The organism is Corallococcus interemptor (assembly GCF_003668875.1).
Lineage (GTDB): Bacteria > Myxococcota > Myxococcia > Myxococcales > Myxococcaceae > Corallococcus > Corallococcus interemptor.
Window position 1 is genome coordinate 1 of record NZ_RAWM01000075.1, and the last position, 43,042, is coordinate 43,042.

Consider the following 43,042-nt stretch of genomic DNA (forward strand, 5'->3'; position numbering starts at 1 on the left):
GGGATGGGGCCTGCCGCGACCGGGGCGGCGGGAGCAGGAGGCGGAGCGGGAAGCCGGGCAGGCGGCTCCACGGGCGTGATGGCGCCGGCCGGATCCGGCGCGGTCTCAAGCCCGTGTTGGATGCCCTGGACGCCCTGCGCATGGGCCGCGGCCAGCTGCGTCTGCCAGTCCTTCACGCCCGGTAGCGCGGGGACGGAAGGCGCGGGCCGTTCCCCGGGAAGCCCCGTGTCGGCCGTGGCCTCCGTCTGGATGGGAGGAGGCTTCGCGGCCGTGACGCCGGCTCCCGCGGGACGGATGGCGATGCGCACGTCACTCTGGCCCGACAGCGTGGACCTCACCGTGTCGATGCGCGCGGCGTCGTCCATGCCACCGGGAGCCGCTCCAGCAGGAACGGCGGCGGGCTCAGGAGTCAGATCCGGCGTGGCCGCTTCACCGCCCGCGACGGGCGCATCGAGGGTTGTCCCATCGGGCGAAGGGGACGTGCTGCCCCCGAGTCCCGCCGCTTCGGACGTGCGCTCCTCCGTGGGCGGAGAGAGGTCGGAAGCACGGGCCTCGGCGAGGCGCGCGGCGATGTCTCCGAGCTGATCCGCGGAGCCCGGCGGCAGGACGGCCATGCGCGCCGCTTCACGCTGCCGGGCATCCTCCTCCTGCTGCGCGAGCGTCGCGGGCTGGGACGCACCCGCCGCCTGCGCGAGCCCGGTGTTCACCTGCGGTGACAGCCCGTGGATGCCCAGCTCCGCCGCGACGGAGCCGGGCGCGGAGAGCAGCGAGACCTCGGGCGGGTGCACGGGGCACGGCTCGAAGAGGTACGAGCGGGGACCGCCCACCGTCCGCCACGCCGGGTCACTCCAACGGCGCTCCAGGTCGCGCGCCGCATCGCGAAGCACGGACCCATGGAGGGCAGGAGGCGCACCCCTCAGCGACGCGAGCCGGGACGCCAGCTCGCGAGCCGGATTCGACGAGGACGGGCCCCGGGGCACGACGCCGGGCGCACGGGGAAGGGCCGAAGAGGACGAGGGAGTGCGTCCGGAGCTCTTCCGGAGCATGGCCTTGGCGGAGGCCTTCGAGCCCTGGTCACGGATGCGCACGGTCCCCCCCGCACCATCAGTGAAGGGGACGCTAGGTCATCTCCACATCCAGGACCAGGGAGGCGCGGATGGGATGTCCATGACTGCTCCAGAAGCGATGGAGCAGGTCGAAGTCGTAACTCTCCTGGACGCGAGGTGTGAGCTTGCGGCCATCCAGCTCGTGCGGAAGTCCACGCGAAAGAATCCCATGCAGGACACCCAGCAGCTCGTGTTCCTCCTCCGCGCGGTGTGACCACGCGGAGACGATGATCCCCAACCGCAGGGCACCATGCTGCGTGACGGCGAGCCGGTAGAGCGCGAGCGACACGGCGGGCCGCTTCCCCGCCAGCGCCTCCCGGGTAGGGGAGCCGTGGAGGATGTGGACCTCCTTGAGGAAGTGTTGCCGGAGCTGCGAGTCCAGTGCCTCCTGGAACACCTCCGCCACGCGGCGCAGGCGCGTGCCCGAGTCGGAGGGAGCATCCGCCTCCGGGCGCCGGGAGAGCCGGCCCAGCTCATACAGCTCCAAGGCGACGGCGCGCTCCAGGTGCTCCTGGGACAGGGGAGCACCGGCTTGTTCGGCGAGGAAGATGGCCTTGAGCGCGGCGTTGCGGATGTCGCCGCCCGCCAGCCGGTGGCGCTGCGCCAGGCCCGCCAGGTCGAGCGTCCCCGCGCGAGGCACGCCCTCCGGAAGCATCAGCTCCCAGATGCGGCGGCGCTCGTCCACCTCGGGGAAGGGGAACTCGATGCGCGCGTGGAAGCGGCGCAGGAACGCTTCGTCGATGGCGGTCTGCAGGTTGGTGGCGAGGATGATCAACCCGTCGTGCCGCTCGATGCGCTGGAGGAGGAAGCCGACCTCCAGGTTGGCGAAGCGGTCATTCGCGTTGCTGACCTCCGTGCGCGCGGAGAACAGCGAGTCCGCCTCATCGAAGAACAGCACGGCGCCCGCGCGCTCGCCGTGGGACAGCACCTCGTCGATGTTCTTCTCCGTCTCGCCCACGTACTTGCTGACGAGCCGCGACAGGTCGACGACGTACAGCGGCCGGCCCACCGCATGGGCGATGACCTCCGCGGCCAATGTCTTGCCGGTGCCGGAGCGTCCGGAGAACAGGGCCACTGGCCCAGTGTGCAGCCGGAAGCGGCGCGACAGGCCCCGCTCCTCGGCGACGCGGTCGCGCTGCGCCACGTAGAACAGCAGGCGTTCCAGGGCCGCGCGGGTGGTGTCCCGCACCACGAGGTCCGCGAACGTGCGTGACGTCTCCAGCCGGTAGCCATGGCGCAGCGGCACCTGGACGAACCGCGACGCCGCGGCACGAAGCGACTCCACGTCACCGTCCGGAGCCGAGTCGAACGCGCGGCGGATCTCCTGGACGCCGCCCCGGAACCCCGACGCCAGCCGCCCCGCGTCCGCCTCCGACAAGGACAGCCCCCGGGAGCGAGCCTCCTCCATCCAGAGGGCCCGCCGCTGGACGAAGCCCGGCGCGGGGGCCAGGTGGTGCGGCACGGCGACAGGCTGCGCGGAGTCCGCGAGCACCAACGCCCGGCCACCGAACCGCTGGCACAACCCGGACAGCGTCTCCGTGACGGAGAGCGCGAGCCCCGGCTCACCGCCGGACAGGTCCACGGCCAGCATCGCGCCGCGCACGGACGCCAGTCGCCACAGCGCCCGCGCCATGGACACCGGCTCCGGAGCCCCCGCCCACCGGGCGACGAGCAGCGGCACACGGGCCTCGGAGGCAAGCTCCAGCGCCACGCGAAGCCGTTCTCCCTCGCCATGCACGACGGCGAATGCGCGCTCGGAAGAGGGCAGCGCCTCCGTCCCATGCCATTCCAGGGCAATGTCCCCCAGCACGGAGGGACGGGGCAGCTCCAGAAGCGCTTCGCGGACCTCCGGAGCCAGGTCCACGGGCCGGAGCATGGGAGGAAAGGCGCCGGCGCCCGTCTGCACCAGGCCGCCGCCCACGAGCAGCCCGCTGTCGGTCAGCGACGCCAGCAAGCGCCGCGAGCGGGCCGGCGTGCGGCCCAGGACGGTGAAGAGCAACCGCTCCACGTTCCAGCCCTGCGCGGCCTCATCCTGGAGCACGGCGAACAGGCGCCCATAGCGCGGCTCCAGCCACGTCGCGAGCAGGACCAGCAGCGCCTCCTCCTCCACGCAGTCCAGGCCCAGCGAGGCCCGCAGCCAGGCGAAGGGAAGGGGAGGCGAAGCGCCCAGCAGCGGCGTCTCAGGAAGCACCGTGCTGAAGGCCAGCTCCGAAGTGGAGGGGCGCACGGTGCTGCGCACCGCATCCCAGCCCCCTTCCTGCTCTCCCCGGAGCTTCGCCGCGCGGGCCTCCTCCAGGTCACACACCTGGACGAGCAGCGCATCCAGACGCCTCAGCGTCTCCCCCCACAACGGATCCATGGGCGCCTCCAGCCGGCCAGCATACGGAAGGGCGCAAGGCCCAGGCCACGGACGGGCCTGGAGGGCAGGTGCCACTGCGTTGGTATTCCGCCAATGGATTGGAGGAAGTGCTGACCGGGTGGCGGGCCGGGTGGTAGAGACCGGCACATGACTCAGAGCGGTACTGAAGGGGTGTCGGCCCTGGACTTCCGGGAGGCGATGTCCCGGTGGGCGAGCGGGGTGGCGGTGGTCTCCGTCCGGGACTCGGACGGGATCGCGGCGACGACGGTCAGCTCCTTCAGCTCGCTCTCCCTCTCACCTCCGCTGATCGTCCTGGCGCTGCAGCAGACCTCCCGCACGCTCCAGCGGGTGGAGGCCGCCCGCCGCTTCAGTGTGAGCGTGCTGTCCACCACCCAACGCGACGTGTCGGTCCGCTGCGCGAAGGGGGAGGCCGAGGGCCGGGTGTTCGACGAAGGCGCCTTCGTGCAGGACAGCCTGGTGGGTCTGGCGTGCACTCTGTTGGATGTGCACCGTTACGGCGATCACCTGTTGCTGGTGGGCCGGGTGGAGCGCATCCAGCGGGGAGTGGACGGCGAACCGTTGCTCTACTGGAACCGGGCGTATCGCGCGCTGACGGCGCATCCGGAACCAGGGCCCGCCCCGAAGTAGCGAACGAGTAGACGAACCTCACTGTACCTAGAAAGGACGCACCCGATGCCCTTCACCCTGCCCGAGCTTCCCTACAAGAAGGACGCGCTGGCTCCGCACATGAGCGCGGAGACGCTGGAGTTCCACCACGACAAGCACCACGCGGCCTACGTCAACAAGCTCAACGAGCTGACCGCGGGCAAGCCCGAGGCCGCCAAGTCGCTGGTGGAAGTCATCCTCAGCAGCGACGGCGCCGTGTTCAACAACGCGGCCCAGGTGTGGAACCACACCTTCTTCTGGAACTGCATGAAGCCGGCCGGCGGTGGCAAGCCGACGGGTGACATCGCGGCCGCCATCGACCGCGACTTCGGCTCCTACGACGAGTTCAAGCGGCAGTTCTCCGACGCCGCCATGACGCAGTTCGGCTCCGGCTGGGCCTGGCTGGTGCTGGACAACGGCAAGCTGTCCGTCATGAAGACGCCCAACGCGGACCTGCCGATGAAGCACGGCAAGAAGGCCCTGCTCACCATCGACGTCTGGGAGCACGCCTACTACATCGACTACCGCAACCTGCGCGCCAAGTTCATCGAGACCTTCCTCGGCAGCCTCGTGAACTGGGACTTCGTGAACGAGAACCTGAAGAACCCCTGAGCTGACGCAGTGAAGTGACGGGAACCGCGCGGCCCGGCTCGGCACGGTCCGGAGCGGCGCGGTTCTCGGAAGCCCCGGAGCGGTTCACCGGCCCAGGCCCTCCACGATGAACAGCCGTGAGAGCGCCTCGTTGTAGCTGTACGCGTAGGAACGCCCGTCCGCGGAGATCGCCAGCGTCATCACGGAGATGAGGCCCGGCTTGATGCCTCCCGCCGGAATGCTCAGGTGCGGTGTTCGCGTGCCGGTCTTCACGTCGACCCGGGACACCTGCACGGGGAGCGAGACGCTGCGTACGTAGAGCGCCGTTCCGCTCGCGTCCCAGCCCACCACCCACTGCCCCGTGAACGAACCCGGGACCGTTCCCAGTGCCTCTCCCTCCGGTGAGAACAGACGCAAGACTCCCGCCTCATCCACCGCCGCCAGCCGCGCTCCATCCGGAGAGATGGCCATGTCGAAGCCAAAGCCCTCTTCCGTGATGGGCCGGGGCGCACCCGCGCCGGGTTCGAAGATCCACAAGCGGGCGCGGCGGCCCTCCTCGTTGGCGCGCAGGAGCAACCGCCTCCCATCCGGGAACCAGCGCGCGGTGAGCACCGTGGCGACGGGCGCGAGCGACAGGGGCCGTGGCTCCCCCGCACCGGTGGGCAACATCAGGTATTGCATCGGCTCGCTGTAGCGCGCCGTGAACACCTGCTTGCCGTCGGGGGACAGCGCCATCGGGATGCCGTCACCCAGTCGAATCGGAGGGGCGCCGTCGGTGGTCCTCAGATAGGCGCCGTAGGTGGGGCCCTCCACCTCTCCACCCTCGGCGAAGACAACCGTCCGGCCGTCGCGGGACAGGTCCGTCATGAACGACGAGTCCGACCACGCCAGGTCCCGCTCCGTCCCCGCGCCCCCGAACGCGAGCCCCGTGCGGATGACCGGGTGGTCCACCAGGACGGCACCGTCCTTGGAGATGTCATGCAGCACCATGCGTCCCGCGATCCGGTCCACGAGGCGCGTCGTGCCGCGCAGGTCGACCGCGAACAACTCCGAGTCCGCGCCCGTGCGGGAGGCGGTGAACCACACCTCGCTTCCGTCCGGAGCCCAGGCCAGCCCCCGGATGCTCGCCCAGCCCGAGGAGAGCTCCCGGGGCGGACCGTCCTTCCCCAGGACCCAGACACCGCCACGGTCGTCCTTCGGATGCTCGTGGAACAGGAAGGCGATCCGTGCGCCGTCCGGGGACACGCGCGCGTGGCTGATCCACCCCTGGGATTCGAAGCGCACCGTGCCGGGGGGCTGCTCCAGCCGGAAGTTCCCGCCCACGCGGCGCACCACCGTCAGGGGCCTGTCCCCGCGCCCCCAGTCCGCCTCCAGCACGCCATCCAGCACGGCCCGGGGCGCACCGCCCGCCAGAGGCATCAAGCCCAACGTCCCGCTGCCATGGTCCGCGTCGAAGAACCGGGGCTCGAGCAACACCGCCAGCTCGCCCCGTGACGACGTCGCGAGCACATCCGCGTGTTGGCCCAAAGCCTGCGACAGCGGGCGTTCGGTGCGAGCGCTGTAGAGCTCCGCGCGTCCTCCCTCCCACGCTGCGCCGTAAATCAACGTGTGGCCATCCGCGGAGAAGCGCGCATTGAGCACATGCCCCTGCCGGAACGTGACGGGCCGGTACGTCGGCACCGCTTGCGCCACAGGGGCCGCGTGCATGCGTCCGAACGCCAGGAGCCCACCGGCCACGGACAGCAGCACGGCCGCCACGGCCACCCACAGGGCAGGGCGTGGGAACGCGATGCGCCGCACGGCCAGAGGCGCGGCCCGCGACGCGATGGACTCCAGCGCGAACGCCAGGTCCTGCGCGGACTGGAACCGGTCCTCCGGAGCCTTCGCCAGACAGCGCGCAATCACCGTCCCCAGCTCTCCCGGCAGCACGGCAGGCGCATCACGGAGCGCGGCGCTCATCCGCTCCACCGGGCTGTCACCGTCAAAGGGCGCACGTCCGCTCACGGCCTCATGGAGCACCGCGCCCAGCGAGAACACATCCGCGCGGGCATCCACGCCCTGACCGCGGATCTGCTCCGGAGCCATGTACCCGGCGGTGCCCACCACCGCGCCGCTCTGGGTGAGCGCGGCGTCCTCGATGCGCTCGGTAAGCCGGGCCAGACCAAAGTCGAGGATCCGCGCGCTGCCGTTCGCACACAGGAAGATGTTCGCGGGCTTGAGGTCGCGGTGGATGACGCCCCGCGCATGCGCGGCCGCGAGCCCCTGCGCCAGCTGGATGCCCAACCGCAGCGCCTGCTCCGGCGGCAGCGGCCCCCGCATCAGCCGCGCCCGCAGGGTGACCCCCTCCAGCCACTCGGTGACGAGGTACGGCACGTCCTCATGCGTCCCCACGTCGAACAGGGTGAGCAGGTGCGGATGGGACAGCGCTCCCGCCGCGCGTGCCTCCTGCCGGAACCGCGCCAGGCGCTCCGGATCCCGCGCGAACCGGGCCGGGAGCACCTTCAGCGCCACGTCCCGGCCCAGCCGCCCATCCCGGGCCCGGTACACGTCCCCCATCGCGCCACTGCCCGCATGGTCGACGATGACGTAAGGCCCCACCTGCTCCCCAGGCGCGAACGCGCGAGGCGGAGGCGCAGCTTCCGCGAGCCGGCCCTCCGCGTGCCACGTCGCCGCGACGGCCGCGAGCAGCGACCCGCAGGACTCGCAGCGGGACAGGTGGGCCTCCGCGAGGCCGCGCTGCTCGGGCAGCAGGCGGTCCTCCACGAAGGCCAGGATCGTTTCCTCGGAGGGACATCCCGACATGATGGGACGTGATTCTACGAGCGTTCGCGCTCAGGGCAGAAGTGGGGGCACCGCCACCCGGTACGCGCGGAAGGGCAGGGTCGGGGTCCCCGGCGTGCCGAAGAGGAACCCCATCTGGGATTCCAGCACCCACGCACCGCCGTCGGTGATCGCGGCGGCGGTCGGCTCCACGAAGCCGTTGGCGAGCACCTCCTTCGCGCCGGAGCCTTCACCCAGCGTCACCAGGGACGCCCGTCCCACCGTGTTCTCCACGACGAACAGCCGGCCCGAGCCCATCCATTCAATCCCATCCGGCGTCTCCAGGGCCGGCGTCACCGGGATGTTCACCGGCGCCGCCGCGCTCCCGTCCGGCTGGATGTCGATGGCGTACAGCGCGCCCGAGTCGCTGTTCACGACGTAGAGCCGGCTCGCACCGTCGTAGGCGATGCCATTGAGGGTGATGAGGCCCGGCTCGGAGGGCTCGTACGCGGCGTCCGAGGACCACGTGGCGAGCGCCGTCCCACCCACCGGCAGCCGGACGACGACGTTCTCGAACGAGTCCGTCACGTACACGTTGCCCGAGGCATCCACGGTGACGTCGTTGCAGAAGCTCTCCTGGCCGGGCATCACATGGCTGGCCTTCAGGGCCCCCGTGGAGAGCGCATATGCGTTCAGGTACGAGGGCTGCGCGGGCAGGAGCAGATCGTCGTAGGTGCAGGCCCAGAGCGTGTCGTGAGCCTCATCCACCTCGAGCCCGTAGACGCCGAAGGAGGGGCGGCCCGGGACGAAGACCTCCGCGCCCAGCGCGCCCGGCTTCACGCGCGCGATGGCACCCGTGCCCAGGCTGCCCGCGTAGAGCGTCCCGTCCTTCGAGGCCGCGATGCCCTCCGGATAGAAGTCCTCGCCGGGCCACTGCACCTCGGTGCGGACGGAGCCGGGGTCCTCCGGGTGGGGCTCGCAGGCGGAGACGGCGGCGGCGAGGGTGACGACAGACAGCCAGGGACGGATGCGCATGAGGCTTTCCTCGGTCGGCCCGGAAGGGGCCTTTCGACGCCCTGACACCGGCCGGAAAATCCTTTGCAGCGAAAGTCCGGCCTGCGGCAACGTGCAGGCACATGGATTGGGGGGACGTCATGACGAAAGCCCTGTCGACCTCGTCGAACAGCCGTCCACGGCAACTCTTGACACGCATCCTGGAGGAGCCGGAGTTGGTCAGCATCGTGCAGGGGTTGGAAGCCCCCGTGCTGTCCAGGCTCATCGACCACATCGGCCTGGAGGACTCCGGGGAGATCGTCGCCCTGGCGACGACCGAACAGCTCAAGAAGATCTTCGACGACGACCTCTGGCGCAGCGCGAAGCCCGGCAAGGACCCGGCCTTCGACGCGGAGCGCTTCAGCCTCTGGCTCCAGGTGATGATGGAGGCCGGGGTGGAGTTCGCCGCGCAGAAGCTGGCGGAGCTGGACGAGGACCTGGTCACCCTGGCCGTCTGCAAGCAGGCGCTGGTCATCAACCTCGACGCGCTGGCGGAGCGGATGTCTGGCAACAGCCGCTCGGACGAGGATGACCTGACGGACAAGGCGCTGGAGAGCTGTCTGTATGAGGAGTTCGCCGAATACCAGATCATCGCCAGGGACCCTCAGGGCTGGGATGCGCTCATCGCGGTCCTGGTGGAGCTGGACAAGAACCACCATGACTTCCTGATGCGGATGCTGGAACGCTGCTGCTACATCTCCACGGAGTACATCGACGACAACGGCGGCCTGTTCAACGTCCTCGACAGCGAGGAGATGCTGGAGTCGGACGTGGCGGCGGACCGCGAGGACCGGCGCGAGGCGGAGGGCTACGTGGCGCCCTCGGCGGCGGCCAGCTTCCTCGACCTGGCGCGCGTCACGCCCACGGAGGAGCTCATCGCCAACCGCGCCACGGACCCCGTCACCCGGTCCTACTTCAAGTCGCTGGAGCGCGCCGCCAAGGAGGCGGCGGAGAAGGGGCCCACGCAGGCCCTGCCGTCCCAGAAGGTGGAGAAGTTCCTCCAGGAGCTGCGCGAGGCGGAGGTGCTGGAGGAGCCGGCCCAGCACCCACTGCTCGCCGCCGGAGCGCCGCGGGCGGCGCACACCGAACCGCTGTTCAAGCTGGCCGTCCTCGCGGTCCGCGACCGCCAGCCCAAGGCGTACATGGACCGGCTGCGCGAGCTGAGCTACCTGGCCAACGTCCTCATCTCCGGATGCAGCTACGCGGGGCGCACGTTCCGTCCGCTGGAGGCCGCGGACGCGGCGGTGGCGGTCTGCAACCTGGGCATGGAGCGGCTCTTGCGCGACGCCGCCGGCAACCGCCCGGGGGACCCCACCGTGGATGACGCCGCGGAACTGCTGGAGCGCCAGGAGCTGGTGAAGCTGTTCCAGGTGGGATGGAGCCTCCTGCACCGCGACGTCCAGATGTTCACTGCGCGCACCCTCCAGGACGTGCTGACCCGCTTGGCCGAGGGCCAGCGCGACACGGGGAAGTCCAAGGAGCTGACGCGGATGGCCGCCACGCTGAAGGCGGACGTCAACGCGGGCAAGCCCACCCGGTCCCGTGGCCGGCTGGACGGTCTGGGCCACGTGCTGGAGCGCCAGGTCATCGTCGCGGTGAAGGCGCTGCTCAGCGAGTACCCCTTCCTGCCGCGCGCCATCGCGGGCGGCGCCAAGGAGACGGACAAGCGCGACGCGCGGTTCATCTTCACGCAGCAGCAGATCCAGGCGGTGCAGGCGTTCGTCCAGGGCCGCCTGTTCAGCGAGGCGGCCCCTCCCGGAGCAGCCGGGTGAGGCTCAAGTCCACCTGGCTCACCACCAGCGCGGCGATGCTGTCCACCGACGCGGCGCTCACCCCCAGGCGTTCGCACAGCCGCCGCGTCGTGTCTTGCGCCACCTGCTCCCGCGCGCGGCTGAGCCACCGCGAGACGGTGGACAGGTGCACGCGGTAGAGCGCAGCGATGGCCTCCAGTGACAGCGCCTCCAGGTGGTACAGGCGCATGAGGGTGCGGTCGCGGTCGGAGAGCTCCCCCAGCGAGGAGCGTACGGCCTCCGTGAAGGCCTCGCGGTAGCGCGAGCGCAGGTGCTCCAGCTCCGGTCCCAGCTGCTCACCGAACGCGGCCTCGACGGACTCCCGCGCGGCGGCGTCGGCCCGGGTCTCGGAGCGCTTCAGGTTGAGCGCGATGCGCAGCGCCGCCACCCGCACCCAGCCGCCCAGCGCGCCTGCGCCGGTGAACTCCCCAATCTTCGGCTCGGAGCCCACGGTCGCCGTGAACAGCTTCTCGCGCAGCAGCTGCCGCACCTCCGCGACGAACGCGGGTGAGCGGTCCACTCCGGACACGAACGCGCCCACGTCGCGGAGGTACTGGTCGTCGAAGAGCTGGAGCGCGGTGCGGTCGCGCCGCAGGCACCCGAAGGCCAGGTACAGCTCCAGGAGGGCAGGGGAGGCCCCGCCCAGCACCTCCAGGAGCGTGGAGGGGGACGTCAGCCGCTCCGCGATGAAGGCGCAGAAGCCCGGGGCGTCCAGCGCCATGCCGGACCAATGGGCGCGGGCCCGCTCCACCGCCGAGGCGAGCAGGGCCTCCAGCCGCACGGGCTCCGGAAGCGCAGCCGGTGCACAGGCGGAGGCCGCGAGGAAGGCGGAGGCCAGCGGTGTGGGGTCGGAGGACACGGTTTGGAACCTACCATCCGCCTGACCTTGGAGGCCGCGCGCACGTTGCTGATGACCCCCGCTGTTCCACGGGCTTAGATGCCGGCGCGGTTCACTTCCAGAGGACTTCCGCCATGCGCGTCATCAACTTCAATCCCGGCCCCGCCGGCCTTCCCACGGCGCCGCTGGAGCGGGCCCGGGACGAGCTGCTCGACTTCCAGGGGACGGGGATGTCGATCATCGAGCACAGCCACCGGGGCAAGGCGTACGAGGCCGTCCACAACGAGGCCATCTCGCTCCTCAAGGAGCTGCTGTCCGTCCCGGACACGCACGAGATCCTCTTCATCCAGGGCGGCGCCTCGCAGCAGTTCGCGCAGGTGCCCATGAACTTCCTCACGAAGGACACGTCCGCGGACTACCTGGTGACGGGCGGCTGGAGCGAGAAGGCCGTGGAGGAGGCGCGCTACTACGGCACGCCGCGCATCGCCGCGAACACGGTGAACGCGGACAAGCGCTTCACGCGGATCCCCACCCAGGCCGAGCTCCAGCTGGACCCCAAGGCCGCCTACGTCCACATGACGAGCAACAACACGCTCTTCGGGACGCAGTGGCACACGTTCCCGGACGTGGGCCAGGTGCCGCTGGTCGCGGACATGAGCTCCGACATCCTGTGGAAGCCCATCGACGTGAGCCGCTTCGCGCTCATCTACGCGGGCGCCCAGAAGAACATCGGCCCGTCGGGCATCGTCCTGGTGCTGGTGCACAAGGACTTCCTGGCGAAGGGCCGCAAGGACATCCCGAAGGTCTTCCGCTACGCGACCTACGCGGAGAACAACTCGCTCTACAACACGCCGCCCACCTTCAGCATCTACCTCTGCCGCAACGTGCTGGCGTGGATCAAGGACGTGGGAGGGGTGAAGCAGATTGAAGCGTGGAACCGCGAGAAGGGCGAGCTGCTCTACGCCGCCATCGACCGCAACGCGGGCTTCTACCGGGCCCCGGTGGAGAAGGCGTCGCGCTCGTACATGAACGTCGTCTTCCGCCTGCGGGACGAAAAGCTGGAAGAGGCCTTCGTGGCGGAAGGGGCCAAGGCCGGCATGGTGGGCATGAAGGGCCACCGCATCACGGGCGGCATCCGCGTGTCCCTGTACAACGCGGTGACCGTGGACCACGTGAAGACGCTGGTGTCCTTCATGGACGACTTCGCGAAACGCAACGGGTAGTCACCCCAGGACTCACCCCGGGCGCCGCTGAAAGGCTTTGCGCCCGGACCTCGGTTCGAGAAACACTTCACGCTCAGTGAGGGGGACTTCTTGAACCGCAATTTTTGGCTGCTGACGCTGTGCCAGTGCTTCTTCATGCTGAACAACATCACCTTCTCGTTCGTGAACGGGCTGGTGGGCCTGGCGTTGGCGCCCGTCCCCTGGATGGCGACGCTTCCGGTGACTGGGTACGTGGTGGGCAGCGCGCTGGCCACCACGCTCGTGGCGCGCAGCCAGCGCGCCTGGGGGCGCAAGCGCTCGTTCCAGCTGGGCCTTCTGGTGGGCATGGTCGCCTCCGGCCTGTGCGCCTATGCCGCGGCGACGGGCCGCTTCTGGCTGCTCATGCTGTCCACGATGCTGGCCGGCTACTACAACGCCAACGCCGCGCTGTACCGCTTCGTGGCCATGGAGCTCGTTGGCCCCGCCTATAAAGAGCGGTCCATCTCCTGGGTCCTGGCGGGCGGCATCCTGGGCGCGGTGACCGGCCCCAACCTGGCCCGCTACACCAAGGACATGCTGGGCACGCCGTTCACCGGCGCCTACGCGATGCTCGTGGGCTTCGCCCTGGTGGCGCTGGCCATCATGAGCTTCATCTCCTTCCCGGCGCTGCCCCGGCATGATCCCGCCCGCCCGGGCCGCACCATGCGGGAGATCGCCCGCCAGCCGGTGTTCGTCGTGGGCGTGGCCGCGTCCGCGCTGGGCTACGGCGTGATGAACCTGCTCATGTCCGCCACGCCCATCGCCATGACGCAGATGCACCACTCGTTCGACCACGCCGCCCTGGTCATCGAGTGGCACGTGCTGGCCATGTTCACGCCCAGCTTCTTCACCGGCCAGCTGATCAAACGCTTCGGCGTGCTGAAGATCATGTGGGTGGGCCTGGTGGCGAACCTGGCCTGCATCGCCATCGCGCTGTCCGGTGTCGCCTTGATGCAGTTCCTGGGGGCCCTGGTGCTCCTGGGCGTCGGCTGGAACTTCCTCTTCATCGGAGGCACCACGCTCTTCACCGAGTCCTACCGGCCCGAGGAGAAGACCACCGTCCAGTCCTCCATGGACTTCTGCATCTACAGCACCATGGCCGTCACCTCGTTCGCGTCCGGCGCGCTGCTCTCCGCGCGCGGCTGGGAGTTCCTCAACTGGGGCTCGCTCGTGCCCCTGGGCGCGCTGGCCGTCGCACTCGGTTGGTTGGCTTTGCATCGGCGCGCGGCGTCACTCGCCACGTAACACAGCGCCTGCGTCACCCATTCATGACAAGCCGCGCCGTAGGTGAGCCCTTGACTCACCGTGAAGCGATCGACTAGTTAACACCCCCGGAAAGCGCTGGGAGCGCTGGAAGAGGGGGAAAACTGGAACCTGCATGTGACATTGCCGTCCGGCTTACGCCCCATGTGAACCATGTCATCGGGCGGATTCCGGAGTGGAAGGGTGCCTTCCATTTCTACGAGGGCGGGCGCCCCGTGGTTCGCCGGGCAGCGGACCTCCAATCCGACCTCCGGAAGGCTGTCACCCTGCTGCGGCGTGAGGGTTTACAGCCCGGCGACCGCATCGGAATCGTCGGCGGCAACTGCTACACGTGGATCCTCCTCGACCTGGCCTGTATGGCTTGTGGCCTGGTCTCCGTGGGGTTTGATCCCATCCATCACCGCTGGAGGGAACTCCAGGCGGAGCTGGGGCTCAAGCGGACGTATGAGATTGCGGACGCGGCCACCCCCTGGCAGGTCCTGGGAGAGCCGCCCGCGGACGATGCCCTCACCGAGCCGCTCCTCCCGTACACCTTCGGTCCCGACGACATCATCGGGATGAAGTTCACTTCAGGCTCGACGGGTGAAACCAAGGCCATCGAGCTGAAGCGCAAGAGCGTGGACGACACGCTCACCAACGTGCAGGGCATGTTCCACCACGGCCCGGGTGACAGGTTCCTGCTCTTCCTTCCGCTGTATTTGAACCAGCAGCGGTTCTGGATCTACTCGTCGCTCCTGTTCGACCATGACGCCGTGGTGGTGCCGTACCGGCTGGCGGTGATGGCGCTGCGCCGGGAACGCCCCACGGTCGTCATGGGCGTGCCGGAGTTCTTCACCAGCCTCATCAAGGGGCACGACCCGGCCGTCCCGGAGCAGCGGGAGCGCTTCCGCGAGCTGCTGGGCGGCAACATCCGCTACCTGTGGACGGGCTCCGCTCCCATCAGCCTGGCCGTGCTGCAGGCCTACGCCGCCATGGGCATGCCGCTCTTCCAGGGCTACGGGATGAACGAGACCTGCATCATCTCCAAGAACCACCCGGGGAATGATCGGCTCGGGAGCGTGGGGAAGGTCGTCCCCAGCAAGAGCGTGCGCTTCGACGACGAGGGGCAGATCCTCGTGAAGAGCGCCCACGAGGTGAACGTCCGCTACGCCAACGTCCCGGAGGACGTGAGCGCCCTGACGTTCCGCCCGGACGGGTACGTGGCGACAGGGGACCTGGGCCACCTGGACGCGGACGGCTACCTGTACGTGACGGGCCGCGTGAAGGACATCGTCGTGCTGTCCAGCGGCCGCAAGGTCAGCCCCATCCCGCTGGAGAACCGGCTCCAGGAAGCCGCGTGCGTCGACAAGGCGGTCGTCTTCGGCAGCGGCCAGAGCCACCTCGTGGCGCTCATCTCCGCGGCCGAAGGCACCACGCCCGGAGACGTCGAAGCGGTCGTCGCCAGCGTGAACGCGCGGCTCCCGGAGGACGAGCGGATCCGCAAGTTCCTCCTCGCGCCGGAACCGCTCACCCGTGAGAACGGCCTCCTGACGTCGCAGTTCAAGGTCCGCAGGAACGCTGTCTGGGCCCGGTACGAGCGCGAGCTGCTGGCGCTCTACGGCCACTGAGCGCGCGCCTCACCGTCATCCCCCCTTCAGACGAACGGTCTCAACCCATGGACATCGTGGTTCAGGAAGTCACCCGTCAGCTCAACCAGGTCGCCGCGGGCGCGACCTTCGGCCAGGACACGGACCTGCGCAACGTGCTGGGCCTGTCGTCGCTGGCCCTGGTCTCCGTGCTCACGCAGCTGTGCGAGGCCTTCAACGTCGACATGCTGACCCTCACCGACGCGGACCTCGCGAAGCTGGACACCGTGGGGGACCTGGTCGGGCTCTTCACCCGGGTGAAGGGGAACTAGCCCGATGAGCGGCTTCTTCTCCGACCGGAGCGTCGTCCTGGAGGACGAGGGCGTGCTCCTGCGGCCCATCGTCGCGGCGGACGTCGACGCGCTCGCGCGGGTCGCGTTCGATCCCGCCATCTGGAAGTTCTTCGTCACGTCCATCCAGACGCGCGAAGACCTCCAGCGTTTCGTGGAAGAAGCCGTGGAGTCCACCCGGGCCGGCACCGCGCTGGCCTTCACGGTGGTGGACAAGGCGTCGGGCACCGTCGCGGGCAGCACGCGCTTCGGCAACCTGTCCGCGCGCGACCAGCGCGTGGAGGTGGGCTGGACCTGGCTGGGACGCGGCTTCCAGGGCACCGGCGCCAACACCCGCTGCAAGCGCCTGCTGATGGCCTACGCCTTCGAGCAGCAGGGCGTACAGCGCACCGAGTTCAAGACGGACGTCCTCAACCAGCCGGCGCGCCGCGCGCTGCTGAAGGTCGGCTGCACGGAGGAGGGCGTCCTGCGCTCGCACACGCTCATGCCCGGCGGGCGGCGGCGGGACACCCTCTACTACTCGGTCCTCGCGGCCGAGTGGCCGGACGTGAAGCGGCGCCTGGACGCGCTCGTCACCCGGGGAGGCGGCGGGCCATGTTGACGCCCCTTCGCGAGGTGACCGTGTCGGGGGATGCCCTGACGCGGGGCGCGCAGCACGGCGAGGCGCTGCGCAAGGAGATCCAGGACTTCGTGCGGGACGACTTCGCCCGCGTGAACCGGATCCGCCACGCGCCGCTGCCGGAGTCCCGGCTCTGGCGCATCGTGGATGAACACCGCAGCGTGCTGGAGGCGGTCGTGCCGGAGCTGGCGCGGGAGCTCCAGGGGCTCGCGAGGGGCGCGGACATCCGCTACGAGGAAGCGCTGCTGCTCCAGCTGCGCCGCGAGCTGATTGGCGCTCCGGCCGGACCCGCGGGCGGGGACTGCAGCACGCTCGCGCTCCGCGACGCGCGGGGCCGCCGGCTGGCGCAGACGGTGGACCAGGACGGCCTCATCGCGGACCTGGGCATCGTCCTGCGCATCCTCCCGGAGCGCGACGGCGCTCCGGAGGTGTTGCTGTTCACCTTCGCGGGGCTCCTGGGCTACCTGGGCCTCAACAGCTTCGGGCTCGGCGTCGCCATCAACCTGCTGACCTCCGACGGGGCCGGGCCCGGCGTGCCGCCGTACCTGCTCGTCCGCGAGGCCCTGGCACAGCCGGACGCCGCGTCCGCCGTGAAGCGCCTGGAGGCGCTGCCCCGCGCCAGCGCCCGCGCCCTCACGCTCTTCGACGCGCACGGCGTCACCTGCTGCGAGTTCACCCCCAGCCGCCTGAGGACGTGGACGGCCAGCACCTTCCTGCGCACGAACCACTTCCTCCACGAGGAGCTGGTCGCCGACGACCGGCTCAACATCTTCAGCCGCAACGGCTCACGCCGGCGCCTGGAGCTGCTCAAGGCGGGACTGCCGGCCGCGGTGGATGACGCGTCCACCTTCACGTTGTTCTCGGACCACTCGCTGTTTCCCACCGGGCTGTGCGCGCACGCGGAAGGGGACCTCCGGCGTCCGGACACGGTCGCCGCGGTGGTGATGCGCCCGGACGAAGGCGCCCTGTCCGTCGTCAAGGGCAACCCCTGCCGCGCGGCCCCGCTGACGTTCCGGCTGTCGAGCGCCACCCCAGTCCTGAACGAGGCCGCCTCATGTTGACCCGCTCGCGCGCGGTGAAGGCACCGCCCCATCTGTTCGTCCAGGTGATGCCCACGCCCAACGGCCGGCTCCACCTGGGACACATGTCCGGCCCGTACCTCAAGGCCGACATCCTGGCGCGGCACCTGCGCCTGCAGGGCGTGGAGGCCCACGTCATCTCCGGCGCGGACTCCTACGAGTCCCACGTCGAGCTCAAGGCCGCCCAGACGAACAGCACGGAGCACGCGGTCGCCACGCGGTTCCACGGGTTGATCGTCCAGGAGCTGGAGGCGCTGCGCATCGACAGCGTCTTCACGGATCCGCTGCGGCCGGAGCTGCATGACGAGTACGTGGCGTTCAACCGCCGCACCCTCGACGCGCTCACCCGGCAGGGTGGGGTGGAGACGGTGCGCGAGAAGGTCCGGTACTCGCCGTCGCTCCAGCGCTATGGCGCCGGCTGCTGGATCGCCGGCACCTGTCCACAGTGTGGCGCGGGCTCCGGCAGCTACTTCTGCGAGGCCTGCGGCGGCCACTACAAGCCCGAGGACCTGCGCGACGCGCGCTGCACCTTCGACGCCCAGGACATCCGGGAGGTGGAGGTCGAAAGCCTCTTCCTGCGGCTGCGCCGGCGGAAGGAACTGGACGCGCGCATCGAGCGGATGGGCATCCCGTCCGGCTTCCACCAGATTCTCACGCGCTACCTGGACGCGCAGGGCGAGCGCGTCCGCCTGACCAACCCGGGCCGCTGGGGCATGCCGTACGGGCCGGGGGACGGCGTCATCTTCACGTACACGACCGGGCTGCTGTCCTTCTCGCTGTTCTGCGCGGAGCTCTTCCGGCGGAAGCACGGCCTCGCGAAGCACCCCTTCGCGCCGGACTCCGGCTGCGTGACCGTCGCCACCTTCGGCATCGACAACACGGTCGCGTACCTCGCGGGCGTGCTGGGCGCGGCGGTGGAGTGGGACGACGTCAAGCCGTTCGACTACTTCCTCACCAACCACTTCTACAACCTGGAGGGGCGGAAGTTCTCCACCAGCCGGGACCACCTGGTGTGCGCGAGCGACCTCGTCACCGGCTCCGGCGTGTCCCCGGATGCGATCCGCTACTTCCTGGGCCACGTGAACCCGGAGGCGGGCCCGAAGGACTTCATCGTCTCGGAGTTCGTGGACGTGAACAACCGCGTCCTGGCCGGAGGCCTGGAGGCCCTGCTGTCGCGCGCCTTCGCCCGCGTGCGCACCGGGACCGTGGACGCGCCGTCGGACCACCTGATGCGGGAGCTGGACGGCGTGCTGGAGGCGCAAGCGGCCCACCTGCGCCTCCCCACGACGAACCTGGCCCGCGCGGCCGCGTGCATCGACACCTGGCGCGACGCAGGAGAGCGCCTGGACGCCTCCGACGCCACGTCCGCGTACTGGTGGCTGAAGGGCTTGAGCCTGCTCGCCGCCCCGTTCATGCCGGACGTGAGCCAGCGCATCTGGACGTTGCTGGGGCACGGCGGCGAGCCCCGGCTGGAGGCCTTCACGGACCGGCCGGTGCTGGCGGCGGCGCCGGTGTGGACGCCCGCGTTCCAGCCGGTCACCTCGGAGGCAGTTGAGCGAAGTGTCCACCGCGAGGCCGCACGCTCGCCGGTTGGAAAGGGGGCACGCGAATGAAGTCACCAGCACGGTACGACGCGATTGGCGTCGGCATTGGACCCTTCAACCTGAGCGCGGCCGCGCTCTGCGAACCGATTTCCACCCTCTCCACGCTGTTCGTGGACCGCAAGGCGGAGTTCTCCTGGCACCCGGGGCTGCTGCTCTCCGGCGCGACCATCCAGACCTCGCACCTGAAGGACCTGGTCACGCTCGCGGACCCCCGCAACCCGTACGGCTTCCTGTCGTATCTGCACGCCCACGGCCGGATGTACCGCTTCATCACCTCCGACTTCCGGGGCGTCGAGCGCGCGGAGTTCGACGACTACTTCCGCTGGGTCAGCAAGCAGCTGCGCAACCTGCGCTTCGGCATGGACGTGCAGACCGTGGACTTCGACGGCGAGCACTTCATCGTCAACGGCAACGCGGACCTCACCTCGCGCCACCTCATCCTGGGCACGGGCCTGAGCCGCTGCGTCCCGGAGTGCGCCGAGCCGCTCATCGGCAACCGCGTCTTCCACAGCGACACGCTGCTCAACCAGGGGCTGGACTGGAAGGACAAGCGCATCGCCATCATCGGCGGCGGGCAGTCCGCCGCGGAGATCTTCCGCCACCTGCTCTCGGACGAGCAGCGCTTCCCGTCGCACCTGTACTGGGTGTCGTCGCGCAGCAACTTCCTGCCGCTGGACGACTCGCCCTTCACCAACGAGCTCTTCACGCCGGGCTACAGCGCCCACTTCTTCGAGCTGCCCCTGGAGCAGCGGCTCTTCACCGTCGACAGCCAGAAGCTGGCCAGCGACGGCATCTCCATGAACCTGCTCCAGGACATCTACCGGCGGCTCTACTCGCTGGAGTTCCTGCGGGCGCGCAAGCCGGAGATCGCCCTGCGCGCCAACAAGCGGATGGTCGGCCTCACGAAGTCCGGCGCGGATGAATACACCGTCGCGCTGAAGGACTCGCTGCAGGGCCGCACGAGCGAGGTGACGGTGGACGCCGTCATCCTCTGCACCGGCTACCAGTACCGCATCCCCGCGTTCCTGAAGCCGCTGCTCCCGCGCATCCCGCTGGACAAGGGCGGCTATCTCTACAACCCGGACTTCTCCATCAAGTGGGACGGACCGGCGACGCACAAGATCTACGTGCAGAACGCGGCCATCAACTCGCGCGGCATCGCGGATCCCAACCTGAGCCTGATGGCCTGGCGCAGCGCGAACATCGTCAACGACCTCGCCGGCCGGCCTGTCTACAAGGTCCACGACTCCAAGGAGCTGCAGCTATGGGTATGAACCGCGAGCATCCTTCCGCGAGCCTGCCCTTCGAGTCCGCGAACTTCGACGACACGGGCCTGAAGGTGGAGAAGGTGGACATGAAGTCCCTGCGCGCCGTCGCGCCCGGCTTCAAGATGTCCCGCTTCACCATCAAGCCCGGTGGCCACTCCGCGCTCGACTGTCACGAGGACCAGGAGCTGTGGTTCATCGCGGCCGGGGAGGGTGAGCTCACCCGCAACGGCAGCGAGGTGACGTCCGTCCGCCCGGGCGACGTCATCGAGCTGGGCTCCAACATCAGCCACACGCTGCGCAACACCGGTGACGGTGACCTGCGCGTGTTCTCCGTCTGGTGGATGTGATGGACGCGGCCCGGGACCCATACGATCTCGTGGTGGTGGGTGCCGGCATCGTCGGCACGCTGGTGGCGCTGCTGGCGAAGCGGCACCACCCGGGCTGGCGCATTGCATTGGTGGACCGCTCCCTCATGGGGCACGGGGCCACGCTGTACTCGGCGTACCTGGACGTGCCGCTGGGCTCGACGCCCGTCCGCCGCATGCTCACGGAGCGCAGCCGGGTCCTGTATCAGCAGCTGCGAGCGGAGCTGCCGGACCTGCCGCTGCGCGACCTGCCCGCCGTGTTCCTCACGGCCGCCGCGCGGGAGCAGGAGCGGCTGGACGGCCTGGTGCGGGATGCGGCGTCCGCCCCCCGCCGGGTCGATGCCGCGCGGGCGCTGGAGCTGGCCCCGCCGGGCTTCCGTGCTCCCGAAGGGGCCGTGGTGCTGGGGGACGTCCAGGCCGCGCGCTGCACGGCGCCCACGCTGGTGACGACGCTCGCGCGGGCCTTCCTTTCGCAGCCGGGCAGCGTGTGCCTGGAGGGCGTGGAGATCATCCGGGTGACTCCCGAAGGCGACGGCTCGCAGCGGCTGACGGCCCACGACGGACGCGAGCTGAAGGCGCGCAGGACGGCGCTGTGCCTGGGGCCTTGGCTGGGCAGCACGCGCACCGCGCTGGCGGGGGTGTCGCAGCACTGGCGGGTGAAGAAGATCGCCGCGCTGCATGTCCCCATCGCGCCGCATCCCGACGCGCCCGTCCTCTACCTGCTGGACGACGAGGCCTTCCTGCTGCCGCAGCCCGAGCACGGGCGCTACCTCTTCAGCTTCCGCTCCGAGCACTGGGACTGCGAGCCCGAAGTGTCGACGTTGCGCATCGACCCGCCGGACCAGGCCCGTGCGCGAGGCATCCTGGAGCGCTACCTCGACGTGAGCGGCCTGGAGCTGGGCGGCCGCGTGTTCTGCGACGCGTACAGCGCCGACACGAATCCCTCCGTGGAGCCGCTGGCCGCGGTGCCCGGGGCCTTCGCGGTGGGCGGTGGGGCCGGGTCGGGCTTCCGGCTGGCGCCCGCGCTCGCGGAGCGGGCCGTCCACGCACTCGAAGCCGGGACGGGAGGGTAGGCGCCCCGTGGACACCGCACTCACTCCGCCGCCGTTCGCGCTGCAGGTGGGCGCCAGCGTCACGGACGCGGAGCTGGCGACGCTGCTGGACGAGGTCTTCGTGGAGGCGGGCCACACGAGCCCGCACGTCGCGGCGCGCCTCTTCGCGCCGGACCGCGTGCGAGCCCGGGGCACGCTCATCGCCGCACGTGAGCCGGGGACCGGTGTGCTGCTCGGCATGGTCATCCTGGTCGCGCCCGGCGCCGCCTCCCGGCAGATTGCCCGGGACGACGAGGCGGAGTTCCACCTGCTCGCGGTTCATCCGGAGGCGCGGGGCCGGGGCATCGCACGCGCGCTGGTGGACGCGGGCCTCCAGCTCGCTCGCACGCGGGGCTGGTCCCGGCTGGTGCTGTCCACCCAGCCCCAGATGACGGGAGCGCAGTCGCTCTACGCCGGCGCCGGCTTCGTCCGCGCACCGGACCGGGACTGGTCGAGCCCGACGTCCCGCTATCTCGCCTTCACCCTCCAACTCGAGGCGGCCTGACGCGCCTCTCTTGTCGAACCTGGAGCTGCCGCACATGCGAACGACCTTACGGAGTCCCTTCACCGAACAGCGGATGAGCGTCCCGGCCGGGGTGGCGTGCGCGTGTTGTTGCCAGCAGGTGTGAGAGCCATGAACAAGGACGCATTCATCAGGACGCTGAGCGAAGCCCTCCAGCAAGAGCCCTCGAAGCTCGACCTGTCGAAGAGCTTCATCGACAACGGCGGTTACTCCCTCGCCGCGGTCCGCTGGATTGATTTGATCTACCCCGCCACGGGGGTGGTCATGAACTTCTTCGACGTGATGGGCACGGAGCCGCTGCAGGCCCTGCTCGACGCGCCGGCGGAAGGAGCCTCCGTCAGCGCGGAGGCATCCTCCGACGTGGATGAGGGCGTCATATGACGTCCGCCGCCCCAACGCCGGCCCGTGCCACGGGCCCTGAGACGGAGCCTGCGGGCCTCGTGACCGACGCCGCCCCGGAGTTGCTGACCGCGGCGACGTACGACCTCGTCGAGGAGCTGAGCGAGGCCGGTGTCGAGCTGAGCGTGAAGGAGGGACGCCTGGCCTTCAAGGCGCCACCGGGGCGGCTCACCGACGCGCTGAAGGACCGCATCCGCGAACAGAAGGAGGCGCTGCTCGCGCTCCTGGGGCCTGACGATACCGTGCGCGCCCGTGCCCGCACGCTGCCGCTGTCGGAGCTGCAGCAGTCCTACTGGCTGGGCGAGGCCGGCACGCAGGGCATCGCCGGGGCAGGGTATTGGTACAACGGCTTCTCCGTGGAGACGCTGGACCTGGAGCGCCTCCAGGCCGCCCTCAGCGCGTTGTTCGCGCGTCACGACTCGCTGCGGATGACGGTGGGCTCGGACGGCCGAGGCCGCCTCCTGGAGCACGTGGGCCCCTTCCCGCTGGAGGTCCAGGACCTGCGCGCCCTTCCGGAGGCGGAGGTGGCGCGAGAGGTTGAGCGCGCGCGCACCCTGGTGAGCCAGCCCCAGCGCGGCGCGGAGGTCTGGCCGCTCTACCGGATGTGCGTGCAGCGGACGGCGGAGCGCTTCCACGTCCACGTCGCGGGCCGGCTGCTGGTGGGCGACGCGACGTCCTGGTTCCTCTACGTGGAGGAGCTGCGCAAGCTGCTGGAGGACCCGGCCCGCACGGACCTGCCCGCGCCGGGCCGTCTGGCGAGCCACGTCCTGCGCCGGTTCCGGCAGCTGGTCTCGGCCGAGTATCAGCGCGCCCGGCAGTACTGGGCGGCGCGCGCCATTCCCCCGTCGCCCGTGCTGCCGGTGCGCAGCCTCACCGAGCCCGGAGGCCGCATCCGCAGGTTGATCGCGGACCTGCCGGAGGCAGAGGCCGCCGTGCTCACCACGCGGGCCCGCGAGTTCGGGCTCACGCTGGACAACGCGCTGATGGGCGCGTTCGCGCTGGTGCTGGCGGAGTGGTCGCAGTCCCCGGACTTCAGCATCAACGTCCTGCATGGCGGAGGACGGCACTTTGGCCTGCCGCTCGGCCACTTCGGCGGCATCGTGCGCCTGGCGCTGAACGTCCGGCGCGACGTGTCCTTCGCGGACCTGGCGAATGCCATCCGTCACCAGCTCACCCAGGACATGGGCCACGCGTCCGTGGACGGAGTGACCGTGCAGCGGATCGCGGCGCGCCAGTCCGGCCATCCGGTCCGCGCGAACGTGGTCGCCTATTCGAGCGGCCTCGCCCTGGGCCGGTCCGACACGGAGATCGGCCTGGCGCAGCTGGGCTGGAGACCGGAGGGCGCCAGCATCCAGAGCCCGGGCGTCCTCATCGATCAGCAGGTCTTCCGCACGAAGGACGGCCTGCGCTTCCACTGGGACATCGACGCGGACACGCTGTGTCCGGGAGTAGGGGAGGCGATGTTCGAGGCCTTCCTCGCGGGTGTCCGCCGTCTGTCGGGGACGCACGACTGGAAGACGCCCCTGCGGATGGAGCAGCCCCAGGCGCAGCAGGACTCCCAGGCCCGGGCCAACGCCACCCAGGCGGAGCGCACCGTCCACCAGCTCCACGCGATGCTGGAGCGTCAGGTGCGCGAGCACCGCGGCACAGCGGTGGTGACGCGCGAGCGGACGCTGTCCTTCCAGGAGCTGGGCCAGCGCGCGAGCGGCGTGGCGAACGCCCTGCGAGCCCGGGGCGCGAAGCCGGACGTCCCCGTGGCCGTCATCGCGAACAAGGGTTGGGAGCAGGTGGTCGCGGTGCTCGGCGCGGCCATGGCCGGGGCGCCCTACGTGCCCCTGGATCCGTCGTGGCCGTCCGCGCGCATGTCAGCGGTCCTCTCCGCCGCGGACGCGGGCCTGGCGCTGTGTGACGCCGCCGGCGCCGCAGCCCTGGAGCGTGAGGGCGGCCGCGTGGGCCTGCGCATCGACGAGGTGCCGCCGGCCCCCGTGGGCACGAGCACGGACGCCCGGCTGGCGTACATCCTCTTCACATCGGGCTCCACGGGAGAGCCCAAGGGCGTCGCCATCTCGCATGACGCGGTGGCCGTCACGCTGGAGGACATCCAGCGCCGCTTCGACGTGGGCCCGGGCGACTGCGTGCTGGGCGTCTCCCACCTGCACTTCGACCTGTCGGTCTTCGACATCTTCGGCGTGCTGGGCGCGGGAGGCCGGCTGGTGCTGCCCCCGACCGGAAGCCACCCCGACCCCGCGGAGCTCTTCCCCCTGGTCCGCGAGCACGGCGTGACGCTGTGGAACACGGTGCCGGCGATCATGGAGATGCTCGTCGAGTACATGGAGGCCCGAGGCCTCCAGGCGCCATCGCTGCGGCTCGCGCTCCTGTCAGGCGACTGGATCCCGGTCACGCTGCCCGGACGCATCCGCGCGGTGTTCCCGAACGCGCGCGTGGTCAGCCTGGGCGGCGCCACGGAAGCCTCCATCTGGTCCAACGCCTTCGAGGTGCGGGACGTCCCCGCCACCTGGTCCAGCATCCCCTACGGCTACCCGCTGGCGAACCAGCAGCTGCACGTGCTCCACCCGGGCATGGGCTCTCCCTGCCCAGACTGGGTGGAGGGCGAACTGGCCATCGGCGGCCAGGGGCTCGCGGACGGCTACTGGCGCTCCCCGGAGAAGACGGCGGCCGCCTTCGTCCGGCATCCGGAGACTGGTGAACGGCTCTACCTCACCGGGGACCGGGCCCGCCGCTGGCCCGACGGCAACATCGAGTTCCTGGGCCGCGACGACGGCCAGGTGAAGATCAGCGGCTACCGCGTCGAGCTGGGAGACGTCACCGCCGCGCTGACGAAGTGCGAGTCCGTGGACAAGGCCGTCGTCGTAGCGGTGGGCCCCCGCGAGCACCGCTGGCTGGCCGCGTTCGTCACCCCCAAGGGGACGGAGCGGCCGGAGCTGCGCGACGCGCTGTCCGCGCTGCTGCCGTCGTACATGGTGCCGCGCCGGATCCACTGGCTGCCCGAGCTGCCGCTCACCGCCAACGGCAAGGTGGACCAGGCGAAGCTGCGCGAGCTCGCGCTGCTCGACCAGCCCGTGACGCTGGCGCCGCGCACGTCCGCCGAGCAGCTGATGGCGGAGCTGTGGTCGCAGATCCTCGGCCGCCCCATCCGCGACACGCAGGTGAGCTTCTTCGAGGTGGGCGGAGAGTCGGTGCTGGCGGTCCGGCTCGCGAACGCCATCGAGCACCGCACCGGCGTGCGCCCGGAGCTGGCGGAGCTGCTGCGCACCGCGACCATCGAGGGCATGGCGAAGGTGATGGGCGGCCAGCGCGGCGGGGCACACAGCGCACTCGTGCGCATGCAGCGCGGAGCGGAGGGCGCGCCCACCGTGGTGTGCATCCACCCCGTGGGCGGCACCGTGTACTGCTACCGCGAACTCGTCGACCTCCTGGGCAAGCGCTTCACGGTCGTCGGGCTCCAGTCACTGGGCATCGAGCGCACGGACCTGTCGCTGCGAGACCTGGCGGCCCACTACGTCGAACAGCTGGACGGCGCGGGCATCCAGCCCGACGTGCTCTTCGGCTGGTCCCTGGGAGGCGCGGTCGTGCTGGAGGTCCAGCGCCGCCTCGAAGCGAGGGGCACGGGCCGGGTCGCCGCCGTGCTCGTCGACCCGTGGGTCCGCAAGCCCATCCCCTCCGCGCCGGAGACCAGGTCCCTGGAGGCGGCGTTCATCCGCGACGTCCTGCGAGGCGCGGGCACGCTCAGCCTGGAGCAACTGGCCGAACGGCTGCGGACGCGCTCGTTGCCGGAGGTCGTCCAGTCGCTGGGAGGCGAAGGCCTGACGCAGCGTGCGCGCGGCTCCGAGCTCGCGGCCCTGTTCGAGCAGTTCCGCCAGAACACCTCGGCGCTGCTTGGCTACGACCCGCCCGAAGGCCCGGTCGACGCGGACGTGTGGTTCGCGGACGCGCAGCGGCCCGAGGACTTCCCGCACCTCCAGCCGTTGGACCGCTGCCGTCCGGTGCCCCGCGTCCACCGCGTGCAGGCGGACCACTACGGCATCATGGAAGGCGACGCGTTGAAGCGCATCGCCGCGGCCTTGCGGAGCCGGTTCGAAGTCACCCAGGAGGCCGCGTCATGAGGATCGGTGCATTCACGTGGCGGCTCGGCGAGCGGCGGGAGATCGACTCGCTGCCGGAGCTTTCGGCGGACGCGCGCCGCCTCCAGCGCATGAAGAAGCACGGGCTGGCCTGCTTCATGGAAGCGACCCGGCCCCGCGAAGCGCTGATGGTGGAAGCGCTCCAGGCCTCGGTCCGCGAGTCGGGGCTGGATCCGCAATCCATCGACACCGTCATCTACGCGACCGGCACCTTCGACGACCGCGAGGACGCCGCGCTGATGCCCCGCGTGCTGAGGGGCTGCGGCCTCCTGAACGCGCGCCCCATCGGCGTCTTCCTGGGCTTCTGCGCGAACTTCACCTACGCCTTCGAGTCCATCGAAGGCCTGCGCGCGCTGGGCCGCTCCCGCAACGCGCTGCTGCTCTTCAGCGATGCGTACCCTGCCGGGCGCACGCGGCTCATCCGCCAGGACTCCGCCGTCGGCAGTGATGGCGTGGCGTGCTGTGTGGTGTCGGACGCGCTGGAGCGCGGCTACGACGTGGGGCCCGTGCGTCACCACTACGACGCCCAGGCGACCGAGCACCTGGAGACGGGCGACATCGTCTCGTACGTCCGCGCGTACTCGAACGGCGTGCGCACGTCCGCGGAGGCCGCGCTGTCGGCGGCGGACCTGAGCGCGGCCCAGTGCCGGTGGCTGGTGACGGCGAACTTCAACCGCTCGGTGCTGCGCAACATCTCGGAGCTCTGCGGCATCGCGGGGGACCGCATCTACGACAGGAACATCGGCGAGCTGGGGCACTGCAGCTCGGCGGACCAGCTGATCGCCCTGGGGCAGCTCCTGGAGTCGGACCTCCCCGCCGGAACGCCAGTGCTGGTGACGGGCCCCGCGGACACCGTCTGGGGCGCGGCCGCGATGCGCCTGGTCCGGCCCGCGAAGGAGGCCCGGTGACCATGCTGCTCTCCGACTTCCTCCTCCATCACGGCAGGACGGCGCCCGAGCGCGACGCCATCGTGCATGACGGCGTGACCTGGAATCACGCCCGCCTGGCCACCGAGGTCGCCCGCTACCGGACCGTGCTCGCGGAGCTGGGCCTGGGGCGCGGCGACCGCGTCGTGGCGCGCATGGAGGCCGAACCCGACGCCATCGCGCTGCTCATCGCCACCATGGCGCTGGGCGCCGCGTACGTGCCCGTGGCGCCGGAGCTGCCCCCCGCGCGCTTCGAGGCCATCCTCGCCCGGCTGGAGCCCGCGGCCGTCGTCGTCTCCAGCGACCTGCGCACCGCACCGGGCGTCCCCGAGGGCACGCAGGTGGGCCCGCTGGTGGTGGCCCGCACAGCGCACCCCGTGACGGGCGACAGGTCCACTCCCGTCCCGGAGGACGCGGCCTACATCATCATGACGTCCGGCTCCACGGGGCAGCCCAAGGGCATCGTGATGAGCCACGGCGCCGCGGTGAACACGCTGCGTGGCTTCAGCGAGCTGGGCGTCCCGTCCACCGCGCGCATCGGCACCATCTCCCCGCTGCACTTCGACTTCGCGATGTTCGACGTGGGGATGTCGCTCGGCAACGGGGCCACGCTGGTCCAGGTGCCGCGCATGCTGGCCTACCAGCCTCGCAGCCTCGTCGAGTACCTGCACGAGCACCGGGTGACCCAGATGCACTCCGTGCCGTCCGTGTGGCGCCCGCTCCTCACGGAAGGGGACGCGTCGCTGCTCGGGGGCCTGAGCCACCTGGACACCATCCTCTACGCCGCGGAGAGCTTCCCGGCGAAGGACGTCCACACGCTCCAGGGCTGGCGGCCGGACCTGCGCATCGTCCAGTGCTTCGGCCACTCGGAGTCCATCGGCTGCTGCTTCAAGACGTTCGCCAGTCCGGCGGCGACGTTCCGGGGCCGACTCTCCCTGGGCGTCGCGCTGCGCGGCACGGAGCTGTTCGCGCTGGACGAGTCCGGCCGTGAAATCGGAGTGGGGGAGGAGGGCGAGCTGTACGTGCGCGGCCCGCACCTCTTCAACGGCTACTGGCGAGACGAAGCGCAGACCCGGCAGCGGCTGGTGCCGGACCCGCGCGGCGGAGAGGGCGTCGTCTTCCGCTCCGGCGACGTGGTGACGCGCGACGAACAGGGCGAGTTCTATTTCATCGGCCGGCTGGACCATCAGGTGAAGGTCGGCGGAAACCGCGTCGAGCTCCCCGAGATTGAACACGTCGTGGAGGGCGACCCCGAGGTCGCGGCGGCGGTGGCCGTCGTCCCGGCGGACGAGGCGCGGGCCACCCTCACGTGCTTCGTCGTCTCACGCGGCACCACGCCGTGGAACGAGCTGACGGTCCGCCTGCGCTCGCGCATGTCCGCCGCGCTGCCCCGCTACATGGTCCCGCGTCAGCTGCGGCGGCTCGATGCCTTCCCGGTCCTGTCCAACGGCAAGGTGGACCGGCTGCGGCTCGCGCAGATGGCCGCCGAACCGGAGGCTCCGGTGCGCCGCAACCCATCCCTGGAGGTCCCATGACACGAGAAGAGTTTCAGTCGAACATCATCCAGTACCTCGCGACCCAGGCGTCCCTCCCCGAGGGCTGGACCTGCGGCCCGAAGGACAACCTCTTCGACCTGGGCGTGCTGGAGTCGTTCGACCTGCCGCGCCTGGTCGCGCACATCGAGCGGATGCTGGACAGCCGCGCGGACCTGAAGTCCCGCCGCAGCGAGGTCTTCTTCACGCTCGACTCCATGTACGACGCCTTCGTCGGCTCCAAGGAGGGCGCGTGCGCTCCCTAGAGTTCATGTCCACGGACTACCTGGAGAATCCGTGGCCGCTCTACGCGCATTTCCGGCGCGAGCAACCCATCTGGTGGTCGGACGAGATCCGCATGCACTGCGTGTTCCGTTACGAGCACGTGCAGGCCATCCTCAAGGATCCGCGCTTCACCGTGGAGTTCCCCTTCCGCATCACGGAAGAGCTCTTCGGCCGCACGCTCATCGACATGGAGGGGCCGGAGCACCTTCGCCTGCGCCGCAAGGTCGCCCCGCTGGTGGGCAACGCCAACCTCGCCATCTTCGCGCGCGAGGTCTCCGAGCCCCGCATCACCGCGCTGGTCCGCGCCGCCGCGGAGCAGCCGCCCATGGAGTTCATGCGCGCCGTCGCGGAGCGCGTGCCCACGCTGATGATCTCCGAGTTCCTCGGCTTCCCCCTGGAGGACGAGCGCTGGCTCTTCGAGCGCATGATGGTCCTGATGGACCACCTGGACGGGAAGCGGGGCAACCGTCAGGAGGTCTCCGACGTTCACCACGAGGTGAGCGCGTGGCTGGACGGCATCATCGCGCGCCTGTTGGAGGAGGGCCCGGGCACGCGCGGTTTCAAGCGCCTCATCGACGGCATCCGCGATGAGACCCCGGAGACCATCAAGATCCTCTACTGGACCTTCCTCGCCGGAGGCATCGAGACCTCCATGTGCCTCCTGGGGAACGCGGCCACGGTGCTCGCGCGCAACCCGTCCTGGTTCGAGCAGCTGGCCACGGTGCCTGGCATGGCGCGCGCCATCCTGGATGAAGTCCTCCGGTTCGAGCCCGTGCAGGCGTCCACCGTGCGGTTCGCGGCGGAGACCCTGGAGCTGGGCGGCGTCACCATCAAGCGCGGCCAGGCGGTGAACCTGCTGCTGGCGAGCGCCGCGAGGGACGAGGCCACGTTCGCGTCACCGGACGTGTTCGACCCCACGCGGACGCTGTCCAACTCCCTGTCGTTCGCGGTGGGACCGCACGCGTGCGTCGGGAAGACCTTCACGATGATGAACGCGGAGATCACCCTGCGCACGCTCTGGAACACGTGGCAGGGCGTTCAGCTGGCGGAGGACGCCCCCGCGGTCATCCGGGGCGCGTCGTTCCGCAAGCCCCACGCACTCTTTCTCAAAGCGAAGCACTGACCCATCGCTCAAGGAATCCCCCATGATTTTCGTCAACGGCATCCGTTACGTCCTCGGTGAGTCCCGGCCCATCAGCAGCGTCCCCGAGCTGGGAGGCGACGAGGCCGCCATCAAGTTCCTCGCGGACCGGGGCTTCAAGAACTACCGCCACTCCACGGTGGAGGCGTGGGAGCTGGGCGTGGAGGCCGCGCGCCAGGCCATGCAGGCCGCGGAGGTCAACGTCGCGGACATCGACCAGGTCATCTACGCGTCGGTGAGCTCCCGCAGTCCCGCGCACGGCGACCTGTCCATCGGCCTGTTCGCCCACCGCATGGAGATGCTGACCACGCCCATCACCGGCGTGTGCTTCGGCGAATGTACGAACGCCATGCTCGGCATCGAGCACGCGGCCATGCTGCTGGAGACGGGGAGGGCGCGCACCGTCCTGCTGGTGTCCACGGACGTCGCATGTAGCAAGGAACAGCGCGTCACCACAGGGCAGACCATCTGTTCCGATGGCGCCGCCGCGTGTGTCATCACCCGCGAGCCGCGCGGCTCGGCGGTGCCGTCGTTCGAGCTGCTCGGCTTCGCGAAGGCCTTCCACCACCTGTCGCGCGCCGGCATGTCCAACCCCGCGAAGAGCTTCCGCGACATCTGCGGCGCCGCCATGAAGTGCAAGAAGACGGTGCTGTCGAAGATCGACAAGCCGCTGGCGAAGTGGATCCCCAACACGGCGAACTCGGAGGTGGCCGGCGCGCTCGCCAGCGTGCTGGGCATCCCCGCGAGCATGTTCTACCTGGACAACCTCCCCGAGTACGCGCACGTCTTCTCCACGGACCAGCTCATCAACCTGGTGGACTGGGCGACGCGCTCGAAGGCGCCCTCCGGCTCCGTCGTGGCGGGGCTCGCCACGGGAACCTCGGGCAGCTCCGTCGCCGCCTGGCGCGTGGTCTGACGCCCGCTGACTGCCGGTGAGCCCGTCCATGCAACGTCCGAACGCCCCGTCCGTCCGGCCCCTGGCCGAGACCTTCGCGCACATCGCCATGACACGCGGAGAGCACCCCGCGGTCGTGGGGCCGCGCGAAGCGTTGTCATATGCCGCGCTCCAGCGGAGCGTGGCGTCACTGTCCGGAGGGCTGGTGAGCCGGGGCCTGGAGGGGGCGGTCATCGCCATGCTCCTGCCTGGCGACCTGGCCTACGTGGCCACCATGCTGGCCATCACGGACCGGCGAGGCGTCTTCGCCCCCATGGACGCGGCCTGGCCGGAAGCCCGGCTGCGCTCCGCGCTGGAGCTGACGCGGCCAGCGGCCCTGGTCGTCACGCCGGAGCAGGTGGAGCGCGTCAGCGCGTTCGTGGAGTGCGAGCTGCTGGTGGTGGAGGGCCGCACGGCGGACGGCCTCTGCTTGCGCACGGTGAAGTCCGCGGCGGCGCGGCCCACGCCGCACAACGACCTCACGAAGCCCTGGACGGAGGACTCGCTGTACCTCGTCTACACGTCGGGCTCCACGGGCACGCCGAACGCCGTCGAGGGCTCGCACCTGTCGCTCGCGGTCTTCATCGAGTGGCAGGCGCGCACCTTCGAGGTCGGCCCGGAGTGCCGCGTCTCGCAGCTCGCGCCCACCACCTTCGACGTGAGCCTGCGGGACTTCTTCCTGCCGCTGTGCACGGGCGGCACGCTCTACATCCCGGCCGCGGGCACCCGCTACCATCCCATCCTCTTCCCGCGCTGGGTGGCCGAGCACCGCATCAACCTGATGCACTCGGTGCCCTCGGTGTTCAAGCTGGCATCGGAGGTCAGCTGGACGAACGCGAAGCTGAAGGGCTCGTTCGACTCGCTCCGCAAGCTGTTCCTGTCCGGTGAACGCCTCTACGTGGAGGACGCCCGCCACCTCCAGGCGAACCTGTCCCCGGACGCGCAGCTCATCAACTTCTACGGGCCCAGCGAGTGCACGCTCATCAAGACGTGCTTCGTCGTGCCCCGCGACCTCCGTAGCCTGGAGGGCGACGTCGTGCCGCTGGGCCGGCCCATCGAAGGCTGCGAGGTCCAGCTCGAAGGCGGCCCCGACGAGCGCTCGGGAGAGCTGGTCCTGGAGTCGGAGTTCCTGGCCAAGGGCTACTACCGGAACCCGGAGCTGACGGAGGCGAAGTTCTCCAGCCGGGCCCGGCCGGACGCACCCCGGCTGCGCGCGTACCGCACCGGAGACCTGGGCACCCGGGACGACCAGGGCCTGCTCCACTTCGTTGGCCGCAAGGACCATCAGATCAAGGTCAACGGCAACCGCGTGGAGCTGGGCGAGGTCGAGCACTGCCTCCGCAGGATGCCCGGCGTCAGCAACGCGGTGGTCGTCGCCAGCGACGCGCGCCAGGGAGCGGATCCCACGCTGTCCTGCGTCTACGCGGGGGAGGGCGACCTCACCGAGGACCAGGTCCGCGCGCACCTGCTGCAACACCTTCCCAAGTACATGGTCCCCACGAATGTCCGGCGGCTGGGCGAACTGCCGCTGCTGACAAACGGCAAGGTGGACCGGAAGCAGATCGCCTCACTCTTCTAGTTCTCACGGAGCACGCCTTGTCCACCGACACAGCGCAACGTCTTGCGACGCTTTGTAAAGAGATTCTGAGGATCGACCACATCCGGCCGGACGCATCCCTGGTGTTGCAGGGCGCGTCCTCCATGCGCCTCATGCAGCTGGTCGCGCGCCTCTACGAGGACTTCGACGTCATCGTCGACCTGAGCGAGGTCATGGGCGAGGTGACGCTGGACTGGATCGCCGCCACGGTGGAGGAGCGCCGCGCGGCGGACGGCGGCGGTGCGCCCGCCCCGGCGGAAGAGCCCATGCGCCAGGAGGGCGAAGCCGTGCCGCTCAGCGAGCTCCAGCTCGCCTTCTGGGAGATGCGCCGCTACGCGCCGGCGATGAGCGCCTACAACGAGGGCGTCAGCCACCTGGTGAAGGGCGACCTGGACCTGGCCGTCTGCCAGAAGGTCCTGGTGGAGCTCGTCGCGCTTCAGCCGGCGCTGCGCAACGCGTACTTCGAGGTGGACGGCGTCGCGGTGCAGCGCGAAGTGCCCATGGCGGAGATCGAACCGTCCCTCAAGCTGGAGGTGACGGACCTGTCGGGGCACGCGGATCCGATGGCCGAGGTCGCCGCGCAGCACCGGGCCATGTACGCGACCCGCTTCGACCTGTCCGCGCCGCCGTGCTTCCGCGTCGCGGTGTGGAAGGTGGGCGAGCGGCGCTGGGTGGTGTCGTGGGTCGTCTACCACATCGTCACGGACTGGTGGGCGGTGGACGTCCTGCGCCGCAGCGCCGCGAAGCTGTACCGCGCGCTGATGGCGGCGGGAGTTCCGCAGGCGCGTCCGGTCGCGGTGCCGCAGGATCCGCACGCCGGCACGCGCTTCACGGCGGAGGACGAGGCCTGGTGGTTGGAGAAGTTCCAGACGCCGCCCCGCGCGCTGACGCTGAGCCCGCGTCCCCGGCCGCTGATCAAGAGCTACGCCGGCGAGATGTACCTCCAGGAGCTGAAGGGCGTCTCCGTCAGCCGGCTGGAGGGCCTGCGCGAGCGCCTGAACGTCACGATGTCCAGCCTCACCTACGCGGCGTTCTCCCTGCTGCTCACGGCGCTGAGTGGCGAGGACGACGTGACGGTGGGCGTGCCGTTCCTCAACCGCCAGCACGCGGACGTCCAGGACACGGTGGGCCTCTTCGTCAACAGCCTGCCGGTGCGCATGAAGGCGGAGCACGGCGTGGCCGCGGCCGACTACATCCGCGCGTGCCACGGCGAGCTGCTGGAGGCCTTCCGTCACGGCCGCTACCCGTCGTTCCGGCTGATGCGCCAGCTCAAGCTGCCGACGCGCTTCAACCGCGCGCCGCTCTACGACCACCTCTTCAGCTACTACGAGAACACCGTCGTCGACGTCGTGAGCGAAGAGATGAAGCTCGCGGTGACGGAGATCGAGCTGCCGCGCGGCACCAGCAAGTACGACCTGAGCCTGTTCGTGACGCGGACCGGGGACCGGCTCGACTGCAAGGCGGAGTACACGACCGCGCTCTTCTCGCAGGAGGAGGTCGCGACCATCGTCTCCCACTACCAGGTCATCCTGGAGCGCCTGCTGGGCGACGCCACCGTGACGGTGGGCGGCGTCCTCGACACGGTCCGCGCGCGCGTCCAGCCCTCCCTTTCCCAGCAGCAGGCCTGAGCCATGCACAAAGCCTTTGGAAACCTCGACGCGGCCTGGAAGGAAGCCTCCTTCGCGTACAAGAGCGTCCCGTTCTTCCGCAGCCGGCCGGCCCTGACTCCCGCGGCGTCACCGGCGGCGGGCTTCCTCGACATCCCGATGACGAGCAAGCCGGACTACCGCAAGAACTTCCCGGCGGGAGTCCTGGCGGATGGGCGCTCGGTCAACGACCCCTACGTGCAGCGCTACCAGAGCTCCGGCACGAGCGGAGACCGGCTGGTGAGCGTCATCCACGCCTTCAAGCTCGCGGACCGGATGGCGAACTGCCTCTCCGTGAACAAGAGCCTGAGCTTCCTCCTGGATGAGCCGAAGATCCGGATGTGCCGCTACGCGGCGCCCAACTGCTCGGACGTCGAGTGCAGCAACCCGAACACGTCCATGGAGGACCGCATCCTCCAGGACGGGACGCTGGTGCTGCCCGTCTACCACGACCTGCTCACGACGCCGGAGCCCATGCTCAAGCGCGCGTTCGAGGAGCTCCACTCCTACGAGCCGAACGTCTGGTACGTGGACCCGATGCACCTGTCGGTGCTGATCAAGAAGGCGCGAGCGTCCGGCTGGAAGTTCGACATGAACCGCAAGGTGTCGGTGCTGCTGACCTACACCTTCGCGACGCAGGCGCTGCTGCGGCAGCTGGCCACGCTGTGCGAGGGCCACTTCCCGGTGGCCTCCGTCATGGCGATGTCCGAATTCGGCTTCGTGGGCCTCGCCTGCGAGGAGGGCAACCTCCACCTCAACGACAAGGACTACTACCTGGAGTTCATCCAGATGGAGGCGCCGGACGACCGCGACGACCTCTGGGAGCTGGTCATCACGAGCGTGGGCGACCGGCTCTGCCCGCACATCCGCTACCGCACCAACGACATCTACCGGCTCCTGGGGAAGTGCAAGTGCGGCAGCACGATGCCCGCCGTGGCCTTCCAGGGCCGCATGAAGGATCTGGTCCGGCTGCCGAGTGGCCGCTACGTCACGCCCGGCGAGCTGGACGCGCTGGTGGGCGCGCCGAAGTGGATCGACATCTTCCAGCTGACCTTCCAGAAGGGCGGCCACTTCGTCTTCCGCTACAGCGGGGAGACGGAGCCCGCCGCGGATGAGCTGGCCACGCTGCGCTCGAAGCTGGAGGACCTGCTGGAGTCGAAGGCGCTCCGGATGGAGGCGGTCCAGTACTTCCCGTTCGAGCGCGGGGGCAAGTTCCAGTTGGTCAGGACGGGCTGAGGGCCGGGTGTCCGGCGAACTTCCACATCAGGGTGAAACGCGATGACGGCTTTCGGCTCCAATGACTTGATTACTTCCGGCGCGGTGCGTGAGGACTTCCCCATCCTCACGCGACAGGTGGACGGCGAGCGGTTCGTCTACCTGGACAGCGCGGCGACGGCGCTGAAACCGCGGTCGGTGATCGACGCGGTGACGCGCTACTACACGGAGTGCACGGCGAACATCCACCGCGGGCGTCACCGCCTGTCGGAGGAAGCCTCAGACCTCTACGAGGAGGCGCGAGGCAAGGTGGCGCTGATGGTGGGCTGCGCCAGCAACGAGGTCATCTTCACGCGCAACACCACGGAGGGCCTGAACCTGGCGGCCGCCTGCATGGGGCTGAAGAAGGACGACCTGGTCGTCGGGTTCCTGGACGCGCACCACTCGCAGCTGCTGCCGTGGATGCGGGGAGGCAACTACCAGGTGGTCCGTCAGGGCCCGAACTGGAAGCCGGACCTGGACCACTACGCCGAGTTGTTGCGGCGCAAGCCCAAGGCAGTGGTGGTGACGCACTGCTCGAACGTCACCGGGGGCTACCTGCCGCTGGAGACCATCTCGAAGATGGCCCACGAGGCCGGAGCGCTGGTGGTGGTGGACGCGGCCCAGTCCGCGGCGCACCTCCGCCTGCGCTTCACCGAGTCCAACATCGACTTCCTCGCGCTGTCCGCGCACAAGATGCTGGGCCCGTCCGGCATCGGCTGTCTGGTGGGGAAGGCGTCACTCCTGAGGGACGCGGAGGCATTCCTCGTGGGAGGCGGCGTCGTGGACTACACGACCCTTGAGTCCTTCCAGTACCGGAAGATCCCCCACAAGTTCGAAGCGGGGACTCCGGCCATCGAAGCCGCGTTCGGTTTCGCGGCGGCCATCGACTACCTGGACATGGTGGGCCTGGAGCGCATCCAGGCGCATGACCACGAGCTGTCAAAGGCGTTCCTGGACGGACTGAAGCGCCGGCCGAAGCTCCGGCTCCTGGGCCCGGACGTCGCGGAGGCGCGGGCGCCCATCTTCAGCCTCTACGTGGACGGCCTGGAGGACCTCTCCGACGTGAGCCGCGCGTTGAGTGACGCGCACGGAGTCATGTGCCGCAACGGGCACTTGTGCGCGCAGCCGCTGGTGGACCACTACACGAGCGGCGAAGTGCTCCGGATGTCGGCCTACCTCTACAACACGGTGGAAGAGGTCGAGTACGCGCTGAGCGCCCTGGACGAAGTGGTCCGGGTCTACCAGCGGTAGACAGGGGAGGGGACCCGCGATGAACAACATCTACGAAGAGATCAGCCCCAAGCTGCGAGATTTCATCGCGAACCAGAAGATGTTCTTCGTCGCGACGGCCCCGCTGTCCGGCGACGGGCACGTCAACCTGTCGCCGAAGGGGCTCGACACGCTGCGGGTGCTGGGCCCGCACCGCGTCGCATACCTGGACCTGTCGGGGAGCGGGGTGGAGACCGTCGCGCACCTGAGGGAGAACGGCCGCATCTGCATCATGTTCTGCGCCTTCGACGGGCCGCCGAAGATCATCCGGCTGCACGGGAAGGGGCGTGTGTTGACGCCGGAGCAACAACCGGAGTTCGGAGAGCTGCTGTCGCACTTCCCCGACCTGCCAGGAGGCCGGGCCATCATCGTGGTGGACGTGAATCGCATCGCCGGCTCCTGCGGCTTCTCCGTCCCGCGCTACGAGTTCGTGGAGCAGCGAGACCAACTCGTGAAGTGGGTGAACAAGAAGGGACCGGACTGGTTGGCTGACTACCGTAAGAAGAACAACGCGGTGAGCATCGACGAGCTGCCCGCCATCGACCCCGACCCGAAGCCCGGCGACTGAAGCGAGCCGGCGGGCTTTACAGGGTCATCGGAACTGGCTCGAACATCCACGTTGTCTATTTTCTGCTTGTATTAAACGTCTCATACCTGTAGTGAGTATGCCTATAGGGCGGACCGGGGCTGTGCGTTGGTGGCCGGTCGCTCGTCGAAGCTTCTTCGACAGCCTGATCCGAGGGGGACCATGGCGACATCGACTGCGGCGACGCGTGCGCTCCATGGCGCATGGCGAGCCATGCGTATGGGCAGTGCGTGTGACGGGTTGCTCGTGGCGCTGGTGCTCTCTGGCTGCGCCGGGGCACCGCCTCCGAAGGGCGGGGCAGGGGACGCACCGGGCATGGTGCGCATCGAGGCCGGCACGTTCCAGATGGGCAGCGACTCCGGCCCGGAGGACGCAAGGCCCGCGCACCCGGAGCAGGTACAGGCCTTCCTGCTGGACGTGACGGAGGTGACGGTCGCGGCCTACGCCAGCTGTGTACGGGACGGCCGGTGCGGAGAGCCGGCGGCGAACGCGGCAACGGGCTTCCAGCAGTTCTGTAATTGGAAGCACCCCCAGGGGCGTGAAACACATCCCATCAACTGCGTCACCTGGTTGGAGGCGGACGCCTATTGCCGCGCCGTGGGTAAGCGTCTGCCCACGGAAGCCGAATGGGAGTACGCGGCCCGTCGTCCTGACGGCCGGACGTACCCATGGGGAGATGCGGCGCCGGACGCGACGCGAGCGAACGCGTGCGGTGAAGGCTGCGTCCAGAACGGCAAGGCAAAGGGCTTCGACGGATGGAAGGCGGCCCCCTTCCCCGACGATGCGTATCCGGAGACGGCGCCCGTGGGCAGCTTCCCGGAGGGACGTTCATCGGACGGCGTGATGGACCTGGCGGGGAACGTCTGGGAGTGGACCGCGAGCGGCTACGCCGCGACGTACGACGGCGTGAGGGACGACGGTCTCCGGGTGAACCGCGGAGGCGGTGGCCGGGACGACGTGTCGACGTTCCGAGCCGTCACCCGCAGCAAGAACCGCCCTGAGATGCGCACCGGCGGCATCGGCTTCCGCTGCGCCCGGTAGTCCATCGCGTCTGGCCTTGTCGTCGTCCCCGCATCACTTCGAACGAAGGAGCCTCACCATGCCAATTCACCCCACCACATCCCCATACTTCGGGCGGCGGTTCACGCTCGGAGCCCTGATGGCCCTGCTCGCGGGCTGTACCCCGAGCCCGGAAGCCTCCCCCGAGAAAAAGGACACCCCTCCGGCCCCCGCGCCCGTGATGGCGGCGCCCGCGGCCGCGGCGACGAGCGAGAAGGCGGAGGAGGCCGCCATGTTGGAGAAGGCCGCGGCAGGAACCGCGCTGGCGCTCTCCACGGTGGGCATTGAAGCCAACACCACGGGCCTGGAGGCGCGCAGCGCGTCCACGCTGCCGCCGGGAGGCTACGACTTCATGCGCATCCTGCCCCTGCGAGCGGAGAAGGTGCCCGCGCCGAAGGGGCTGCACATCACCAACATGCCGGCGGCGGTGCAGTTGGGCAAGGCGCTGTTCTGGGACGTGCAGATCGGCTCGGACGCGCAGAGCGCGTGCGCGACCTGTCACTTCAAGGCGGGAGCGGATGACCGCACGTTCAACACGCTGAACCCGGGCATCGACGGCATCTACGCGAGCGGCGGAGTCACGGCGGCGGGCCAGCAGTTCACGCCGTCGAACGTGACGAACAACGACCGGGTGGGCTCCCAGGGCACGGTGCGAGCCACCTTCCTCGGCATCAACCCGGACCTGACGCAGTCGACCGACATCTGCCAGCAGGTGTCGGCCTTCCCGTGGTACACCGAGCGCCGGGTGGGAGCACGCAACAGCCCGACGATGATTGGAGCGGTGTACTTCCGCGAGCTGTTCTGGGACGGCCTGGCCACGCACGTCTTCAACGGCCGGGACCCCTTCGGTCACCTGGGCAACGGCAACGGCCCGTACACGGTCGAGAACGTGGCCCTGGCGTCACAGGCGGTCGCGCCGCCGGTGGACGAGTTCGAGATGACCTGCACGGGCCGTCCGTTCAACGGACCGAACAGCCTGGGCACGAAGCTGCTGCCGCGAGGAGCGCTGCGCCTGCAGCACGTGGCGACGAACGACAGCGTGCTGGGGCCCCTGGCGAACCCCGCGGGCCCGGGTCTCATCTGCGACGGAGTCCCGTGCACGTACAAGGAGCTCATCCTGCGCGCCTTTGGCCCCACGCTGACGAACAACGCGGAGGCGGAGTTCTCGCTCATCGTCGGTGAAGCGCTCTACGCGTATCAGGCGACGCTGGTGCCGGACCGCACGCCGCTGGACAAGTTCCTGGAGGGCAACATCACGGCGCTGACGCTGAACCAGCTCCACGGCTTCGGAGTCTTCCTGGGGCCCGCGCGCTGCAACACCTGCCACAACGGAGGTCTGCTCTCGGACGCCAGCTGGCGTGCGTACCAGGTCGCGGGCTCGCTGAACGCGGACGGAGGAGACCAGGGCTTCCACAACCTGGGCCTGCGTCCGCCCAACGAGGACCCGGGCCGAGGCCGCCTGGGAGCGCAGGGAGTCCCGGTGTCCATCAGCGGTTCGCCCTTCGACCTGGGAGCCTTCAAGACGCCCACGCTGCGAAACATCAAGCTGACGGCCCCGTACTTCCACCAGGGAGGCAAGGCCACGCTGAACGACGTCATCGACTTCTACGCCCAGGGAGGCCGCGACGTACCGAACCCGCAGACCACCAGCCTGCTGCAGCCCTTCACCCTCACGACCGCCCAGCGAGGCGCGCTCCTCGACTTCCTGACGAACGCGCTGACGGACTGCCGCGTGGAGAAGGAAAGGGCGCCGTTCGATCACCCCGAGCTGCCGCTACCCAACCGCCCGAGCGGTCTGCCGGCGGTGGGTGCGACGGGCACGGGTAGCTGCCCGTAGTACGCAATGGCCCCCGGGCGATGAAGTCGGTCGCCCGGGTGGCTGTGATTGAGTGGAGGAGTGATGGTGAGTGGCCCCGGCTACCATGGCTCCACGATGTAATGCTGTTTACGTCCGGGGAGCCTCCCACGCGCGAGAGGTTGCTATGCGGTGGCACACTCTGGGCGCATGGGAGCATCAACTCCAGAGAATCACGGGAAGAGCCGAGGCGCGCCGCAAATTTCGCTCGGAACGGTGAGCCGGTTCGCGCAGCATTCCTTCTGGGACCGAGTGGCCCCGTTCGCCGGTGACGTGGCAGAGCACGCCACTCGCGCCATGCGACTGGTAGGGCGGGTGCATGGTGGCGGGGACGCCCCATTTGACGCTCTCGCAGGGACGGCTCTCGACACCTTCATTGGGCTTCAGCGAATCGGAATACCCTCCAAGCATGCGTGGAACTACGCACCGCCTGTATTGAAGTGGATTCCAGAGGCAACGTGGGCAGGACGGGGTTGGCCCGAGAGGGACCCTCATGGGCCGCGTGGCATCGACCACGTGTTCCTCCGTGTGGTTGTGCCCCCAGGCTATGTCGAGTTGGCGGAAGCTGTGCGTCAGATGCTCTGGTCCATTCCTCCCGGAACGTGTCCCGAGCCGGAGGAAGCATCGGCGCTCCTGGTCCTAGCAATCTTCGATGGGCTCCTCCGTGCGGGAGCGCGCGCTTCCACAGGCCTGGATCGGCTGAGGCCCATGCTCTCTGTTCGTGGCGGACTGAGGAAGGCGCTCGCTACAGTCTTTCCAAAAGAAGCATTGGAGGAACTTCGCCGGACATGCCGAAGCATGCTCATGCTCCTCCCGCAGGAACAGCCATTCATCTACAATCCCCGATGGCCTAAAGTAGGGTGTCTCGCAGCCTCGGACGGCGACTTCATTTCGGGCCGAACCTTGTACGACGTCAAGTGCGTCGACCCAAGGAAGGGGAAGCTCTCCCGCGAGTATCTCTTCCAACTGCTCGGCTATGCCTGCATGAATGCCTGCGACCTGTCCGGCCATCAGCTAGGGACGCTGGGCCTCCTCAATCCGCGGGCAGGTTTCGCTTGGTCCATGGAACTTGAGGCATTCTGCCGCGCGATCGGCGCAGGTTCATTCGATCGTGTTCTCCAGCAATTTTGCGAGCAGACTGCGGCGACTGTGCGCGAATGAGCTTACTTGTATAACTGCAGTTCGGAAGCCTCCGTGTTCCTGCTCTTGCTGGGGAAGCAGGAACAGGAACGATCCTTCCCATACAATATCTATCGGCCACAGAGGATCAGGCGCCTGAAGTTCGGCTGGTTGGCCGTCGCATGCCAGGGCTGGAGGCATTAGAGCACATCTCATAACCGCACTTTCGGGTAGAGCCGCCTGAGGAGTAGGACGACGCAGCCGAGGTGGATGAAGCCGAGGAAGTTCTCGGCTTTGCGCTCCCAGCGTGTCGCGATGCGGCGCCAGCGCTTGAGCCAAGCGAAGAGGCGCTCGACTTTCCAGCGTCGCTTGTAGCGGCGCAACTTGCGGCCATCCTGCTTTCGCCGACTGTTCTTCCGCTTCGGAGCGATGAGGTCGATGCCGCGCTCCTCCTGCAGCCGCCGTTGCAGCGTGCGACCGTCCCACGCTTTGTCGGCAATCAGTCGGGGAGGAAGTCTCTCCACGAAAGCAGCGTCGAGAGTTCCTTCGGTGAGCACACTGTTGAATCGGTTTCCCTCTGCAATATAGACAGCGAGTGGAAGACCATCGCCGTCTGCAAGCGCCATGAGTTTCGTCGCGTTCCCAGCGCGGCACTTCCCGACGCGGGCCCCCCTTTTTTCGCCGGCACGTAGCCCTACAGCTGTAGTTTGAGTCGCGCCCCTCGGGCTCGGTAGTGACACTGCATGGCCACGGCTTGGTGGTGGCGCCGCCAGCGACTCCAGGCCAGGACGTGCGCGACAGGAGCCGCAGTCCGCCGCAGGAGTGAAAGCAGGAGTCCGCGCACTTCCTGGATGGAGTAGCAGACGAGCGCCATCAGTGAAGGCCGCGCCGGGCGAGAAATGCGCGCATGGGATTTCTTCGCACCGGCAGGCCGAGGGCTTTTGGGAGCAGCTTCTCCTTGGGTGGGAGATTGGCCATGGCACGCGCTGAGGCCAGGAAGACGTGGGCCACCAGGCACAGCGTCATGTGCCGGTGCCGTAAGCGTTCACGGGGGGCTGAAGGCCGCGAGCGTGAGCTGAGATTATGAGCCGGGCAGGAGCGAGGGCGCGGGAGTGCCGTGGAGATGGGCTTCGAGGGACGCCGTGAGAGAGTCGAGCACGTTGC

Annotated in this window: 34 protein-coding genes and 1 pseudogene; 29 read left to right on the forward strand and 6 right to left on the reverse strand. The window is 69.5% G+C overall.

Annotation, left to right across the window (positions count from 1 at the left end; translation table 11 throughout):
* Nucleotides 1–1,088: pseudogene (locus tag D7X96_RS24205) on the reverse strand (hypothetical protein); the annotation flags it as partial.
* 31 nt (nt 1,089–1,119) lie between these two features.
* A complete protein-coding gene (locus D7X96_RS24210; RefSeq protein WP_121770826.1) occupies nt 1,120–3,465 on the reverse strand; it encodes an AAA family ATPase in 2,346 nt (781 codons plus the stop codon).
* A 147-nt stretch (nt 3,466–3,612) separates the two neighbouring features.
* Here D7X96_RS24210 and D7X96_RS24215 point away from each other — a divergent pair, with 147 nt between their 5' ends.
* Nucleotides 3,613–4,113 (forward strand): flavin reductase family protein, encoded by a 501-nt coding sequence (locus D7X96_RS24215; protein ID WP_120547719.1) that lies wholly within the window; start codon nt 3,613–3,615, stop codon nt 4,111–4,113.
* A 45-nt stretch (nt 4,114–4,158) separates the two neighbouring features.
* Nucleotides 4,159–4,743 carry a superoxide dismutase gene (locus D7X96_RS24220; RefSeq protein ID WP_120547718.1) on the forward strand — a complete coding sequence of 195 codons (585 nt, stop codon included), beginning with the start codon at nt 4,159–4,161 and terminating at the stop codon, nt 4,741–4,743.
* Nucleotides 4,744–4,827: 84 nt separating this feature from the next.
* Here the strand turns inward: D7X96_RS24220 and D7X96_RS24225 are convergent, their stop codons facing one another.
* Complete coding sequence (locus D7X96_RS24225) at nt 4,828–7,524, reverse strand: protein kinase domain-containing protein (RefSeq protein WP_121770827.1); 2,697 nt, start codon at nt 7,522–7,524, stop codon at nt 4,828–4,830.
* A gap of 30 nt (nt 7,525–7,554) precedes the next feature.
* Nucleotides 7,555–8,517 carry an SMP-30/gluconolactonase/LRE family protein gene (locus D7X96_RS24230; RefSeq protein ID WP_121770828.1) on the reverse strand — a complete coding sequence of 321 codons (963 nt, stop codon included), beginning with the start codon at nt 8,515–8,517 and terminating at the stop codon, nt 7,555–7,557.
* A 119-nt stretch (nt 8,518–8,636) separates the two neighbouring features.
* On the opposite strand from D7X96_RS24230, the gene D7X96_RS24235 reads away from it, so the two are divergent.
* Nucleotides 8,637–10,307, forward strand: a complete 1,671-nt coding sequence (locus D7X96_RS24235; protein ID WP_147468385.1) for a DUF6178 family protein — start codon at nt 8,637–8,639, stop codon at nt 10,305–10,307.
* Here the strand turns inward: D7X96_RS24235 and D7X96_RS24240 are convergent.
* Nucleotides 10,273–11,184 carry a sigma-70 family RNA polymerase sigma factor gene (locus tag D7X96_RS24240; RefSeq protein ID WP_121770830.1) on the reverse strand — a complete coding sequence of 304 codons (912 nt, stop codon included), beginning with the start codon at nt 11,182–11,184 and terminating at the stop codon, nt 10,273–10,275. The two genes, D7X96_RS24235 and D7X96_RS24240, sit on opposite strands and share 35 nt — an antisense overlap.
* Nucleotides 11,185–11,297: 113 nt before the next feature.
* Between D7X96_RS24240 and serC the strand changes: the two genes are divergently transcribed.
* The 26 genes from serC (at nt 11,298) to D7X96_RS24370 (ending at nt 41,920) form a co-directional block, all read left to right on the forward strand.
* Complete coding sequence (gene serC, locus D7X96_RS24245; RefSeq protein WP_121770831.1) at nt 11,298–12,386, forward strand: 3-phosphoserine/phosphohydroxythreonine transaminase; 1,089 nt, start codon at nt 11,298–11,300, stop codon at nt 12,384–12,386.
* A 90-nt stretch (nt 12,387–12,476) separates the two neighbouring features.
* Nucleotides 12,477–13,649: an MFS transporter gene (locus D7X96_RS24250; RefSeq protein ID WP_121770832.1), complete on the forward strand. Its 1,173-nt coding sequence runs from the start codon at nt 12,477–12,479 to the stop codon at nt 13,647–13,649.
* A 233-nt stretch (nt 13,650–13,882) separates the two neighbouring features.
* On the forward strand, nt 13,883–15,274 hold the full coding sequence (locus D7X96_RS24255) for an AMP-binding protein (RefSeq protein WP_147468386.1): 1,392 nt from the start codon (nt 13,883–13,885) through the stop codon (nt 15,272–15,274).
* A 47-nt stretch (nt 15,275–15,321) separates the two neighbouring features.
* Nucleotides 15,322–15,564 carry an acyl carrier protein gene (locus tag D7X96_RS24260; RefSeq protein ID WP_120547710.1) on the forward strand — a complete coding sequence of 81 codons (243 nt, stop codon included), beginning with the start codon at nt 15,322–15,324 and terminating at the stop codon, nt 15,562–15,564.
* A 4-nt stretch (nt 15,565–15,568) separates the two neighbouring features.
* Entirely contained in the window at nt 15,569–16,183 is a 615-nt protein-coding gene (locus D7X96_RS24265; RefSeq protein ID WP_120547709.1) for a GNAT family N-acetyltransferase, read from the forward strand.
* The gene (locus D7X96_RS24270; RefSeq protein WP_121770834.1) at nt 16,177–17,262 is read left to right on the forward strand and encodes a C45 family autoproteolytic acyltransferase/hydrolase; all 1,086 of its coding nucleotides are present in this window, start codon (nt 16,177–16,179) and stop codon (nt 17,260–17,262) included. Before D7X96_RS24265 ends, D7X96_RS24270 begins: the two co-directional genes overlap by 7 nt.
* On the forward strand, nt 17,256–18,893 hold the full coding sequence (locus D7X96_RS24275; protein ID WP_121770835.1) for a class I tRNA ligase family protein: 1,638 nt from the start codon (nt 17,256–17,258) through the stop codon (nt 18,891–18,893). Before D7X96_RS24270 ends, D7X96_RS24275 begins: the two co-directional genes overlap by 7 nt.
* Nucleotides 18,890–20,158 carry a lysine N(6)-hydroxylase/L-ornithine N(5)-oxygenase family protein gene (locus D7X96_RS24280; protein ID WP_121722123.1) on the forward strand — a complete coding sequence of 423 codons (1,269 nt, stop codon included), beginning with the start codon at nt 18,890–18,892 and terminating at the stop codon, nt 20,156–20,158. The genes D7X96_RS24275 and D7X96_RS24280 overlap by 4 nt, the downstream gene beginning before the upstream one ends.
* Complete coding sequence (locus tag D7X96_RS24285; protein ID WP_158626304.1) at nt 20,155–20,499, forward strand: cupin domain-containing protein; 345 nt, start codon at nt 20,155–20,157, stop codon at nt 20,497–20,499. The genes D7X96_RS24280 and D7X96_RS24285 overlap by 4 nt, the downstream gene beginning before the upstream one ends.
* The gene (locus D7X96_RS24290) at nt 20,499–21,590 is read left to right on the forward strand and encodes an NAD(P)/FAD-dependent oxidoreductase (protein ID WP_121722121.1); all 1,092 of its coding nucleotides are present in this window, start codon (nt 20,499–20,501) and stop codon (nt 21,588–21,590) included. The genes D7X96_RS24285 and D7X96_RS24290 overlap by 1 nt, the downstream gene beginning before the upstream one ends.
* Nucleotides 21,591–21,597: 7 nt before the next feature.
* On the forward strand, nt 21,598–22,113 hold the full coding sequence (locus D7X96_RS24295; protein ID WP_158626623.1) for a GNAT family N-acetyltransferase: 516 nt from the start codon (nt 21,598–21,600) through the stop codon (nt 22,111–22,113).
* Between the two features lie 129 nt (nt 22,114–22,242).
* Entirely contained in the window at nt 22,243–22,512 is a 270-nt protein-coding gene (locus tag D7X96_RS24300) for a hypothetical protein (RefSeq protein ID WP_120547702.1), read from the forward strand.
* Between the two features lie 59 nt (nt 22,513–22,571).
* Nucleotides 22,572–26,654: a non-ribosomal peptide synthetase gene (locus tag D7X96_RS24305; protein WP_158626624.1), complete on the forward strand. Its 4,083-nt coding sequence runs from the start codon at nt 22,572–22,574 to the stop codon at nt 26,652–26,654.
* Entirely contained in the window at nt 26,651–27,580 is a 930-nt protein-coding gene (locus D7X96_RS24310) for a 3-oxoacyl-[acyl-carrier-protein] synthase III C-terminal domain-containing protein (RefSeq protein WP_121770838.1), read from the forward strand. The genes D7X96_RS24305 and D7X96_RS24310 overlap by 4 nt, the downstream gene beginning before the upstream one ends.
* Before the next feature lie 2 nt (nt 27,581–27,582).
* The gene (locus D7X96_RS24315; protein ID WP_121770839.1) at nt 27,583–29,133 is read left to right on the forward strand and encodes an AMP-binding protein; all 1,551 of its coding nucleotides are present in this window, start codon (nt 27,583–27,585) and stop codon (nt 29,131–29,133) included.
* Nucleotides 29,130–29,396, forward strand: a complete 267-nt coding sequence (locus tag D7X96_RS24320) for a hypothetical protein (protein ID WP_121770840.1) — start codon at nt 29,130–29,132, stop codon at nt 29,394–29,396. The genes D7X96_RS24315 and D7X96_RS24320 overlap by 4 nt, the downstream gene beginning before the upstream one ends.
* On the forward strand, nt 29,384–30,538 hold the full coding sequence (locus D7X96_RS24325) for a cytochrome P450 (RefSeq protein ID WP_147468387.1): 1,155 nt from the start codon (nt 29,384–29,386) through the stop codon (nt 30,536–30,538). The genes D7X96_RS24320 and D7X96_RS24325 overlap by 13 nt, the downstream gene beginning before the upstream one ends.
* Nucleotides 30,539–30,560: 22 nt before the next feature.
* Nucleotides 30,561–31,472, forward strand: coding sequence for a hypothetical protein (locus D7X96_RS24330; RefSeq protein WP_121770842.1), 912 nt, complete (start codon nt 30,561–30,563; stop codon nt 31,470–31,472).
* 28 nt (nt 31,473–31,500) lie between these two features.
* A complete protein-coding gene (locus D7X96_RS24335) occupies nt 31,501–33,069 on the forward strand; it encodes an amino acid adenylation domain-containing protein (RefSeq protein ID WP_121770843.1) in 1,569 nt (522 codons plus the stop codon).
* Nucleotides 33,070–33,086: 17 nt separating this feature from the next.
* Nucleotides 33,087–34,715, forward strand: coding sequence for a condensation domain-containing protein (locus tag D7X96_RS24340; protein ID WP_121770844.1), 1,629 nt, complete (start codon nt 33,087–33,089; stop codon nt 34,713–34,715).
* Between the two features lie 3 nt (nt 34,716–34,718).
* A complete protein-coding gene (locus D7X96_RS24345) occupies nt 34,719–35,969 on the forward strand; it encodes a phenylacetate--CoA ligase family protein (RefSeq protein WP_121770845.1) in 1,251 nt (416 codons plus the stop codon).
* 42 nt (nt 35,970–36,011) lie between these two features.
* Entirely contained in the window at nt 36,012–37,241 is a 1,230-nt protein-coding gene (locus D7X96_RS24350; protein WP_121770846.1) for an aminotransferase class V-fold PLP-dependent enzyme, read from the forward strand.
* A gap of 19 nt (nt 37,242–37,260) precedes the next feature.
* Nucleotides 37,261–37,827 (forward strand): pyridoxamine 5'-phosphate oxidase family protein, encoded by a 567-nt coding sequence (locus D7X96_RS24355; protein ID WP_121770847.1) that lies wholly within the window; start codon nt 37,261–37,263, stop codon nt 37,825–37,827.
* A 231-nt stretch (nt 37,828–38,058) separates the two neighbouring features.
* Nucleotides 38,059–38,886, forward strand: coding sequence for a formylglycine-generating enzyme family protein (locus D7X96_RS24360; RefSeq protein WP_158626302.1), 828 nt, complete (start codon nt 38,059–38,061; stop codon nt 38,884–38,886).
* 118 nt (nt 38,887–39,004) lie between these two features.
* A complete protein-coding gene (locus D7X96_RS24365; RefSeq protein ID WP_147468388.1) occupies nt 39,005–40,741 on the forward strand; it encodes a cytochrome-c peroxidase in 1,737 nt (578 codons plus the stop codon).
* 816 nt (nt 40,742–41,557) lie between these two features.
* A complete protein-coding gene (locus D7X96_RS24370; protein ID WP_121770848.1) occupies nt 41,558–41,920 on the forward strand; it encodes a hypothetical protein in 363 nt (120 codons plus the stop codon).
* 170 nt (nt 41,921–42,090) lie between these two features.
* On the opposite strand, the gene D7X96_RS24375 is transcribed toward D7X96_RS24370, so the two are convergent.
* Nucleotides 42,091–42,861: an IS5 family transposase gene (locus D7X96_RS24375; RefSeq protein ID WP_121770849.1), complete on the reverse strand. Its 771-nt coding sequence runs from the start codon at nt 42,859–42,861 to the stop codon at nt 42,091–42,093.
* Nucleotides 42,862–43,042: the final 181 nt, after the last annotated feature.

What these genes read in the sequence shown, in the direction of transcription:
- D7X96_RS24350 (WP_121770846.1), top strand. Translation starts at nt 36,012, where the DNA reads ATGACGGCTTTCGGCTCCAATGACTTGATTACTTCCGGCGCGGTGCGT.
- D7X96_RS24225 (WP_121770827.1), bottom strand. Translation starts at nt 7,524, where the DNA reads ATGTCGGGATGTCCCTCCGAGGAAACGATCCTGGCCTTCGTGGAGGAC.
- D7X96_RS24230 (WP_121770828.1), bottom strand. Translation starts at nt 8,517, where the DNA reads ATGCGCATCCGTCCCTGGCTGTCTGTCGTCACCCTCGCCGCCGCCGTC.
- D7X96_RS24215 (WP_120547719.1), top strand. Translation starts at nt 3,613, where the DNA reads ATGACTCAGAGCGGTACTGAAGGGGTGTCGGCCCTGGACTTCCGGGAG.
- D7X96_RS24360 (WP_158626302.1), top strand. Translation starts at nt 38,059, where the DNA reads ATGCGTATGGGCAGTGCGTGTGACGGGTTGCTCGTGGCGCTGGTGCTC.
- D7X96_RS24310 (WP_121770838.1), top strand. Translation starts at nt 26,651, where the DNA reads ATGAGGATCGGTGCATTCACGTGGCGGCTCGGCGAGCGGCGGGAGATC.
- D7X96_RS24270 (WP_121770834.1), top strand. Translation starts at nt 16,177, where the DNA reads ATGTTGACGCCCCTTCGCGAGGTGACCGTGTCGGGGGATGCCCTGACG.
- D7X96_RS24235 (WP_147468385.1), top strand. Translation starts at nt 8,637, where the DNA reads ATGACGAAAGCCCTGTCGACCTCGTCGAACAGCCGTCCACGGCAACTC.
- D7X96_RS24280 (WP_121722123.1), top strand. Translation starts at nt 18,890, where the DNA reads ATGAAGTCACCAGCACGGTACGACGCGATTGGCGTCGGCATTGGACCC.
- D7X96_RS24315 (WP_121770839.1), top strand. Translation starts at nt 27,583, where the DNA reads ATGCTGCTCTCCGACTTCCTCCTCCATCACGGCAGGACGGCGCCCGAG.
- D7X96_RS24300 (WP_120547702.1), top strand. Translation starts at nt 22,243, where the DNA reads ATGAACAAGGACGCATTCATCAGGACGCTGAGCGAAGCCCTCCAGCAA.
- D7X96_RS24330 (WP_121770842.1), top strand. Translation starts at nt 30,561, where the DNA reads ATGATTTTCGTCAACGGCATCCGTTACGTCCTCGGTGAGTCCCGGCCC.
- D7X96_RS24260 (WP_120547710.1), top strand. Translation starts at nt 15,322, where the DNA reads ATGGACATCGTGGTTCAGGAAGTCACCCGTCAGCTCAACCAGGTCGCC.
- D7X96_RS24275 (WP_121770835.1), top strand. Translation starts at nt 17,256, where the DNA reads ATGTTGACCCGCTCGCGCGCGGTGAAGGCACCGCCCCATCTGTTCGTC.
- D7X96_RS24290 (WP_121722121.1), top strand. Translation starts at nt 20,499, where the DNA reads ATGGACGCGGCCCGGGACCCATACGATCTCGTGGTGGTGGGTGCCGGC.
- D7X96_RS24210 (WP_121770826.1), bottom strand. Translation starts at nt 3,465, where the DNA reads ATGGATCCGTTGTGGGGGGAGACGCTGAGGCGTCTGGATGCGCTGCTC.
- D7X96_RS24370 (WP_121770848.1), top strand. Translation starts at nt 41,558, where the DNA reads ATGCTCATGCTCCTCCCGCAGGAACAGCCATTCATCTACAATCCCCGA.
- D7X96_RS24320 (WP_121770840.1), top strand. Translation starts at nt 29,130, where the DNA reads ATGACACGAGAAGAGTTTCAGTCGAACATCATCCAGTACCTCGCGACC.
- D7X96_RS24365 (WP_147468388.1), top strand. Translation starts at nt 39,005, where the DNA reads ATGGCCCTGCTCGCGGGCTGTACCCCGAGCCCGGAAGCCTCCCCCGAG.
- D7X96_RS24355 (WP_121770847.1), top strand. Translation starts at nt 37,261, where the DNA reads ATGAACAACATCTACGAAGAGATCAGCCCCAAGCTGCGAGATTTCATC.
- D7X96_RS24285 (WP_158626304.1), top strand. Translation starts at nt 20,155, where the DNA reads ATGAACCGCGAGCATCCTTCCGCGAGCCTGCCCTTCGAGTCCGCGAAC.
- serC (WP_121770831.1), top strand. Translation starts at nt 11,298, where the DNA reads ATGCGCGTCATCAACTTCAATCCCGGCCCCGCCGGCCTTCCCACGGCG.
- D7X96_RS24335 (WP_121770843.1), top strand. Translation starts at nt 31,501, where the DNA reads ATGCAACGTCCGAACGCCCCGTCCGTCCGGCCCCTGGCCGAGACCTTC.
- D7X96_RS24220 (WP_120547718.1), top strand. Translation starts at nt 4,159, where the DNA reads ATGCCCTTCACCCTGCCCGAGCTTCCCTACAAGAAGGACGCGCTGGCT.
- D7X96_RS24345 (WP_121770845.1), top strand. Translation starts at nt 34,719, where the DNA reads ATGCACAAAGCCTTTGGAAACCTCGACGCGGCCTGGAAGGAAGCCTCC.
- D7X96_RS24265 (WP_120547709.1), top strand. Translation starts at nt 15,569, where the DNA reads ATGAGCGGCTTCTTCTCCGACCGGAGCGTCGTCCTGGAGGACGAGGGC.